Source organism: Amphibacillus cookii (genome assembly GCF_016908375.1).
GTDB classification, from domain to species: Bacteria; Bacillota; Bacilli; order Bacillales; family Amphibacillaceae; genus Amphibacillus_C; species Amphibacillus_C cookii.
In genome coordinates, this window is sequence record NZ_JAFBDS010000012.1 from 1 (window position 1) to 57,671 (window position 57,671).

Genomic DNA, 57,671 nt, shown 5'->3' on the forward strand with positions numbered 1-57,671 from the left:
CATCAAATCAGACATTGTTACGACATCACCAAGGACTTTCGCGATAAAAGAATCAATGATATCGACAGAGGTTAGATCAATGACGACACCTGTCGCTCCACTTTTATGAATTTTATTTAATAAATCCTCTTGAAATTGAATAGCGGTTTGATCATCTAAATCAATTTGTATGGAAATAAGTAAATAATTATGGAGCTTTAAAATTGGGATACGCATATCATCACTCCTTTTCTAATGATTCAATGATTTCTTGCACTTCCTTACTTTGATCTTTCTCTTTAATGATTGATCTTCCCGTTAATGCTAACGCTGTTTCAAAACCCTTTCTTAACGAAGACTTAGTAGGGAATTTACCAAGATCAATCCCTAAGTTGACAATCGTTTGAGCAATTTCAGGACGAATACCAACTAATATACAAGTCGAACCAATGAGTCGGACAGCTTCTGCAGCTTGAATAATATGGTGGGCAACCATTGTATCAACGACAGGTACGCCGGTAATATCAATTAATACGACTTCGGAATTATGTTTAATCACGCCCTCTAATAAATTCTCCATAATTAATTTAGCTCGCTCGGTGTCAATCGTTCCAATTAATGGCATAATTGTTATATTGCGCATCACCGGAATAAGCGGTGCAGATAATTCTTGTAGCGCCACACGCTGAAGGGAGACTGTATGTTCCCAGCTCCCTGAATATTCATTGACTAACTTATTTATAATGGGATCAACCCAACTATCAACTCTATCCAAGATGATCGAGAAAAAATCCGTATCAATCTTCTCGCTTTGCGCAAGTATAAAATCGATGACAACACGACGAAAAGTTTGTAAACCATCCGTCAAATAAGATAACGGCCAGCCTAAATTAACAAGCCTTTCAGAAAAATCTTCTAAATCTTTCGTTAACCCTTGCTCATCTAAACTATTAAAAATAACATTGACAAATTCCCTATTCGTACTTTGAAACAATTCCTCTGAGATCGTTGACGTATAATCATTCTTTCGTTTCTCAGAAACAATCTCTAACCAGTTCTTAATAATCACATCACTATTTTCCATAATTATTTTATTAACACGTTTCGGCAAAATAATGACCACCTTTTTCATTTTTTTTCGATATGAATGTCTTTAATTAAATACAAATTTCGTTATGTATACCTCTTAATTTATCATTTTAAACAACAAATTACTACTCTGATCCCCTCGAGATCATCTAAATCATCTAACCTATATGCAAATACAACAAAAGCACTTGTCTAAGCAATTGACAAGCGCTTCTTATAATTAATGTTACATTTTCAAATATTTGCTAAGCCTAGGCTAATCTCTAAGGCTTTGTCAATTTTGTCCATCATTTGAACATCTAGTTGGGTGATTTTATCTGTCAACCGTTGCTTATCAATCGTTCGAATCTGTTCCAGTAAAATAACTGAATCTCTCTCAAACCCATATTTTTCTGCCTTTATTTCAACATGCGTTGGTAATTTCGCCTTTTGAATTTGGGCAGTAATAGCAGCAACGATAACAGTTGGACTAAAGCGGTTGCCAATATTATTTTGAATAACCAATACCGGCCGAACCCCTCCTTGTTCTGAGCCAACAACTGGAGAAAGATCAGCGAAATAAACTTCGCCTCTTTTAACGATCAAAGCATCACACCCCGCTCACTAAGCGCTCTAGGGTAATTTCTGCCTCCTCTTCAGCTAAAAAAGATTCTGAAGCGATATTTAAATTAATCTTGGCCATTTCCATATAACCTCTTTGCATGGATTCACGGATATGTTGCTCTTTTCTCTCTTGCACGTAAGATTCTGTTGCTTGAATAATGATATCATTTAAGTTACTTTCTTCTTCTTTCATGAGACCATCCACCTCATTTAATAGGTTTTCTGGTAAACGCACAACAATTTCTTGCATGTTAGCTGACAAACCTTACACCTCCACCACAATTACAGCCCATTATTTTCGTCCCTTTTATCATATCATTGTCAAACCCACTTGCAAAGGCATATTTACTAGTTTTCTGAATTATTTTAAGAATAGTTAAATATTGTTAAATAAAGCAAACTTACTTTTTCCTACGCTAGAAATTTTATTTAATTTTTAGTTATAATATCGAGGTAATCTTGACGTGAACAAGCAACTCACCTCATAATTGATTGTTCCCAAGTGCTCGGCCACTTCTTCCAGACTTATTTGTTCGTTTCCTTGTTTACCAATAAACGTGACTTCCGTACCAATAGGATATGCACGATCTAGTTTAACCATACATTGGTCCATACAAACACGCCCGACCAAAGGCATTCTTTTACCATCCACCAACACGTCTAATCCTTGCCATTTACGTTGAATCCCATCAGCATAACCGATCGGTAAAGTTCCAATCCATTCTTTCCCCTTTGTGCGATAAGTAACACCATAACTGACACCCTCTCCAGGATCAAGTTGCTTAACATGTGTTAACTGCGTCTGTAATGTTAGAGCTGGATAGAGCACGAACGGAGGGGTTTTTTTCATGTACATCGAAGGGTAAAGACCGTACATACCAATACCAAAACGCACGGCATCAAACATGTCAGCACTATGACGCATCCCAGCTGCACTATTACCGGTATGTATAACGAGCTCCTCAGGATAATGTAGCTTTAGCAATGCTAACTGCTTTTCGAAACGCTGGTTTTGTAATTGATAGTAATCCAACTCTTGCTCATCAGCTGTAGCAAAATGCGTAAACACGCCTGTAACATGAATCGCTTGACGATCAATTTTTTCAATAAACGTGACGAGTTCCTTAGCGGTACGAATGCCCAATCGCCCCATACCAGTGTCTAATTTGATGTGGACCGATAAAGGTTTCTGTAAGTTTTGATCATAATAAGCTTCCAACCAACTCGTTTGAAAGATTGTTAATGTAATATCATAAGCGACAGCGACTGAAGCATGGGTAGGTGAGACCCATCCCATTACAAGAATAGGCACATTGATGCCTGCTTTTCTTAATTTTACCGCTTCTTCTAAAAGAGCAACGGCTAAACACGTTGCCCCTGCCTCTATAGCTGCTTGAGCAACTTGAACATCTCCATGTCCATAACCGTTAGCTTTGACTACAGCAATGATCTCTGTACGATTAGCTAATTGTTGTCTTAATTGCTTGATATTATTTTTTATAGCCGATAAATCAATCGAAAGCCATGATTGACGATAAACGGATGGCTCCATCATCTCTTCCCCCAACATCATCTTATTGTAAATCGTGTTATTCATTCATTATCGTCTGTTCAATCCAACGTGTCAACAGAAGGCAAACTACTTCGTTCACGACTTCTAACCTTCGTTTTTAAGTATGCCGCGATCAATGTTAGACAGCGTGCACCCATTGTTACATAATTTATCACAGATAACCGTCCGTAAATTGTCCATCTTAAGGAAAACCATTTATGTGGTTGCTAACGGCGGCTAATGTTCGTTTTATTTTAGCGATTGTTGATCGCAAATGGCAGTTTGTAATCCTAGACAAAAATAAAAGCAGATCCATAATGGTCTCTGCTTTCAGTTTAATCATCACTTTTCCATTTGCGTGTCCATTGATTGAGCGACTTCGATCATTTCACTTTGGGTTAATTGCTCACTCGCAAGATAAAAATCAACACCTTGTTCTGACCACATCAAAGATTGATCAGTCACTGCACCAATAGTATTTCCAATATGAACTGGCGCACCTGATGACACTTCTGGTTCACGAACTGCTACCATCGCCGTTGTGGTTACTTCTTGAACAATCGTAAAGTCTTTCTCGCCTTGATAAGATAAAACCACTCGACGACCTTCTTCTAAATCAAATTCTGCCGTATCGACAAGCTCACTTCCATGTAAAATGTTTGGATAACGAATAGAAAAGTCTGCTTTTTCAATTTGACCTTCCAGAGCACTTACAGGAAGACTGAATAAGCTACTCGTCAAATTTGCATCTACTTCAAAGAAGTCCGCTTCAAATTCCACCCCTAATTCAAACGGTTCAAATGTAACTTCTACAACAACATTGTGGTCACCATCATAAATTTTCACTAAATAAGGTGTTAATGTTTTTTGATCAAAATATATTTCTTGTGTAGGCAATGCTTGATTGTGTTGATAGTTCGTTTGTGTTTTAAATACATAATATTGATCTGTTACCGTGAATTCTGCTTGATTATCATTAAGGACATCTGATACAAGCGAATGATACAAATACGGTTGACTCGTATTCGATGGCCAATCACTTTGGAATCTGAAACTCTTATCTAAAGCTGGTGTTAAAACAAAAACACCATCATCATTTTTTAAGATAATTTGACTACCTTCTTCATCTTCTTGATTATGCATGAGGACGCGATAATAATCGCCCGCTTGATAAGCCAAATCAATTTCATAGTGTTGGGTTGTCTCGCCTGTTAACATCTCCATCGTTGCCTTTGTTTGATAGCTTGTTAACTCATTAATCGTTTTCTCCATATCTGCTGTTACTTTCTCTTGTGAAGCTTCACCACAACCCGATATAATGAAGATTGATAGAAGGATAAGTCCCATCCTGATCACTCTGTTCATCATTTCAGCTCCTTTAACTCTAGTCAGAGAAAAAGGGAATGAATGAACCGCTTTTTAAGCTAAACATGTACGAAATGCTTGAGGAAGATAATCAATAATATCCGTCGCCAACAAATCCATGGTAGAATGGCGCTCATTAATAGCTATGTCTGCGGCAAGCCCGTGTATATAACAAGCATTGGCTAAGCCATTTAAAAGAGATTGCTTTTGCATCAATTGTGCTAAAATAATACCGGCAAGACAATCTCCACTACCTCCTTTAGCTAAACCCGGATTACCTGAAGTATTAATGATTTGACACCCAAAAGGATCAGTTATAATGGTATATGGTCCTTTAAGTACTAAATACACTTGATATCTTTTTGAAAATTTTTCAGCGATTTGAAAGGGATCTGCTTTAACATCCTCTATGGTTTGATTAAGTAACATAGCCATCTCACCTGGATGAGGCGTCAAAATGGTTGGTGAAGATCGTTTTTTTAAATCATCTAGTAAATCTTTTACAAAGTATAACCCATCTGCATCAATAATTAGCGGTTTATTGGTTTTTACCATAGCTTGTATAAGCTGTGACGTCTGTTCAGAACGCCCCATTCCCATCCCAATAACCAATGCATCAAATCTATCTGCTAAACCTTGAACGTCAGTTTCAGATACGTCGTTTTCTACAGGACATTGTTCAAAGGTAGCCTCCGTTAAGTCATTGGCTATAATAGGCAAAGCTTCTTTAGAGGTCGCAACAGTAACTAATCCTGAACCCCCACGAAGGGCTGCCTTTGCGGTTAAGCGAACCGAACCAGGCATCTCTTTAGAACCCCCAATAACCAAGCCTTTCCCATAACTGCCTTTGTGTCCATGCTTTGCTCGTTTTGGTAACGTTTTGTTCACCTTATCCAACGTCCAAACTTGTTTGGAGCTAGCCGTGATTAGTGCTTTAGGTATGCCGATCTCCACCACTTTCCAGGCGCCATAATAGCCTGCATACTTCTCGATAAACGCGCTCGGTTTAGGTGCTTCAATGCAAATCGTCACATCTGCTTGTACAGCAAATGGATCAAAAGCATCGGATTGAGCAGGCACACCACTAGGTAAATCAATAGCAACAACCTTGGCTTCTCCTTGATTGATTTGATTAATTAGCTTTCGATATGGATCTGTTAGCGGGCCTTTGAAGCCAATGCCTAACATTGCATCAACTACAAGATCCGCCTCATCAATAATCGCTTGGTAAGCTTGTTGATCATCTACAATATGGATCGGACAATCAAAACAAAGCAATCGATCTTTATGCTTAGCAGCATCACCTTTTATTCGATCATTAGCTACAGTTTGGACAACATCAACATGATAACCACAATTAAGTAGTGTTCGCGCGACTACGAAGCCATCTCCACCATTATTTCCACTACCCACTAATACAACGATCTTCATCTCTAGAAATAGCTGGTCAAACAATTGATTAACAATAGCTCGTCCAGCATTTTCCATTAAAAGCTCTCCAGGTATTCGATAATCCTCCACAGCTTTTCGATCAATTTCGTACATTTCCTCTGCGGTTACACTATTCATTTTGGTCCCTCCTACCCGCACTACACTATATGAGTTTGTCCGTTTAATTATGCCGACCGACTTCGTTTATCACAGATAACCGTCCGTAAAACGCCCACGGATTGAAGGGGCGTTTTATGTTTCTAAAATAACCTGAGCAACTGCATAGGCTTGACTGTGTGAAATCGATATATGACTCTTGAAATGATGCGGTTGTTTAAAAAGAATTTTGGGTTGACCATTAACTTCAGGTAAAATACTAAGATCGTGAAAACGCACTTTACCAATCCCTGTGCCATATGCTTTTACAAAAGCTTCTTTACCTGCAAAACGTCCTGCCAAAAACTCACATTGCTGCGATCGTGTAAGCTTTTGCTTGTATATGAGTTGCTCATCTAATGTCAATATTTTCTCAACAATTCGCGGATTACGCTCTATCAATGCGCGCATCCGTTCAAGCTCAATTATATCAATACCTGTACCGACTATCATCATATCACCTTTTTTCATTCCATCCTTTTCTACAGTATAATATAGACGGATTGATAATGATATGATTTGTCAAAACAGACCGCTTTAAAGTATGATTCTAATTAAAGATATGAATAAGGAGATTAGATATGTTCTTTCGTAACGAGTCATTTAAAGATTTTATTCGCTTTTATCCAGTCGTCTCATTTATAGTTGGACTGCAAATGATGATTTGGCTATTGATGTTCTTTCATACGACACTTGGAAATACCATTTATGTATGGGGAGTTGGTTCGAATATTTTAGTTGGGTTAGGTCAATATTGGCGTCTCGTTACACCGATATTTTTACATGACCCTTTTGGTTTTACGCATGTACTGTTTAATTCTTTTTCTTTAGTCATTTTTGGTCCTGTACTTGAACAAATGCTTGGTAAATTTAAGTTTATTTCGGTTTATTTGTTTACTGGGATCATGGGAAATGTCTTCACTTACCTTGTCAATACAGACAGCCATATCCAGCACCTTGGTGCGTCTGGTGCCGTATATGGGTTACTCGGACTTTTCATTTATATGAGTTTTTTCCGTCAAGATTTAATTGACCCTGCCAGTAAGCAAATTATTATCATTTTTAGTTTGATTGGTTTAGTTATGACTTTTCTTAGGCCAGGGATTAATGAAGCCGCCCATTTGTTTGGCTTTATCGGTGGATTTGCACTTGGCCCGATCGTCTTAAATCGTGTGCGAACGTTCTCACCTTGGCACAATCGCAGACGTGTTATTAAAGATAGTAGTATGCAGTTTGACCCTAACCGCTGGAAAAAAAGACGGTTTCGAGTTAACCCTAATGTTAGTGCTTTGATTTGGTGGATTATCGTGATCTTAGCCGTGTTAGGTGTGTTAAGTGGATTAATATTATAGCCGCTATCGTGTCTAATTTTGAAAGTGATCACAAGTAAAAAACAAAAGAATCAATGTTTTTGTCAGTTTCGCATGCAAAAAGACCATTTCTTCAAAGTTAACGCTGTTAACTTCTGTTGAAATGGTCTTTTTATATTTTATCACTATTAATTATCGCTTATGAGTTTGAACCACGCTTATTTTGGAATTTACGATTACGTCCTTGTGGTTTACCTTTTCTTGAGAATTGACGCTTTTGATCGCCTTTTCCACGATAATTCTTACGGTTATCGTTTTTATTTTTTGAACGCTTGACACTAACGGGTTGAACCGAAGAGAGTGTTACCGGTGTATGACGACGTTCCTTAGTCATCAATTTAAGCGCCGCTGCTATGATCGTTACGGAATCATGTTCTTCTAATAATTCACTAGCGGTCTCACGGTACTCCTCCAACTGCGCTTTTTCAATCGTACGCGTTAGCTTTTCTACTGTTATTTGTTGTTGTCCACGACGTGCTTCATCATAACTTGGTGCTTGCATACGTTTCATTTTACTCTTTGTTACCTTCTCAATAAGGTGTAAATGTGACATTTCTCTAGGTGTAATAAATGAAATGGCAACACCTGTCCGGCCAGCACGACCCGTCCGACCAATTCGATGCACATAGCTTTCTGGATCTTGAGGAATATCAAAGTTATAAACATGTGACACACCTGAAATATCCAAACCACGTGCAGCAACATCTGTTGCTACTAAGATTTCGATTCTGCTACTTTTAAATTTATTTAATACACTCATCCGTTTACCTTGAGTTAAATCACCATGGATACCTTCTGCCCGAAAGCCACGTGCTTGCAAGCCTTCTGTTAGTTCATCAACACGCTTTTTCGTTCTACCAAAGATGATAGCTAACTCAGGGACATGAATATCTAATAAATTGGTTAGTGAATCAAACTTTTGCTTTTCATGTACCTCGATAAAGTTTTGATCAATGTTTGAAACCGTCATTTCTTTTGCTTTTACTTTAACTTCTTCTGGCGTACGCATTAAAGTTGCTGCAATATTACGGATTTCTTTTGGCATGGTTGCTGAGAACAACAATGTTTGGCGCTCTTCCGGAATAGCTTTTAAAATATCGCGAATATCATCAATAAAACCCATATTTAACATTTCATCTGCCTCATCCAAAACAGCCGTATGGACTTGACTGATGTTAATCGTTTTACGACGGATATGATCAAGTAAACGTCCTGGTGTCGCAACAACGATATGAGGACCTTCTTTCAATGCGCGAATTTGGCGATCCATATGTTGTCCACCGTAGACAGGTAACGTACGGACACCCTTAAATTTGGCAAGACGATGAAGCTCCTCTGATACTTGAATCGCCAATTCACGTGTCGGTGCAACAACTAAACCTTGTATTTTGCGTTGGTTTTTATCAATTTTCTCGATCATTGGAATTCCAAATGCAGCCGTCTTCCCTGTACCTGTTTGCGCTTGACCAATAACGTCTTTTCCGTTTAACCCCAACGGAATGGTTTGTTCTTGAATCGGGGTTGCTTCTTCAAATCCCATTTTCTGTAATGCTTTCATGATTGGTTCTGAAATACCTAGTGATTGAAATGTTGTCAATTTCTATTCAAACTCCTTTTTCTGTTAAATCTCATCGTGCACGCGCCGACACGTTAATTATTTGACCTATACTTTAGTAGATAAAGTTCAACATTTTGACTTGATGTAAAACTTCATTTTCTTAACTTATAATCAATAAAAGAATTGGCTATTTTGCAACATAGGCGTTTTTTTCCGTCCGTTTCATTATCAAACGTCCTAACTATTGATAGCTCAATTCAAACACCTATTGTTTAACGATATTGCCTATTGCATTCTTTATTCACCAAAGTTCATATGGAAAATTAGTCAACTCTAAAGCAATTAACTAATTAAAACCGCCCCGAACTCTAGCTACTATTAACGTGAAAAAAGCCTTCCTCCACACATATGGAAGAGGCTTACTTACGAGCATTCAATGGATTATTATATCTTAACACACTATTGCAATTTATTCTAGCGCTGTGTTTAATCCTCCTTAACGGGAGTTAAAATACCTTTACAAAATTAAAATGCATTCATCCATTAATCAGGATCATTACTATAAAAATCAGCTCTATGGGTTTTAAAATTAACTGTCGATAGCAACGTAACGCTGTTTAATTCATTGTCATCTCTTCCTATTTAATTTATTGGCGCATCTTTGTTATTATCTTGCCTTCTTACTTGCAAAAATATACTTAAATCATTACTATTAAAGACAGATATTTAATTCATAATGAATCGATACGATGTAAATCATTTTAGAAATTCTACATATTTAAAAAGAATAGGTGACAAAATGACTATACAAATCATAACAGACAGTGGCGCCGATCTATCAAAATCAATGCAGGAAAAATGGCAAATTAAAGTAACCCCTTTATTTGTTCATTTTGGTGATCAACAATACCGATCAGAGCAACTATCTACTGCTGCTTTTTTAGAAAAACTCGAAGAAAGCAAGCGCTTCCCAAGCTCATCAGCACCTGGACCTCATGAATATTACCAGGCCTTTAAAGAAATACCAGCAGATCAATCAATTATCCATTTTAGTATATCAGCCGGTGTAAGTAGTGCTTATCATCATGCCGAAATGGGTAAAAATATGCTGTTAGAAGAAGAGCCTGACCGAGAAATTGCTATTATTAATACCAAATCAGCATCCACGGGCATGATTCTATTAATAAATGAAGCGATAAAAAAGATAAACGAGGGCCTATCTTTTACTAATATTATTACCCATATCGAACAACGAATTAAACATTTGCATACTATATTTGTTTTGAAAACTTTAGATAACTTAATCCGTGGTGGACGTTTAGATAAAGTTAAAGGTGCTGTTGCTAAAACTTTGAATGTTAAGCTGATTTTACATGCAAGTTCTGAAGGAAAGATAGAAGTACTAGAAAAAGTGCGTGGCCATAAAAAAGCAACCAGACGATTTATTGAAACCATCGGCGCACATATTTCAGATACATCACGCAACAATTTGGTGTTAACACATTGCCATGCTCAAGAACGATTAGATGAATTTATAACAACAATAGAACAAGACTATTCATTTGAGAACATACTTACTGCAGAAACAGGTCCGGTTATATCTGCCCATGCGGGTCAAGGTGCTATCGTTATGTCTTTTTTTAGTGATCAACCACGCAAATGATAAAACAAACCTGCAATCAGTGAACGGTAGGCTACAGGACGTAGATCTTGCAGACGTGGGCCTACAGGATGTAGGTTATGCAGACGTTGCCACAGGACGTGGCGATCTTAGTCTGTAATCCTTCTTAAAGACGTGGCGGTTTTAGTCTACGATCTTACCCTCCCACTGGTTGCAGGTTCGTTGAGTGAATCAGGACATGAGCGTCCGTTATCACCCGCCTATATAGATTGATTTAAAAGGCGGATCTGTTATTTTCCACCTCACAAACTTCACGCATTAAATAGCTAAAGACAGCATTAATAACAATATCCTTATCATCACCTAAACAGATTAAATGTTTTGAATCCGCATAATAAATCACGTCAATGTCAACGGGAATTTCCTTATTTAAATAATGTGTTGTTTTATAAGGAACAACGCCGTCTTGTATCCCCTGTAAAACAAGAACAGGGCAGTTTATCTCTTGAAGTGAATCCCGCGTCGCACGCATACATTTTAAAAACTCAACATAAGCTCGAGGTGGAATCGCACCTCTTTTATGCTTAAATTGTTGATAAGTAAAATTATCTTCAATTTCTCCCGTAACACGATCTTTTATCACTTGACTCGCTTCCACTGTCATTTTAATTAAACTTAGATATTTCCTAGATGGCGATAACATGACCAAACGATCGACTTGATACTTTGCAGCTAGATAACCAGCAATCATCCCACCCATCGAAAAACCAATCACAAAGATTTTAGTTGCCTTTTTAGCCAGTTCTTGATAGGCTTGTTCAGCTGCATCTAACCAATCACTATAAGTAACAGTGTTTAATTGCAGATTCATACCATGACCTGGTAGCGTTGGCACACTTAACAACCAATCCGTTTGTTCACTTAAATAATTAGTTAATGGCTCGATCTCGTGAGGGCCACCAGTAAATCCATGTATACATAAACATCCAATAATAGCGCTCACCCTTTCTTAGCTCTTCGTATGATTTTCGTTTGCCCATCTTATATACAATGAACCTTCAATCAGTGGGCGAAGGGCTACAAGACGTAGGTCATGCAGACGTGGCTCTACGAGCTTACCCACCCACTGATTGCTAGTTAAGTGCATCAGGACATTAGCGTCCGTTATTAACCACCTCAATTGATTTGCTCTACTCTCTATTTTAAGAGGGGGGGTTTACGGACGGTTATCTGTGCTAAAACATGAATGTATAACAATAGTCTTGCCATTTGATGACAAGACTATGTCTTTATTTTACCCCTTTAAAAAATGAACCAATACCTTTAACAATCGGTGTGAATTGTTGATAAGTATTAGCTACTTGGCCAGCTGTGTTCAATACTTTATCAAAATCTAATTGTCCTTCATTATTTTGAAAATATCCCATAACCCCCTTATTCGGTTGTGGTTGTGGCTGTTCCATCGCCGCACCTTGATGTGGAATCGGCCAATTACCATGTGCATGATAAGGTGTATTTAAGAACGGTGGAAATGATTGCTGATTGCCTGATATTTGGGGCGGAAACCCCTTCGGTTGAACAGGTTGTGGATAGTTATAGTATGGCACACGATAACTTGGCGGATACTCTGAACGTCTTGATCGCATTAGAAAACACCCCTATTCAATAATCTGAGCTAAAATAGTATATGCGATTTGCGATTTAATCGTTCATGTTCTATTTGCATTGATAAATTAATTGTTCAATTTTTCTCTTTTGAAAACCTAGTACCTTTTTATCGTTAATGATGATAGCAGGTGTCGCATATATGTTTAGTCGTTGAAGTTCCTTTAAATAAGCTTTATTCTCACTTATATTTTTCTTTTCAAAATTAACCGCCATTTCTTCTAACAAACGAATAACTTTGTCTGATTCTTTACATTGGTTACTGACATAAACGACAATATGTTCTACTGACATAACAATTGCACCCCTCTCTACCTATGATGACTGACCATGCTGCAAAATCGCACTTTAAAAGCGACAACCATTCTCCTAGGTTGAAATACCCATTAAAACTATTACTCATATACCCCTCACATTGACGGCTAAACATGATTTCGGATTAATATTTCATACTACCAGCATTTATGGGGCAAGATGCTTTCATTTAATCGATTCTACTTTCATTGACTTATTATACAAGTGCCCCTTATTTATTAAGGAACGACATTAATCCTTAAAGTGCAGGTCAGTTAGACGATGTCACACGACGTGACGGGTTTAGTTTAATCTTCTACTAAGTAAAGCAAAGATCGCTTGTTTAGTTCGCGCTGGGACGGCGGTTGCTCGCCTCACTGAAAAGATTTGTTTCCACAGGAACCACGCATATTTCAGATGCTAAATGACGTGTCCTAGAAAGATAAACAACCGAACTATAATGATTAAGCACCCATTATAGTTCGGTTATTATATTGACTCAACTTTCGCACACTGAAAATAGTCATTCAACCTTCTCATACGTTTAGAACGTTATTTCGTTCCGAAAAGCAATGGATTCGCTTTTCGCGGGAATGGTTTCAGCTAACTTTAGCAGCTAAGAGCGCTTCTAAAGTGGATCTTCAGCTCATCCTATTCTCGCAGAAGTCTCACTCATTGCTTATCTCCACTAAGACTGGGGATACTTCATGCGATCGCGGATTCATGTGATTTCCTAAGTAAGCCCAACCGCACGAAATTACTGATTTCAACGTCTACCTGTTATTTTAGTGATTCAGCGTAAGTTCCTAGTTTTTTCAGCAAATGAATAGCTTCTTTTTTTTCATCTTCAGTTAAACCATCCGTGATCTGCTCAATTTGTTTCCAATGATCAGGAAAAATCTCATTCAATAATTGTTTACCTTGATCTGTTATCGATGCATAAGTAATTCTTCGATCATTAGAACATTGGACACGCTTAATGTATTGTTTCTTTTCTAATTTATCAACAACGTATGTAATACTACCACTTGCTAATAAAATCTTATCCCCAATCTTTTGCAAAGGCTGAGCTCCAGAATGGAACAATAACTCTAATACGCCAAAATCAGTCGTATTTAAGCCCTTTTTACGAATATCAGCGGCTACTTGGTCAGCAACTGACCGATACGCTTTTGACAATACAACAAATAATTTTAATGATGGGTCTTGCTTTCGTTCCTCATAATGTTCTCTTTCTTGATCCATATAAACTCCGCTCCTACTTCACGATATAATTATAGTAAGTATAACGTATTACTCCATAAATGATAATTAATATGCTAATGATGGGAAACTGTGTCGAATAAGCAATGCCAAAAAATAATAACACAAGTCGTAAAAATGAGGAAAGAGAGAATTGAACTAAAGGTTGAACATACCGCTTAACCCGATAGGTCAATAACTCCAAACAGAAATAATAACCCGATAGACTATAGGCAACTATTCTAGTCGTTAAGGTTAACCACGACATTTCCAAATAAACAGCCAAACCTGTGATTAACAGCATGAAAGGTATCAAACCTAGCATTAGCCAACGTAAATAAGCTTGTTTCCAGGCATCCATTTGCCAGGGTAGGCAATTTAACATATTTTCACTGAAAATAACTTGAAAAAAACTCGCACCTATTTGACTGTACAAATAAAGAAAAATAGCTACCATCCAGCCGTATAGGTTAAATGATTGTATTCCTAACATAATCACAATAAATAGAATAGAAAATAACGCTTGAAACACATGCTCCTTCTCTCTACTAAACATGAAAAAGATTAATCGATGGTAGATTTGTAATCGTTTTTTATGATTAAAAGGTTTTCGCCATTTGCTACTGCGAATAACCTGGTCATAAAGCCCCTTTCGCTTAGGGGATTCAATTTTAACTTTTGAGGCAAAATTCACCAGTGGATTACTCCATAACAAGCGATCATTTGTATCGATGATCGTTGACCAGTTCGTTTGTTTAAAAATATGATGATAACCTTTTATATTAATGAAAATTAATATAAACATCGTTATACACAGCATAATCAAGGACAGATCAATCCAGAAAAATAATAAATTCAATCCGAAAACAATAATAGTCATGGTTTGACTGATCAAAAATTTTAGCAACCAGTGCATTTGAAACATCAGCCATTGTGGAATAATCATCAAACATTCTATAGTAAATAGACCAATAGTTAAGGTAAGAATGATCCCGTTAGAAAGTGTTGATACGATATAGAGCACGAGCGTTATGATCAACCAAACGAGTACTAATTTCTTCACCTTATTAAACACTTGAAACCACCATAATTTTTTTCGATCATAGGGGAGTGTGGATAACAACCATTCAGCACTCGTAAACATAATACCCGGTCTTGTGAAACTTAGTGATAGTGGTCGTAAAATACCAAACAACAGGAAACCCGCGTATCCCGACTCTATTAGTGTTTCTATATATTCAAATACATAATCATATGGTGCTAACATATCTCTAACAGCAAGCATGAGTAAAAAACCAAAGATAATCACATAAATCATATACGTGCGATCAAACAGTGTTAAAAATACCATTTGATTTAAATAGCGCTTTTTCTTAGCTTGGTTCTTTTTAATGTAGCGATATATGGAATAAGTTGAAGGTTTGGTCATGATTCTTCAAACCTCCGCTTTAAATAAGAAAAGTCTTCCATCTTCCCTTGATCAATGATCTCACCTTGCTGAAGCATAATATAGTGATCTGTTAAATCGGTTAAACGATCTAATTGATGTGTCGTTAACAATACCATTGCGTCTTCTTCTTGTACTTTGCGTTTAAGTTCTTTCATTAAAAAATCTGATGCATATATATCCAATCCCATAAATGGTTCATCTACCAGAATCAGCTTCACTTTAGGTAATAGCGCACAAATGGTTTGCACCTTTTGTCTCATTCCTTTTGATAAGGATTCAGGGTAATCATCTCGTTTATCACTAATCTCTAATGCTTGGGTGTAATAGTCAATTAAACGCTCTGCATCCTCCGTATCAATCTGATAGCTCTCTGCATAAAGCTGAAAATGTTGTTGAACTGTCAATTCTGATAGCAAAAAAGGTTCTTCCGGTATATAAGAAAGGTTGGATTTAAATGCTAAGCCATCATCAACCTGATTGACACCTGCTAATTGAATAGACCCTTGATCGATTGGCACCAGTCCTAGGATCGCCTTCATAATCGTTGATTTCCCTGCACCATTGTGGCCAATTAGTGCCGTGATGCCTCCAGACTCCAAAGAAAAGCGAACCTGATTAAGAATCGTGTTTTTCCTAATTGAAACTGTGACATGATCAAATTCAAAAGTAGCCATCGTTTCACTCCTCACCTTTTAATAATTTCTCATAATAATGTAGCTCATTCAGGTCTCGCGGGTCTTGTCTAGCTTCAACAAATTGATAACCATGACGCTGAAATAAGCGTTGAGCAAAGTGATTATGTGCAAATGTATCTGTGTTTAAATGCCTTCCTAATGATTTTGCTAAATTTTCAGCGAATTGAAAAAATTGATCAGCTACACCTTTGCCCCGATAACTGGGCGAAACAGCTAATCGCTTTATAGTCAAAGCTGGTTGTTGGCTTGACCAATTAATTAACGGATATTCTTGATGACCCCTTTTGCTTATCGTACAAACACCATGTATAACACCTTCTTCTTCAAAAACATAAAGCTCATCACGACTTAGATCCCTTTGATAATCTTCAGCAGTAGGATACGCTTCATCCCACTGCTGACTACCTTGCGCATGCATGACTTCCACAACTAATTTAACGATTGACATGATATTTTCAATATCTTTTGGGTTCGCTTTTCTTATCAAACTATCACATCCATTCAAACCATTATTTTATTACTTCTTTATATTCCAGCCGCCCAAGTAAATAGGCGATCGCAAGCCCTAACGAGAAAGCACCTACACTCAAGATCAGCTCAAAACGCGTTATCGGCCAGCCAGGGAAAATTACCACAATAGAACCGATGACTAAACCAATAACCGTTGCATAGGTGGCGTGTGTATAATGCGTTAAGAAGTATTTGATAATCTTACTCATCGTTAAGATACCAAGTCCAATCCCTAATGCTACAGCGATTAAAATATCAATATGAAGTTCATTAACTGCATGGATCACGGTGCCATAGGTTCCAATGATTAACAAGATCAATGAACCACTAATACCAGGGAGAATCATGGCTGTACTCGCCAAGAATCCTGATGAAAACATATAAAAATAAGTGGTGATATCCACCTCAGTCATTACAAACGCTTCATCTCCGTGTAAAAAATTTAGAGAAGCGGCGAGGATAGTTGCCACAAGTAAAAGCAAATAATGAGCTAGCTTAAAATTAACTTTTGCTTCCGATTTTCTAAACAAATAAGGAAGAATCCCTAAAATCAAACCAAGAAAAACAAATTGGGTTGGTTTGGGATAATGGTCAAATAACCATTCAATTGCACGTGCCAATAATAAAATTGCACCAACAACACCGATCCCAAGTGGGATTAAAAATCCTAAATGCTTTCTCCAATCTTTAGTGAACAGTCCATTAATTGATACAATCAATTGATCATAAATGCCCAATACCAGTGCAATTGTTCCCCCACTAACACCAGGAACAACATCACTTGCCCCCATCATCATACCGCGATATATATTTCTCCACTCCATTTATTGTTCTCCTTTTGACTATAATTAAATTTAAACCTGCTATGTATTATATCAAAACATGATTCAAGCGCCTACACTTTATACTTTAAATCATGTGGGATTCATAACCCTACTTCCTTATTGCTAAAGAAATGCGTATAATATTAAAGTGAAACTTCTTCATAAAACGAACCTTCAAATAGTCGGCGTTCTCGTTCTTCGCCCACTAATGATTATTGAGAGAATCAGGACATTCGTCCGTTATCACCCACCTCAATTGATTTGCTCTACTCTCTATATTTGAGGTAGGTGGTTTACGGACGGTTTCTTACACTTAGAACACACGTATGTTTACTGTCTGTACACATAATCAAGCAATTACCCTTAAAGAGGAGGAGTATTAATGATTCACAATCAATTAATGCGTGCCATTTCATACGCAGCCGCCAAACATGATGGCCAACGGCGTAAAGTTGATCATACACCTTATATCGCCCATCCCTATCGTGTTGCCATGCTTTTAAAAGAGCATGAATGCGAGGTAAACATTGTTATCGCAGGACTTCTACACGATATTGTTGAAGACACAGGAGCCACATTTACAGAGATCGAAAATCTTTTTGGTGAAGAAATAACTGAACTTGTTCGCTATGTGACAGAAGAAGATAAACAATTAGAGTGGGAAGAACGAAAGCAAAACAGCATCAATAAAATTGAACAAGCACCCTTCCATGTAAAATTAATAATTTGTGCAGATAAAATTGATAATCTTCAATCCATGCTAGATAATGAAATGCTTTACGGTCAATCAATGTGGCAAGCTTTTGATCGTGGCAAAGCCTATCAACAATGGTATTATCAAAGTATGTACAACAGCGTTATATCAAACCTATCGTCAGAAACACACCACCCATTGATCATTATGTTTAAGCAATTATTGGATCAGTTTTTAGAAAGCCTTCAACAAAAGAGCTAAACCATCTTCACTAACAAATGCACATGATTAAAACCATAGTAACCAAAAAGCGACAATAGAGATATCCTTTGTTAATCGGATGTCTCGTTTACTGTAAATCAAAAGATACCTCCCCATGCCCTTATTAAAATAACCTTATCCGTGATTTCTGCAACAAAGGGGATTGAATGTTTTTATTTACCCCCTATCTCCACCCTTCCCTCATAACAAAAGATCATAAACGAACCTTCAATCAGTGGGAGGTGTCCTTCGTCCATTGATGGTTAGCTGAGTGAATCAGGACATGAGCGTCCGTTACGGCCGATTAATAAATTTTCCTTTACTTTCTATTTTGTCTGATCGGCGATTTACGAACGATTATTATGTGGTAAAAAACGAATGATAGCTAATTTAGACAGCTATCATTTTTTACATACGAAATTTATTTATTTTTTCATCTAATTTCCACACGACAAATGGACATGTTTACCAATTAAATACAGAGTATCTTTTAGAATTTGCGACCATAATCGATTATTCATTGGTATTTTTCAGCTGTGTATATTAGAGGCGAAAATTTGAAAACAAATCATTTATATTCGTTTTTTTTCTGATTTGTAAGCAACAAATTTTCCCCGTATCATTATATACGTACATCTCGTAACCTTAAAAATTTAAGGTTTTAAAAACGGAATTGGTGGTAAAGAAGAAAAAGAACTACCAAATAGAGAAGACAAAATATTTGTTTTCCAATTAAATTAGGAGGGTTTTTTCTTGAAAACTTTAGTAAAAACTTTACTATTTGCTGCATTTGTTCTGGTTTTAGCGGCATGTGGAAATGGTAATGGAGATAATGGTGAAACAACAGAAGGTGGCGAAGGCCGATTAGAAGAACTTCAAGAAGCAGGTACTGTCACAATCGGTTTCTCTAATGAAGCTCCTTACGCCTATGAAGAAGACGGCGAATTAAAAGGTGCAGCTGTTGACATTGCAACTGCTGTCTTTAACGAATTAGGTATTGACAATGTAGAAGGTCAATTAGCTGAATGGGGACAATTAATTCCTGGTGTGCAAGCTGGACAATTTGATGCCATTACAGCTGGTATGGCTATTACACCTGATCGTGCTGAAAATGCATTATTCGGTGAGCCTGAAATGGTGTATGGTGAAGGTCTTGTAGTTGAAGCTGGCAATCCTCAGAACATCTACAGTTTTGAAGATATCGCTAATAACCCAGACATTACCGTCATTGTCATGGAAGGTTCTACTGCTTATGATTTCCTGCTTGAATCAGGAGTAAGTGAAGATCAAATTGATACCGCGTCTGACATACCGGCAACATTTGCGGCTGTTCAAGCTGGTCGTGCCGATGCTACAACAGGTACTGAAATGACGATGCGGATGGCATTTGAGTCTGCTGATACGGAAGACTTAGAGATTGTCGAAGACTTTCAACAACCCGAAGATATTGAAGGTGTACCTAGCTATGGTGCGGCAGCATTCAGCTTAGAAAATGAAGAGCTTCGCGATGCTTATAATGAAGCATTAGCAGATTTAAAAGCAGATGGAACGGTTCAAGAATTACTAGAGGCTAATGGGTTCCATCCAGAAACAAACTTCCCACCTGAGGAAGTAACTGCAGAAAGTGTTATCAGTGGAGAAGATTACTAGAAAATTTAATTCGTGAACAATTTTATAAAAACTTAATGAAGACTCCATAGGGTCCGGTTCCCACAAACCTAGGGGACTGGACCATCTTTTTCTGTCTTCATAACACTAATAAAGATAAAAGGAGTGAACAAATTTGAATCCTATAACAGATATTGCACCGCAACTATTCCGCGGTTTTGGTACAACAGTGACAATTTTAATTGCCTCAGCTATTTTTTCTTATATAATGGCATTTATCGCTGGCCTCTGTCGTCTTTCAAAAAATACTTTTCTTCGTAAGTTTACTGGTTTATACATTGAAATATTTCGCGGAACTTCTCTAATCGTGCAACTGTTCTGGCTATATTATGCAATTCCAATTTTATTCGATATCGACCTTCCGTCTAACTGGATCATTGGCGTTATTGCAATCGGATTAAATTATGGTGCTTACTTATCTGAGGTTGTGAGAGGCTCAATTTTATCAATAGCTCCCGGGCAATCAGAGGCGGCAACAGCATTAAATATGTCAAGCTTCCAACGCATGCGTTTTGTTATTTTTCCACAAGCTATTCGGATGATGATGCCTGAATTTGGGAATTATACCATTCAAATGCTCAAAGGGACGGCACTCGTATCACTAATTGGATTGCGTGATGTTTTTTATTATGGAGATATTATGCGCAGTACAAACTTAGCTCATGCCCCCCTCATTTATGTAGTTGTGCTTATCTTTTATTTCATTCTTGCATTACCTTTAATTTTCCTTACTAGAAAAGCTGAAAGTATCGCTAAGAAAGGGGTGGCAAATTAATGAACGGAAATTATTGGAGTTGGGAGCGTTTTTCAGAAGCCTTTCCTTACGTATTAGAAGGTTTAACAACAACGGTAGGTGTTACAATTTCAACCTTTATTTTTGCGATGATATTTGGCTTTGTTTGGCTATTTTTACGACGCATACCTTTGCGTCCAGTAAATTGGACGGTCACTTGGATTATGGAATTTATTCGCTCTACACCACCTATCATTCAATTGTTTTTTTTGTATAATGCTTGGCCAGTTGTTCCATACGTTGGCGTTACACTTAGTCCATTTGCTTGTGCTGTTATCGGTCTTGGCGTCCATTTTAGTACTTACATTGGTGAGATTTATCGTTCCGGAATTGAGAGTGTCGGAAAAGGACAATGGGAGGCTTCAACCGCTTTAAACTTATCACTGTCAGATAAGTGGCGTCACATTATATTGCCTCAAGCAATTCCACCAACCATTCCAATGCTCGGTAATTATTTTATTATTTTGTTTAAAGAGGTTCCGATTACTGCGACAATCAGTGTTCAAGGTATTTTATATATGGCAAACACCTTTGGTTCACAAAACTGGGCTTACATCGAAGCCCTTACGATCGTTGGGTTAATCCTATTGGTATTAAGCTATCCCTCAGCTGTATTGATCCGAAAGCTAGAGGTGAAGATGAACACACGCTTTGATAAAAATGCAGAAATTAAAGAAATTAATAAAGGAGTGACGTCATAATGGCAGAACCGATTGTACGTTATCAGGATGTTCATAAATCATTTGGTGATGTTGAAGTTTTAAAAGGGATTGATTTAGATATATTTCCAGCAGAGAAAGTGGCCATTATTGGACCTAGTGGCTCAGGTAAAACAACGATCATCCGTATGTTAATGACGTTAGAAGAGCCAACGTCTGGTGACATTATCGTTGATGGTACAAACCTTTGGAAGATGGAGAAAAACGGTAGAATGACAGAAGCTAACGAAAAACATTTGCGTTCAGTACGAGGAGATATCGGGATGGTGTTTCAGCATTTCAATCTGTTTCCACATATGACCATTCTAGAAAACTGTATGACTGCTCCCATCCGTGTCAAGGGTGAGGATAAACAAGAGGTTGAACAACGCTCAATTGAAATGCTTGAACGCGTTGGGTTAGGTGACAAGATTCATAATTACCCGAGTCAGTTATCGGGTGGTCAAAAGCAACGTGTAGCTATGGCACGTGCACTTGTAATGCGCCCAAAAATCATGTTATTTGATGAAGTCACGTCAGCGCTCGATCCAGAACTTGTCGGCGAAGTGCTTGAAGTCATTCGTGACATTGCTAAAAATGATGATATGGCAATGGTCCTTGTTACACACGAAATGGATTTCGCATTAGATATCGCAGACAAAGTATTGTTTCTAGACGAAGGTGTCATCGCCGAACAAGGATCTGCATCAGACGTGATTGAACACTCTCAAAACGAACGCTTACAAGAATTTTTAAGTCGCTTTAGAGGCTAAGCAGACTAGGCTAAATTTAGCAATAGCAAGTACAGTACTTTCGTTTATCTGTTATGCACAGTTAAGTATATTTTTTGTACATCTAAAAAAAGACAGGCACTATTTTTGAATAGTGCCCCTCTCTCTCCATTTGATATATCCAGAAATGATCTGATAAAAACAGATAATATAAGTTGCTAGAAAAATTATTGATAAAGTAAATACCCACTCTCTTTCTTGAATGAGAAAGATTGAAAGAGGGATTAGAATTAATACTGTCATAAATGCATTAAACAAATCTATGTGTTCCCTTTTTTTGAAGATAACAGAAATTAAACTTCTAACCAATATTAAAGATATGAAAATAGTAAAAAAAATATTATCCAAAAAAACACTCCTTAACATTATTTTCTAGTTTATTATACTCCAATTGTAAAAGCAATTAAATCAGAACGTATGCTCTGATTCTAGAGGTGGTCACAATGGAATCTGATGTAATTAATGTATTGGGTAATTCGGCTACCTTTATGGAAGGTGGCTTATTTTTTTGTGTTGATTAAAGTAATTACTGCTACAATCAAACAAAGCTTCAATCATTGGTCTGTTTAGAACTTCGACCACTGATTGTTAATTGAATGATCAGGACATGAGTGACCATCTAAATTGATTGACCTCTTGCGGTGCGGTTGACGGACGGTTATCCGTGATAAAACAACCCGATTCACACAAACTCACTCAGGTTTCCCTCATGTTGTGAATTTAGATATCTTCAATTATTCCGTAATTTTACGCATCTTTTTTCTTTTAAACTCGTCTTGATAGATGAGACTAAAAATGGAGGATGTACAATATGATAACTATTAAACACTTATCCCATCATTTTGTAATGGGAAAGAAAGGGGAAACAAAACTCCCTGTATTACATGACCTTTCTTTTTCCGTCAACAAGGGGGAGGTCGTTTCAATTATTGGACGAAGCGGGTCCGGTAAATCGACGTTACTTAACTTAATTAGTGGCTTTATTCATCCAACTTCAGGAGAAATTACTATTAACGGCACTGATGTTACTGGTTTTTCAGAAGCGGAATTTGCCGATTTCCGTTTAAATCAAATTGGCTTTATCTTTCAAAATTTTCAATTGATTCCAAGTATGACCGCCTATCAAAATATTGAATTACCACTCATTTTGAAAGGGATCAATGAAAATGAACGAAAAAAAATAACTGAACAAACATTGGAGCGTGTCGGGTTAAGTCAATACCCAAACCACTACCCTGGTGAGTTGTCAGGCGGACAACAGCAGCGTGTAAGTATTGCCCGTGCACTTGTATTGAACCCTCCGATCATTCTAGCAGACGAACCAACTGGGAGCTTGGATAGCGAAACAGAAGCCAGTTTACTAGAATTTATTCGACAACTTAACCAAGATCTCAATATCACCTTTCTTATTATTACACATGATCAAGAAGTTGCTCGTATTGGTTCAAGGACGCTTGAGATTCAAGATGGTCATTTAATCAAAGGGGGCAATAGTCGATGAATTTCAAAGATAAATGGCGCTTCGTTCAACAAAATTTAAAGAAAAATAGAGTGCGGATTTTTATGACTGTATTAGCTACTGCTATGGGGACAACATTTCTGATTGTTCTTGCATCAGTAGGGTTTGGTCTTCACGACACTTTATTGAAAGATATTATGGAGCAAGATAATTTAAATGAAGTATCGATATATGGTTATGAAAATGAAAAGGGTGAGCATCAATATATTACCGATCAACACATTGAGCATTTTGAATCACTAAACAATGTTAAAACCGTCAGACGTATGAATTACCTTGGGCAGGCACCCAATTACCAGGTTGATAACTTTGAAGCAACAGCAGAAACAAGAAGTGTTTACTTTCCAGCAGAACAACAAGCTGGTATGGCTTTAGCGGAAGGGACCTTTCCCACTCAAGCTAACCAAGTTGTCGTTGGTTATCATTTTGCTGACGAGCTAATTCCTCAAGACGTTGATTATGATGATCTTTATACTGATGATGAAGTAAGAAAAGAAGAAACCCTCTTTTCAGAAAATATTATAGGTAAAACCCTAACATTTGATATAGAGAAGTTTGATGAAAATGACGATGTAGAAACAACAACATTTGAAGTTGAAGTGGTCGGCATTGTTGAAGAGCCTGTTCAACGGGGGTGGGACGATTCAAATGTATACATCACTGACATGCTTTTAAATGAGATTGCAGCTTTTACAGGAACTCATACCGGAAGTCCGTATCCTGTTGATGATATTGAGGATACACCGACAGAGAAAAGTTATGATAATGTTTACCTTCATACACATACATTAGAGCAAGTTCAAGATTTAACGACCCAATTAACTGATGAAGGCTATTATACCTATTCAGTCGCTACCGAAATGAAACAATTGAATATGCTATTCACCATCGCAAAAGCGGGGCTTATTTTCATTGGGACTATCGCTATTCTTATTGCATCAATTGGCATTTACAATACCATGACGATGGCGGTCACAGAACGTGCTCCAGATATCGGTATTATGAAAGCCATTGGAGCTAACCCAAGAACAATTAAGCAAATCTTTCTATTAGAAAGTAGTTATATCGGACTTTTAGGTGCTTTAATTGGCACTGCTGTTGCTTATTTAATCAGTTTTGCCGTTAACTTAGGATTACCTCTTATTCTAGAGGCTGTCTTTGAAGAGGAATTGCCCGAAGGCTTTCAGTTCTCAAGTATCCCTCTACGTTTATTGTTTGTTGCTGTAGCTATTTGTTTAATTGTTACCATCATTTCTGGTTCTCGACCAGCCAAAAAAGCAACACAAATCGATGTATTACAAGCAATGAAACGTGAAATTTAACTTATTTGTTTCGATAATTGTTGGTAGATTATTAAGACGATATTTGTAGAAAATAAAACGATGACTAAAACCGAAAATAATTCACCATTTATCGGAGCAGGATAGCTGCTCCGATCTTTCGGTTATATGATAAATAGATTTGGTGAATAGAAACGTAACGAAACTATCTTTAATGATACTTAAACTCATAGTCGATCTATTTTAAAGTAAATAAATGAACCTTCAGTCAGTAGATGTTTTCGTTTTCCTACCATTTGTTAGTTAATCAGGCCGTTAGCTTCTGTTTAGATAGGCGTTCTCCACTCTCTATGCTGAGATAAATCGTCTACGGACGGCTATCTGTGATAACTTTTCTGTCCCATCTCCATTAAATCTGTTTGCTATTCCAACCCGAAAAAACTTCTTTTGTTTATCCGAGCTATTATACCTACACCTAGTACTTGCCCTATGCTTTTATACCTATAAAGAGAGGCTTTTATTATTGGCTTTAAAACAAAAGCCACCCTTCTTATTTCCTGTTTTTTAGTTTCTTGCATTTTATTGTAAAGAAATGCTTAACAATGATTGGACTTACCGTTAAACTAATTAAAGAAACGAAAACGAATAGATATAGGCGAACGAGGGTGAAAATCATGATCAAAAAATATTTTTTAACCATAAGTTTATCTTTGATATTGGTATTAGGAGGGTGTATGGCGATGAATGAAAATAACAGTAGTAATGAAGAAACGGGCGATTACACCACAGGTGATGCCTTTGATGATCGATATGTCAGTGTCAATGACTACACCGGTGAAGGCTATGACCTTGTCAATGGCGAGAAGATGGATGTGATTGCTAATGAGAAATTTGCAGAAATCGAAGAAGCGATGAAGGCCTTTTTTCTTGAAGAATATAAAATAGATGTGATTGTCCATAACGTCGTTGGTAACGTGGACGGGGCAACCGTGTTTGTCGAATCGGTCGGAGAGCCTCACTTCCACACCTATGCGATGATCGGGATTGATAGGCAAGATGAGGAAATCATACCGGATAGTATTTGGACACAGTCGAGTCAAGTCGAGCAAAGTTTATTTGGCGGTTTACTAGCGATGATCATGGATGAGGAGTTCGCGGTACTGGATGATTTTGTTGAAGAGCTTGCCGATAAACATCCCATAGTAGGCTGGCGTCAAGAAGCGATCAACAATGTCGGGTCAACAGGCTATACGACGCCCTATTACTTTATCCAACCGATGACTTTACGAGATGAAATGGAAGAAATCAATGACCTATACTTTAAAAATCCTAACATTAGTGCTGACGAGCTTAAAAGTGTGTTTGATAAAGACGCATACAACGCCAACTATTTAAGGATTTCAATACAAGTTTATATGGACGAAGCAGACAGTCAACCAATTGAAGCCCTTTTTGATGAAATCGTCCAAGAATTTAAAGCATTAGAGGGTTTACCAAGGGGAAACTATTCGATTTCTTTACATGATAATTATGTGAATAAATTATCTGCTAGTGGAAATCAAGATAATTCATTGAACACAAGAGATCTTATCAAGGAATAGAGGAGTAAAACCAGCGGCGGTAAAAATGAATTCAGAAATAGATCAAACACAAACAACAGATGCCGAACTAATCGAATTAGCAGGCTTACACGTGTATTTAGAACCTAAATTTGAGTCGATTATAGAGATTGATGATAAGACTTTTGAAGTTGTGAACGACAATTTCAACAAAGTAAAAAGCGGCATGGATGCGATGACCGTCCAAAATGTCGCATCCGGTGAGTATCATGTGGTGTATATGGGAACCAATGCTCATGGTGAATATGGCATGGCTGATATTAAAACAGATATTCACTTACTAACTGAGGCCACCCCACAACAACTAAAAGATGCAACATTACGAAGATATGGAAAAAGATTTTGGTGAGATTACATCAGTCAGTGGTAATTCACTTGGCGGAGCGTTAGCCAATTACGTCGGCGTTGAATATAACCATGTCCGTTCAGTCACATTAAATCCAGCCATGCTACCAGCGAGCGCTCTGGATGTGGAAAAACAATATGACAACATTACAAATTATATTAGTGAATACGATCTGTTAAACCTTAGTCAAGACGCTATTGGCATGGGGAATCAAGTTCCTGGTCTCAAATATACCATTTATAACGGGGTTCCTTCCATAGCAGGTATTGGTTTTAATCATACCGGATATAGACGAGAGGATAGTATGCATACCCCTTATGTCACCATTGGCAGGAAGGGGGAACCCGGTTATGGCAAGATCTATGTTGATGCCCATCACCATATCGTATCAAGTATTTGGACTGGCCAGCCTTTATATGGCGGACGATCAGAGCGGATTGATTTAAATGTAGAAACGCTTCAAATGCTTAGTGAGTCGATTGAAACATCTGTATTAGAACGATTAGGTTTGGCACAAACGTATATCGGACACACTGTTGAGATCATTAATCACGAAAGTGAGGCTTACGAGAGCCGTCTGAATACAGTTCGCGAGGCATTTCAAGAAGCGTTCGAAGACATCATAGATGATGGACTATTAAGAGGCATTCGATTTGCAAATAGTGTATTTAAGCTGATGATTCAAAAACTACATGCTCTTTTAGATACAATCGAAAGAACCAGTCAGGTATTAAATGGTTTACTTAACTCCCCTCCCGCAGCACTTATCGAATTTATTATAAATAAACCGATTGATGCAGAAAGTTTGGTTTCAGAAATCAGAGGCAGCCTTGAAGAATTAGAAGAAACATTAGATGAATTTGCCCTTGCTGTGGAAGATACAGTCTATAATACAATTGAAGACATCTTTAAAGCTGGACAAGAAAAATTTCATGACGTCGTTGTTGGAGAATTGGAAGCTCATTTTGAACACGTGGAGAGCAACTATCAGCGTATGAATGCACAGGTAGAAGAATTTGGTACACAAGTAGGGCAAGTCGCCAACGCCTTTAAGACAATAGACCAGCGTGTGGCACATGCAATTACTGATCAATTAGCTATAGGTGACATTGATCCCATGACATCAACAACTGACTTTACAATGGAGGACTCCCCCTACTTACTCGAATTCATGAAGTTTAAAGAGCAATACTTAGATCTAACACTAGATGCTTTTAAAGGAACAAGCTCTGCCATTTTGTTCCCGATCGCCATGACTTTAATAAATAAAGTGACGCTTATAGAGATTGCAGGTAAAGCATTAGTTGGTTTAGTTAAGGGGGGCAATTACCTTTCTTTATATGGTAATCCCATCACCCTCGTACTTAGTCTGTTTACAGACTATGATGATCGAGTTAAGGAACAAGTAAATGCATTCCTTCATCCTGTTGAAGAAATGAACGAAACGGTCGAAGGCATTCGGACAGGCCTACAAAAATTTATGGAAAACTATCCTACTGTCATTGATAATTTACGACCCTACATAGATTCTGCACTATTTAACAACACCGGCTATTATAATATACATATTTATAACACGGCAGCAACGTCTATCTTAAAAGACATGCAGTTATTGTTTGACGATATTGTTTTCCAATTATCTGACCATGAAGCAGAAGCGATTACCTCCTTATATGACGTCTCGTCAAATGTTAAACAGAATATGAGTATTATTGAAGAGCAGACTGCGCGAGCCGCAACGTGGTAAAAATCTTCATGGCTAACCGCCCATAAAACGCTCACCTCAAAATAGAGCGTAAAACAAATTTATTTAGCCGTAAGCTAACGGGCGCTCATGTCTTGATTTACATAACGACCACACAAGGGACGGAGGCTAACGAACGCCCACCAACTAATTAAAGTTTTGTTTTATGAGTAAAGTAAAAGACTGATCCATTATAACCCCTTCCTGGCAAAGGGTTTTACTGAATCAGTCTTTTCTTTATTTACTTATTTCTTTTTGGCTGCTTTTTCTCGTTCATTCTTGTTTAAGATCTTTTTACGTAAACGAATCGATTCTGGTGTGACTTCACAATATTCATCGTCGTTTAAATACTCAATCGCTTCTTCTAATGACATTTGACGTGTTTTACGAATCGTTGACGTTTGATCTTTCGTTGCTGAACGTACATTCGTTAAATGTTTTTCTTTCGTAATATTAACGGTTAAATCATTATCACGATTATGTTCACCTACAATCATTCCTGCATAAACCTCTGTACCCGGCTCAACAAAAATGATTCCTCGATCCTCAAGATTCATAATACCATAGGTCGATGCTTTACCATTTTCCAAGGCAACAAGTACACCTTGACGGCGTCCGCCAACTTGACCTTCAACAACAGGTTCATAGCTATCAAAGGTGTGGTTAATAATCCCATAACCACGCGTCTGTGTCATAAATTCGGTAGAATAGCCAATTAACCCACGAGAAGGGACCTTAAATTCCAAACGAACTTGCCCGTTACCTTGGTTAATCATATCCAGCATTTCGCCTTTACGTGAACCTAGTGACTCCATTACCGATCCCGTATGATCTTCTGGCACATCAACTTGAACACGTTCCATCGGCTCACATTTCACACCATCAATCTCTTTAATAATAACTTGGGGTTTAGACAATTGTAATTCGTAACCTTCACGGCGCATATTTTCAACTAAAATAGACAGGTGCAGTTCTCCACGCCCTGAAACAACCCAAGCATCTGGTGAATCGGTTGGATCAACACGTAAACTGACATCTGTTTCAAGCTGCATCATTAAACGCTCTTCGATTCTTCGCGACGTAATATATTTACCTTCTTTACCTGCAAACGGACTGTTATTGACAACAAACGTCATCTGTAAAGTAGGTTCATCAATATGCAAAATAGGAAGCGCTTCTAAATGGTCAACCGGACAGACTGTTTCACCAACATTGATATCTTCAAGACCCGCTAAAGCAATAATATCTCCAGCATTCGCCTCTTCAATTTCAATTCGTTTTAATCCTAAGAAACCAAACATTTTACTAACACGAAAGTTCTTCGTTTGACCGTCTTTCTTAATTAAAGTCACTTGCTGTCCAACTTTAATGCTACCTCGAGAGACACGACCAATCCCTATCCGACCTAAATAGTCGTTATAATCAAGTAAAGTAATTTGAAATTGCAAAGGGTCCGCTTGGTTATTAGCTGGAGCGGGAATATGACTCATTATGGTTTGGAATACAGCTTCCATTGACTCAACTTGTTGATCTGGTTCTTCACCTGATGTGCCATTCAACGCCGAAGCATAAACAACGGGAAACTCTAGCTGTGCGTCATCAGCACCCAACTCAATAAATAAATCTAATACTTCATCCACAACATGTTCAGGTCGAGCATTTGGTCGATCAATCTTATTTAATACAACCACCGGTGTCAATTTTTGTTCAAGCGCTTTTTTTAACACAAAGCGCGTTTGTGGCATACATCCTTCGTATGCATCAACAACCAGCAATACACCATCAACCATTCGAAGAATACGCTCAACCTCTCCGCCGAAATCAGCATGGCCTGGTGTATCAAGAATATTAATACGTGTATCATTATAATTAATCGCAGTATTTTTTGCTAAAATCGTAATCCCACGTTCTCTTTCAATATCATTTGAGTCCATTGCGCGATCATCGACTTGTTCGTTATCACGAAATGTCCCTGAATAACGAAGCAACTGATCGACTAAGGTTGTTTTCCCATGATCAACGTGGGCAATAATAGCAATGTTACGAATATCTTCTCTTAATTGCATCCTTCTACATCTCCTCTTTTATAGCAAACGTCCAAATAACACTGTAACTGGGCAATTATATCATAGTTAATCAATCAAAGTATATATTTTTCGATAAAAAACTGCATGATTAATCCTCATTTGACTAAATCACACACATTTAGTATTTAAAATTAGCTTTGATGGCATTTTTAACATAGCCTGTCTTGCTTTACCTCTACTTAAGCCAGTACAGCAGTATTGAAAAAACGATATTTTTATTATTCACAAAATAAAGCATTACATTCTGTGCAAAAGCGAATAGAGCGCGTGGTGAACTCCCAATCGCCTCATCATATATAGACAAGCTAAGAAAGTTAAACCTCATCTAATCAAATGAAGTTTTTATTATAACACAAAAAACGAAGCACTAACTGATCTAGGTCAGTGCTCCTCCTGTTATTTTCTTTTATAGAGATAGAGCGTCAATGGGCCGAAAATAATAACCATTCTGCAAAAAATGAGCAACCTAACCCCTATAATAAGTATTATCAGTTGTGGCATTGGTCATGATCATTCATCACTCTACTTTAACCGGAAATCGCACTACATAATTATCTCTTTTTGTATTGACCTTCAATTACTCTTTTCCAGCAAACAGGCTTGATCGTAAATATTGTTTGGTTTTTGCTAGAAATTAATCAAGTAGAAGCCCATCATGGTTCACCCCATTTCCATTATCAACATGCTCTAAGGTTGATTTGTTGGTAACAACGACTTACAATATATTCAAAGAATAAATTAAGGAGAACACTATGATTATATCCTCAGATAAAGATATTCATGGACTAAAGGAAGCTGGAAAAATCATTTCTGATATTCGTGACCATATGATTTCTTATACTAAGCCCGGTATCACAACAAAAGAATTAGACCATCTCGCAGAGCGTTTATTTAAAAAATACGGTGCGGCATCCGCCCCAATCCTGACATATAACTTTCCCGGTTATACCTGTATTTCTGTCAATGAAGAAGTTGCCCATGGCATTCCTGGTGACCGCGTTATTCAAGAAGGCGACCTCGTTAACATTGATGTATCTGGAGCATACAAAGGCTACTTTGTTGATACTGGCCGTTCAATCGTGGTTGGTAAAGGTGAACAAAAATTGATTGATCTGCTAAAAGCGATGGATCAAGTCTTTGACGCTGGTCTCGCACAATTTAAAGCTGGAGCCAAAATGAATCGTGTTGGTCATGCAGTTCATGACACCGCTCGTAAATTAGGCTACAAAGTTATTAAAAACCTGACTGGCCACGGCGTAGGCTCGTCGTTACGTGACGCACCAGAACATATTTACAACTTCTACCTTCCATGGGACAATGCTTTAATGGAAAACGGTTTAGTCGTAGCCTTTGAACCCTTTGTCTCCATCATTGATGAAGAAATTATTGAGCTAGATGATGAATGGACGTTCGTTGGTAAACGAGGTGGTTATGTTGCACAAAAAGAAGAGACCATTATTATTACGAAAGAGGAACCGATTATTGTAACGTAAAATGACGTTGGTGAGAATTTTTGCCGGCAATTTTATAGATGAATTTCACAGATATTCAAGTCGGATTATGCTGCTTGAATGTTTGATTGGTTAGGTGCATTTTGGGCTGCTTTCGATTCAATAGATCTTAACTGAATTTGAATGTCTATCTACACGTAAATTCATACGGGTTCGGTCAGGAAGTGATGAGACTCCGGCAGGAATAGTACGAGCTGAAGATCCACTCATGTGCGCGTTTGGTGCGCACATGAGTTAGCTGAAGCCGTGCCTGCGGAAAGCGAATCACTGGATGACCGAACCCATTTCTATTTTTAGAGAAATAGAAAAGACGTTAGCGAAAGTCTATCCCCATTTCACAAACATATAAAATGGGGAATTCCCTTCACCAACGTCAAATAGTATACAACCTTTTTTTATTGTCCAACTAAGTGAACTATTCATTCTAGTCTTTACAACCCTAGTTATATCTTCTTCATGAGAAAAAAGATATTAACTTCCTAAGGGATATCCTTATATTGATATTCTCTTTCTCTTTTCTTTTGAATCCGATCCATCTTATTATAAGTTTTCAAAGGGGTTTTAATCATTTCCACTACCTAAAAAACAAAACATAAAGAATATTTATTATTCCAACAGTAATTGTAATTCCTCCAATAATCATGACGGTTAGAAACACTCTTCTCTGTTCCTTTTTCATATTGATTCTCTCCATTCTTCTATAATGTTATTACATTAATTAAAAGCATGCCTATAAAGTAGGCTACAGCCACAATCGTACTGCTTTTCTTATTAAATATTTCTTCAGTTTTATATAGCATAAAAAAATGAAAATAACTTTGATCAAAAGGGCTATTGGACAGAAGATGTTTAAACGCATTCATCTATATATGTTTAGGTTTTCTATATTAAAAATATATGTGCTCTACGAATGAATACGTTATATTTTAGAAGTTATATTACACTTTCTGTATTATATTTTAAGACTACCATCTATTTCAATAATTTTCAATGATAAAGATATTATAACCCATATATATTCCTTTTTTTACATTTTCATTTCTAACAGTTCTGTGAATAGCTGTCTGTTCGGTTATGCAATGTCTTGCACTTATCTACTAGCATCACCCCGCACCGGGTAAGGACGTCATCTTTTCCATCATTTATCTGCTTATAAAACCTTCGGCAAATTGGGCCTTGTTTTGTTTTGTTTTGTAAATCCATTCAGTTGCACCTAGCCCTGTATAAAACGAACCTTCAATCAATGGTCGCTTTCGTTCTTCTCCCACAGCTTTGTCGTTGAGTCAATCAGGCCATTAGCGTCCGTTAGCTCCCGCGAATAGATGCGCTCTGTTCTCTATTTTGAGGGGGAATGTTTAACAGACGGTTATCTGTGATAAACATTCTACCCTTGTTAGTAGATTTTTTGCGTCAACAGGTAGAACACATTTATAATAGCTAAAAAGGAGCCCTAAACATGCACTTAACTTTTCAGTTACGCACTTATACAGTTACATATAAAAACGACAGCTTTTCCTTGCTAAAAAAGGAATTTGAACTGCTACACTTTCTTTACCAGCACGATGGTCAAGTATTTACGCGGCAAGCTTTGCTTGATCAAGTTTGGACAGATGATTATCCAACTGATCGAACAGTTGACGATCATATTTATCGTATTCGCAAAAAAATTAAGAAGTGGCAGCATCACATAACCATAGATACTGTAAAAGGCTATGGTTATGTCCTTAACATTAAAGATACAGTGACCTTACCCAATACGCTACATAGCGATGAGGAGTTTAAGTACTTAACAACACAGCTTATGCGTAAGTTTCACCTTTACGGTCATGGCGAAGCACTAGAGACGCTTTTAGCAACAGACAGCTTTGGTATTGAAAAAAATGGTCAAATAATGATTCTCCCCTACATCTTGAAGGGTGATTTCCTTGGGTTGGTGCGCTCTAAAACCATCCCTTTTGATGTAAAACTCCTTTATTTACTGCATATGCATTTATGGTTAGCTAACAACCCTGTAAGCTCCTTCCGTTTTCTGAATAGAGCGCTCAATGATCGGCGATTTGCTAAAATTAATAAAGCAGAGGCAGAAACACTTGCCTATGTGACCTTTGCCATTATGGCAAAGAAATTCACCCAAGCAGAGCATCATATTAAAACACTAAAGATCGAACCTGATCATGGTTTTTACCCCTTTTCAAAGGTGAATGCACTCGTACTTATGATTTGCTTAAACCGTTCTGACTCCGCTCAGAAAATAATTGAAGACCTTGATTACTTTTTCAACAAGCGTGCGTATCAACGTGAGCTAGGTATCTTTTTTGTCGTGAAAGGGCTTTTTTTCATTCAAAGAAAACAAATGGGAGAGGGAAAAGACTATATTCGAGAAGGAATGCTAATACTGAAACAGTCACGCTTTGTCTCACATTTAATTATGACGGTGGATTTGGCGATTTTTTTACTAACACATTACATCGATGATCAAAGTCTACGTGATGAATTTAATAAACAGTGGGTAACATTATTAAGCACCTATCACCTTAACGAGGTTCATCAGTTAGTAACACATCAATTGGAAAAAAACTTATAATCGATCATTTGATCATGCTCTGACATAGGTTCGTTATCATAGCTTTAACTTCAAAAAGAAAGGAGTGAAAGCTATGAAAGATTCTATTTGGCAACATAGACTCTTTGTCCGGCTCTTTGCATCCTATGGCATATCCATGTTAGGAAGATGGTTTGACTACACAGCAATGATGGTCTTATTCGGTTACGTTTGGCAGGCTGAACCGCTTCTTATTGCAATGATTCCAGTTGCCTATGCCCTTCCCCATGCATTGTTAAGCCAATTTGCTGGTATACTTGCTGATCGATTTAATAAAATAAAGCTTATGTGCATCGCTGATCTACTTACTGCGGTCTTAACGCTCGTCTTAATACTAGCTCCAAATGTCTGGATAGCCTTAATCATTCTCGTGTCTAGGGCAACATTAACGGTCATTCACTTCCCTGCACAACAGGCTGCTGTTAAACATTTTGTTCCAAAGCAATGGGTTGGAAGAGCAGTCACCTTAAACGGAGCCGTTAACGAGCTCAGTAAAATAATTGGACCTATTCTTGGGGGCGTCTTTGCTGCCTCCTTTTCTCCACAATTTAGTATGTTCATTAATGCCATTGCCTATGGCGTATCTTCACTTATTGTTGTAACAATGATCAAGCATGAACCTAAAAGTGGATATAACAAAGCCCAATACTATTCATTTTGGTATGCTTGGAAAAGTAGCTGGGGAATACTACAACACAATCAGCGCTTAAAAATCAGTATGCTACTTGCATTATTGGGTATGAGCGCTATTCAAATGAGCGATGCCCAGATTACTGTCCTATTAAGAATGACCTTACCAGAAAGAGCAGATTTAATCGGTTGGATTATGGCCGCTTCTGGTGCTGGCGCATTGATCTCGATGCTAATTATTGATCGTTTAAATAAAATAGACCGGTATCGGGAATTTTTTTGGATATCGTTCTTTCTAATGGGAATGGGGTTTGGTGGACTTCGCTTTTCCACTGGCGTCATTTTCTTTCTTACTCTAGCATTTATAACGGGCTTAGGCGTAGGCATCTTTACCGTAACGATTGCCTATATGCTACAACGTGAAAGTACTGAACAGAACATTGGACGGCTCTCAGGCTTATTCAACTCACTATCTAATTTTGTCGTCCTGCTTGCCCCTATTGCTGGAGGCTTAATGGTGAGATGGACTAATATCTTTACTATTTTCATGATTGTAGCTGGCTTGTTGCTCTTGCTTAGCATCACAAGCGCATTAGTCTGTTATTTGGTACCAACTTTTCAAGAGGAAAAACAGGCAATTGAGTAAGAGGGAGTGATTAACTCCCTCTCACACTACCGTGCATAAAAGCGATCATTTCCTTATCATATAAAACGAACCTTCAATCAGTGGGGCTTTCATTCTTTTCCCACAGCTTGATCGTTGAGTGAATCAGGCCATTAGCGTCCGTTAGCTCCCGCGAATAGACGCGCTCTGTTCTCTATTTTGAGAGGGGTTTTACGGACGATTATCTGTAATGAACTTTAAATGGCGTCATATTAAATAAAATAGCTATCATAAGTACTATTCATGATTGGCCACAGATGACGACCATGCCGGGCACACAAAATAAGCAAGAAGATCTATAGATCTCCTTGCTTTATTGCTAACTATAGCATAATAATAAAACGTGCACCACCCATTGGTGAATGTTCAACGGTAATGATACCATTGGAGCGTTGAACAATTGCTCTTGAAATCGCAAGTCCTAAACCGGTTTCTCCGCCCTTCCCTTTAATAAAACGTTCAAATAGGTGCGGCATTAACGCGTCTTCAATCCCAGCCCCATCATCATCAATAGTAATTGAAATGCGTCCAGACTGTTGAGTTACTTCAATATAGACTTGTGACTTCGCGTGCCTGATCGCATTGGTTACAATATTCATCATCGCTTGTAGCATTTTTTCTTTGTCAACATGAATGGTCATATCATCGATCACTTTATGATACAGTGCAATTTGTTGATCTGTTGCTAAGGGTAAAGCCCTATCGACGGTGGCTTGAATCAATTCACTTATATAAAGCGGGCTCTCTTGATAAACATTCTCATCACTATCAAGCTTTGCTAATAAGATCATCTCATTAATTATTTTTTTCAAACGAGCGATTTCTGCAACCATCACTTCAAGGCCACGTTCAGATTCTTCACCTTGAAAAACCCCATCTTTAATGCCTTCAGCATATCCTTGTATGGTCATTAATGGTGTTTTCAATTCATGACTTGCATTTTGGAAAAATTGTTGTTGTGATTTCATATAGCGTTGTAGTTCCGTAGCCATATCAATCACACTTTCTTCTACTTCTTTAATTTCACCCGTTGCTTTAATTCTTTCAATATCATCAAAATGGCGCTTCTCTATTTTCTTCAATTGATATCTCAATTGCGTGAGTGGTGTAACCAGTCGATGTGTCAGATAATGCGTAAGCAAAATGATGATCAGAATACCAACAAGAAAAACAATCATTAGCCGATTAAAGAACGTTTGCTGAATTTCTTGTATGTCATCCAGGGGAGTAATTAAAACAAGATCCCGTTCTAACAAGTCCGGGTACATCGGTAAAATGGAAACAACATAGTTGGTATGACCATCGATCCATAAAGGTTGTTCCCTTCTTGTCAGATCATAATGTTCAACCCACTGTTCTATCACACCGATGTCAAGCGAAGTAGAGTAGAGCATCACTTGATCCATTGAACGATCATAGACAAATAAATGAAGTTCTTCATCACTCAGCCAATTGGAAAAATTACGTGGTGATACTTCACTAAAAAGAAATTGCGTTAATATCTCCCCTTTTTCCTGCAACTGATCTTGTTCATTTTGAATTAATACATTTAATAACAACGAATGAATCGTTACGGCAACAATAGACATGGTAATAACCAGTAATGTAGTAAAAGCTAGCGTTAGTTGTGTTTGCAGTCTCATTGCTCATCCTCGTTTTCACAACTCAATCGGTAACCATAACCCCAAACGGTTTCAATGGGTAAACCATCAATTTTTTTGCGCAAACGTTTGACAAGGTCATCAACCGCACGGTCACTGCCAAAATAGTCATCACCCCAAATGAGTGATAACAATTCTTCACGAGAAAAAGCACGATTTTGATTTTGAATAAGGTTGGATAAGAGTTCATATTCTTTAGCTGTCACTTCTATCTCCTTACCATACCAAAACACACGTCTATCTGTTGCTCGAACAACAAGCTCTCCAGTTCTATATTCTGTTGATTCTAGGTTATCTGATTTTTCTTGCACTGCTGATGTTCTCTTAAATAAACGTTTGACACGAGCAACGAGTTCTCGAGGACTAAACGGTTTGGTTAAATAGTCATCACTACCCAATTCGAGACCTAATATTTTATCAACTTCTTCATCTTTAGCTGAAATAATCACAATTGGCACTTCACTTTGTTGGCGAATTTTCTTACATAGTTCATAGCCGTCCATACCCGGTAGCATAATATCGAGAATCCACATGTCCGGTTGCTGCTCGCGAGTCATTTCCCAAGCATCCTCTGCATTATCTACCATTGATACCTTGTAGCCATCTTTTTTCAAGTAAGCCGAAACAATGTCTCTTATGTTCGGGTCATCTTCGACAATAAATATATGATAGGGCATCTTTCCAGCCTCCTTTATCTAGCTTTATTTTCCCACACTTATACCCAATCTGACCAGTTAAATATCTTCCATACTTTTTTCACAATTATACCGAATTATTGCCAAATGTGCTCGCTATACTATATAGTGTAGCAGAAATTTAGACAATATTTTATCAAAAGGAAGGAGTGGAAAGCATGAGTGAATTCCATGATCAACATCAACTAAATGATGAAAAGCAGTCAATATCTAACGATCAACCATCACAGGTGATCGATAATCAAATCCATTCAAATACAGAAGTTAATCAAGAGGATAAGAAAACAAAGCCGAACGCTTGGATGATTTGGCTTAGCGGGATTACAGGTGGGCTAACCGTTGCGATCATCGGTTTTCTCTTATTATTTACTGGGCTCATTCCCTTAAATATAACTGAGCAAAGCGAAGACCTTGTTAGTCAAGAAGCCACTTCGCAAAATGTCATTCAAACGTCGACAGGAGATGATGGGGTTTCATCAGAAGTATTAAGTAATGTAGCGGGGGCAGTCGTTGGCATTGCCAATGTTCAATCGCTTGATTTATGGTCAGATAATGCGGAGTCAGGTTCAGGCTCAGGTGTTGTCTATAAAATCGAAGATGATCGTGCCTATATCGTGACCAATCATCATGTTATCGATGGAGCCAATGAAATAGAAGTTATTCTATCAGACGATGAACGTGTGCCCGCAGAGTTACATGGTTCAGATGAGCTAACAGACTTAGCGGTTCTATCCATTGATGCCGAGCATGTAGACACTGTCGCGACTTTTGGCACCTCTTCAGATTTAGTCGTTGGTGAAACAGCCATTGCTATTGGAAATCCATTAGGGACTGATTTCGCCGGAACGGTGACAAAAGGAATTATCAGTGGCTTAGACCGTTCACTTGATGTTGACTTGAATAATGACGGTACCGCTGATTGGACCGTTGATGTTATTCAAACGGATGCAGCGATTAACCCCGGAAACAGTGGCGGCGCATTAGTCAATGGTGCTGGTGAAGTGATCGGCATTAACTCAATGAAAATCGCACTAAGTACTGTAGAAGGGATTGGATTCGCCATTCCAATAGATGAAGCTCAACCCGTCATTGAACAACTTGAAACAAATGGTTCGATAACGCGCCCATTTATGGGTATTAGTGCCATTGACTTTTCAAGTGTGCCACAACAGCATATTCAACAAACATTGAATTTAGATCCGAGTGAAATTGAAAGTGGGATTGTCATTGCCGAAGTTCATCCCGGATCTGCAGCTGACCAAGCCGGACTCGATGTTTATGATGTTGTCACTGCCATAGACGGTGAAGCTATTGACGATATGATGGACTTAAGACAGTATTTGTACTCGGAAACAGAAGTTGGCGATACGATAACGATTACTTACTATCGTAACGGCGTAGCGGAAGAAACAACGGTTACTTTACAAGGCGAATAAACAAAACCACCATCAGTGGGAGGGTTCATCTTTTCCCACCGATGGTTAGTTGAGTGTATCAGGACATTAGCATCCGTTATTACGCCTCTAAATAGTTTTACCTCTGGCCTCTATTTTGAGTTAGGTGTTTTACGAATGGTTATCTGTGATAAACGATTCATTCATAAAAGATCCCCCCATTGTCTTTTATGAATTTAATATAAATCCGCTCATCGTATCATGATGAGCGGACTTAACTTTTAATCAATAAATGATCTCTTCTTTACTTCACATGTCAATTAAGATTTTTCGACTTTTCAAATAACATATCAACATGCATAATACCATCTTCTAAATAATGATCAGAAATCTGTTTAAATCCAAACGATTGATAAAAGTTCAGCAAATAAACTTGTGCATGAATTTTAATTTGATGCTCTTTCCAATCTTCAGTAATGATCTTTATTGCTTGATCGACTAGCTTACGACCATACCCTTGTGCTCGATAAGCTGGATCAACCATAATTCGACCAATTGAAGCAGTGCTGTAAAGAACGCCTCTAGGAATTAAACGCGCATAAGCCACCACTTTGTCATCTTCTTTTACAAATAGATGAACACATGCTTGATCAATCCCATCTACTTCTGGATAAGCACAATTTTGCTCAACAACAAAAACAGCCACTCGCCTTTGCAAAATATGATAAAGTTCACCCAAATCTAATTGCTCAAATGTTTTAACCATCCAATGCATTTAAGCTCGCCTCCAATAACATATCAACATGCCAGATATCATAGTCAAGATAAGGTTTTGATATAACGCGAAAACCAAAGGAACGGTATAGCTTTTCCAAATAGGCTTCAGCTTGAATTTTAATCACCGGCTCTCCCATGTTAACTAATAAATGCCGCAAACCTTTTTCTAACATCGTTTTTCCATAACCGCTGCCTCTTTCTGTCGCTTTTACGATCACACGACCAAAAGAAGCCTCTGGATAAAAATGCCCACTCGGAATTAATCGCATATAAGCGACAATTTGACTATCCTTCTTTAAAAATAAATGATCGGACATTTGATCATAATTATCAAAATCTTGGTAGTGACAGTTTTGTTCAACGATAAAAGTATCTGAACGTAATTTCGCTATTTCATACCACTCATTATTGCTTAATTCATTAAAGCCTTTAAGCACCCAGTTTAACTTTAACAACGAATCACCCCTTGTTTTCTCTATATAGTAAACAAGCACAATAAAATGTATGCTTGTCCTCTTATTTGCGATTAAATGAACTAACAATCAGTGGGGTTTTCGTTCTTCTCCTACTGATTGTTAGTTGAATAAATCAGGACATTAGCTCCCTAAATAGATGACTCTATCTGCTCTATTTTAAGGCGGACCGTTTTACGGACGGTTAACTGTGATAAAATGATCATAACAAATTTGAAAGGATTGTGGTATGGAAATGACTAGAATTGGCTTGATTGGAACAGGTGTAATGGGAAAGGGTATCGGTTTAAATCTTATCCGCGCAGGTCATGAACTCCATCTTTATACACGTACAAAGGAGAAAGCTAAAACGTTAATAGAGCAAGGTGCCACTTGGCATGATCGGATCGCAACCGTTGCGGAAAATTGTCAAGTGATCCTAACCATTGTTGGCTATCCAAGTGATGTAGAAGACATTTATTTCGGTTCGACAGGCATTATTGCAAATGCAAAACCAGGCAGCCTTCTAATTGATATGACCACTTCAAAACCTGCACTTGCAGAAAAGATTGCTGAAGAAGCGCAACATAAGCAATTAACCACTTTGGATGCACCCGTATCAGGCGGGGACATCGGCGCACAAAACGGAACGCTTTCTATTATGGTCGGCGGAGATCAAACTGGTTTTGAACATGCGCGACCTCTATTTGAAATCATCGGGGAGAATATTATCCATCAAGGACCAGCTGGAGCTGGACAGCATACGAAGATGTGTAATCAAATAACCATCGCTTCTAATATGATTGGCGTTTCAGAAGCAATGGCTTATGCGAGAAAAGCGGGACTAAATCCAGATCAAGTATTAAAGAGCATTACCTCAGGTGCAGCGGGAAGTTGGTCGCTCTCTCATTTAGCACCAAGAATGATTAATGAAGATTTCAGCCCCGGATTTTATGTCAAACACTTTATTAAGGATATGTGTATCGCCCTTGAAACTGCTGAAGAAATGGGGCTTTCTACTCCTGGACTACAACTCGCCTATCAACTTTATCAACAATTGGCAGAAGCGGGCGAGCAAGACAGTGGAACACAAGCCTTAATCAAACTTTTCAACTAAGGTTCGTCCATGTTTGTCATTTGTTGATCAATCGCTATATAAAAAGCCTATCACGAATGCAGATGGTCCAAAGGCATTCAGTCCTGATAGGCTTTTTAAATTATGTCAAACATTATTGTTTTCGAAGATTGTTTTGATACTGAGCAACCACCCATGCCAGATCATCATTACCATATACCTGCAAAACCTCGATTAACAGGGACGTATCAATCTGATCTGATTGCTCCAAGGTTACCGTATGATCCATACTTTCAGCCAACTTGTCTAATCCCTTTTGATGCGGATATGCTTGTTGATAAACGACATACGGATCTAGTTGATGGTTAATGCACCATTGCGCAAATAGGAGAATCATCTGATCTTCTCCTGCTTGATATTGCTCGATAATATATTGCTCACGTTCTTTCTCATTCATAATAAATCACCTCATCTGTCAAAAATATAATGCCTACTACAAGAAATTGCAAATCTCATGAGCTAAAACCTTCAATTTAATCAACTAAAAGGTTGAAAAAGTAACTTGAATTACTTATAATTAGAGATTGCAAGAGACTCATGATTACCCCTACATCCGTATCTTGCAAATACGATAAATAGGTGGTTAGAAAAATGGAAAAATATCAAGTATTATTGTACTACAACTATGTCAACATTGATGACCCGGAGAGCTACGCTGAAGAGCATAAAACATTTTGTGACTCCTTAGGACTTAAAGGACGCATCCTTGTCGCTAAAGAAGGGATCAACGGAACGGTCTCAGGAACGATTAATGCCACACAGGCCTATATGGATGCGATGCATGCTGATTCTCGCTTTAGTGATATGCCCTTTAAAATTGACGAAGCAGATGGGCACGCTTTTAAAAAGATGAAAGTTAAGCCTCGATCGGAACTTGTCACACTTCGGTTAGGTGAAGAAGATATTAATCCTCGTGAAGTGACTGGAAATTATCTAGAACCTAAAGCCTTTTACCAAGCGATGAAAGATGATAATACGATTGTGATCGATGCACGTAATGACTACGAATATGACCTGGGACATTTTCGTGGTGCGATTCGCCCAGAAATTCGTACATTTCGTGAATTGCCACAGTGGATTAAAGAACACAAAGAAAAATTTAAAGACAAACAAATCTTAACTTATTGTACTGGCGGGATTCGCTGCGAGAAATTCTCTGGCTGGTTGCTTGAACAAGGCTTTGAAAATGTCAACCAACTTCATGGCGGCATTGCGACTTACGCGAAAGATCCAGAAACCAAAGGTCAGCTTTGGGATGGGAAAATGTATGTTTTCGATGAACGTATTAGTGTCCCGATTAATCAAGTTGAACACGTCATTGTTGGTAAAGACTATTTTGATGGTACACCATGTGAACGTTATATCAATTGTGGTAATCCTGAATGCAACAAGCAAATTATTTGTTCAGAAGAAAACGAGCATAAATATTTAGGGGGTTGTACTCATGAATGTCGTACACATCCACGTAATCGATATATTGATCAAAATCAATTATCGAACGATGAAATTGAAGCTCGTTTAAATGCAATCACTAAAGAAGAACAAGCCATCTAAAAGTTAAAATCAAATGAAAAGCAAATGCTCCATTTTATTTGAATGGAGCATTTGTTCTATTATACTAGTGTAACGAGTAGAGGAAGGATGCCCCCCATATAACAGTCGTTACATCGCATCCAACAGTAGCTCTGCATTTTCATAGGCACGGACTCAGCATTATAGAAAGTAGTCCGTTAGACATTGTCACACGAATTAACGAGTTTATTCTAACATTTCCCCTGTGTCCATCTTCACCTTGGAAATCTTTAATTCATATTAGACCTACAGGATCAGCAAGGTATTATCAAACATTCATCAATTGTCGCTCTTTATTTTAAAGAAGTCTGCGCGTTTTGCTTACGCTTTGTTCAAGTTGTTCGATTCTCACTACTCCTGTTTAATTATAACACGGTCTATGTCCAATTCCTTCTAACAATTCCCATTATAGATGTAGCATATTTGCAACGACCACGTACTATCTTTTGACATTGTTAATAAGGCTTGCTATCTTTGGATTAAGGAGGGGAGTTCCATGACCATTTATGATTTTACGATCTCAACCATGAACGGAGATGAACAATCACTATCTGACTATCGTGGAAACGTATTATTAATTGTCAATACGGCTACGAAGTGTGGTTTGAAAAATCAATTTAACGGTTTACAGCAACTTTATGATGATTTCAAAGATCAAGGATTTATGGTGTTAGGTTTTCCATGCAACCAATTTTTAAATCAAGAACCTGGAAATAATCAACAAATCGAACAAACTTGTCAACTCAACTTCGGTGTTAATTTCCCAATATTCAGTAAGATCAATGTAAATGGAAAGAACGCTCATCCTCTTTATCAATACTTAACCACACAAACATCGGGGGTGTTAGGTGGCGCAATCAAATGGAATTTCACTAAATTTCTCATTGATCGTAATGGTGACGTTGTTAAACGATTTGCTCCTACCACAGAACCGGCAGAGATGGTTGAAGATATACAAGCTTTGTTTTAAAGCTCTCATGACTAAAGACATAAGATTCTTGGGAAGAGAGTCTACTTGATTGATCATGGTATAAACTACAAACAGCGGTTTCTTTGTATCTTTTAAAATTTCAGGAGGAATTTTTATCAACAATTTATTAAAACAGTTGCATGTACCTTTAAGATTTGAACAAGCTGATAATGCTTTTTGGCAAGATCCTTATATTTCTAAACAATTATTAGAAGCTCATTTAAGTTCTAATACTGAAGGCGCTAGTAGGAATTTTGCGTTTATTGATAAATCCATTGATTTCATTCAACAAATTGCTCCCCCAAAAGCTTATCAAAAGGTATTAGATTTAGGTTGTGGTCCGGGCCTTTATAGTGAGCGATTAGCCCAAAATGGTTATAAGGTAACAGGAATTGATTTCTCTGAAAACTCGATTCGTTATGCTAAAGAACAAGCAAAAAAACTAGCTTTTGATATTGAATATCGCTATGAGAATTATTTGCAATTAAATATTTCAAACATCTATGACTTAGCCCTATTAATATATTGTGATTATGGTGCTCTTGCGCCTGAAGATCGAAGTAAATTACTTTTAAACATTTGGAACAGTTTAAAGAATGGTGGACAGTTGTTATTAGATGTTTTCTCTCAGAAAAAATTTGATCAGTTCAAGGAGGAACAATATTGGAGTTTTAATGAAAATGGTGGTTTTTGGTCAAAGCATCCTTATGTAGCGATCGGTAGAAATCTTAAATATTCTGATCGATTAACATTAGAGCAAACAACAGTGGTTACCGATGATAAAATAGAAACCTACAACATTTGGCATCAATTTTTCACAAAGGAATTATTGATCGAAGAGGTAACTGCTGTAGGGTTTACTATAAAAGAAATTTACGATGATGTTTCTGGAAAAAACTATACCGAAGGCAATCAAACGATTGCTTTATTGATAGAAAAAAACGAATAAATTGAACCATTAATTAGGAGGCTAGCCATTAATGGACTAGCCGTCCTTTCACATCATCACAGCATGCAGTTCAGTAAATATAGCTTTACTTTTCTACATGTCACCATCTAGGGAATTCTAGTTCAATTTAGTCATTCATTTACTGTTCATGTTTAGTCCTTCGCCCTTAATCCCTCTCGAAAGTGGTCTTTACTACGACGGTATGCGTACCAATATCAGCGTTTTGCTTCCATTTCTCTTTCATTTCTTCTAGCCATCAATAATCAACCCCATGCTTATTTTGCATAGAAGTATCGATCTTACCTCGTCTAAAGTAAAATCTAGTTAAATGTTCTCTTGTTTTAAACCATCTATGATATTTTCCTTCTTAATTTTACCACTAGAATATAACATGGCAGCACTGACAATAATAAAGATCATTACGATTACAAACAGAATGCCCATCCATGGTAGCATAAAGCTGTATTCAAAGGTTTCTTGCATGGACCAGTAAATCAAGAACATCACACCAACACTGATTGGTAATCCATAAAGAAGAGCCTTTATTCCATAAAAAATACTTTCATAATTAATCATTTTGTTAAAGCCTTTTGGTGTCATACCAACGGACCTTAGCATCGCAAATTCACGTTTACGCAATGAAATACTCGTCGAAATCGTATTAAAAATATTCGCAACCGATATTAACGAAATCAAGGTGATGAAACCATAGATGAAGACGGATAACAATAAAATCAACTGTTGGTCTGCTTGTCTTCTTTGGTAAACATTGTAAACATGCACAGATGAATCTTTCACATCATCTATTGCCTCTTGCGTTGCCATTGGATCTGAACTGTTCATGTATAGGTAGTGATTACCATCCGTTTTTACGTCTTCCGTGATTAAATCATCAATCATTTTATCAGAAATAATCGCAATTAAATTACCTTGATACGGCAAATTTACGCCCATTGGAACGTGATCCGTTAATGCACCAATTTCTATTTCACCTAAAAACTGCTCTTCCTCTCTTTCATGATTATCGGGATATAGACTAAGCCGTTCTCCTGGATCAGTATAAATAGATTTTTCTTCAATGATCTTGCCTGACTCATTATAATGTATGCTCTTATCAATCACAATTGCTGTAGCATTCCCCTGAGCATTGGGATCAAAGTTAATCTCTTTTGCATAGGCTTGAAAACTCTCATCATCCAACGCGACTAAATTTAAACTGTAATTATATTTCCCATCTTGCAACGCATCTTGATCGCTCTCAACAGATTCTTTCAAACTCTGCGCAATGTCTGACTGATCAATCGATGTTGAAAAGTAATATTCTTCAATCGTACTAGATTCCGTCACATGACTCAGATTAGCAAACACGTCTACTTCTGATTCCAATATTTCATCACTACTGAATATTTGAATATCATAATTAAAATTAGCTTGCGTTAACTCCAATCCTTTCTCTAAACTAGAGGTGAAAAAGGTAACGGTTAAAAACAAAACAATGCTGATTACTAAGGAGAAAACAGTGGCTTGATATCTCCGTTTATTTCTTTTTAAGTTTTTTAAACCTATTTCCGCTTCAAGTCCAAATATCTTTCGAACCAGTTTCGACGTTTTTACTGTTTTCTTAGACAGCTTGACATCTTGTGTTTGCCTGATGGCATCGATCGCAGAAATCTTAGCTGCTTTTCGCGCTGGGAGATAGGTGGAAATAAATATGGTAACGATTGAAACACTACAAGCGACTAAAATGGAAACTGGTGTTACCACCACTTCAAGCCTCTGGGTCGTATTTAATACGTCTCCAATAAAGGTGTTAATAAAATGGAAAGTAATCGCCATCCCAACAAGACCAGCCGCAACTCCAGCAGGAATACTCATTGCGCCAATAACTGCCCCTTCAAAAAAGACCGAGTTTCGCTTCTGTTTTTTCGTCGCCCCTACACTCGAAAGCATTCCTAAATGTCGCGAACGTTCCGAAACACTAATAGCAAACGCAGTATATATGAGCGAAACAGCACCAACAATAATCACAGCCATAATAATGCCCACTAACGAGTACATAGTTGCTTGTAAACCATCATTACCAGTCACACCATAATATCGGAGTAATTCACTGTTATATCTGATATTTTCGTGTTCAATATTATGTTGGTCAGCAAAATTTTTGGCATGTTGATAAAGCGAACGATTGATCTTATTAAGTACAACCGAAGCATTAACCGTATCTGTTGGCGTCAATAGTTCCTCATCAAGATAGCTAATGACTGTATAACCGGGTGACCAGTATGGTTCCCATTCTGGTCGAGCAATCGTACCCACAATCTCGTATGTTTCTGTCTTTGTATTATCCAACTGCTCACTTACCTCATTATCTTCATTCCGTTTAAGTGAATCATCCTGTAACAATTCACGATCCTCTAGATCATAAGATCGTTTACCCACATCGATGGTTAATTGATCACCAATTTGATAAGTTACGTTAGCATTATCTGCAATAGCATCCGAGATAACAACCTCTTTTTCAGTTCTAGGTAGACGACCACTCGTTAATGCAATTGGAAATCGCTCCATGCCTTCTGTACTATATTCCTTAATAAACAGATAAGGCTTTTCGGGATTTTCTGAGTTCTCTAGCACCGCATAGCCACGATCATTGGAAATGATTAGATCTTTTGTTACATCATCCTTTTCAATTAGACTTAATTGTGCGGGATTGATATTGTGGTATTCAACATGCCATTCTCCATCCTTTGCGATGGTTTCCCTTTTCATCAAATCCAAAAATGAAACACCAATGGTCGCCACTGCCGTCAGCATCGCCACAGAAATAATTACACCGATAATGGTAACGAGCGTTCTTCGTTTATTCTCCTTTAAATGCCTGATCGTCAGTTTATTAATGATATTCACGACCGAATCACCTCATCTTTAGCGATCCTTCCATCTTCTATTGAAATCACCCGATCAGCTTGAGCAGCTATGCGCTCATCATGACTAATCACAATCAGCGTTTGATTGTATGTTTTATTAAATAGCTTTAATAACTCCATAATTTCACTGCTGTTCTTACTATCTAAGTTACCTGTCGGCTCATCAGCTAGCATCAGTGCGGGATTACTAATTAATGCTCTTCCAATCGACACCCGCTGTTGTTGTCCGCCAGAGAGTTGATTCGGCAAATGGGCTAAGCGATTCTCTAACCCCAAACGCGTGACAATTGAATCCAATTGTTTTCTTTCAACTTTATGTTGATCTAATAACATGGGTAGCGTAATATTTTCTTCAACAGATAAAATAGGGATAAGATTGTAAAATTGATAAATTAGCCCAATCTGACGTCGTCTGAAAATCGCTAATTTCGTCTCATTCAACTGATAAATATCAGTATGATCAACAAGAACACTACCACTTGTTGGTCGATCAACACCACCTAACAAGTGTAATAAGGTTGATTTTCCAGATCCAGACGGACCAATGATTACGATAAATTCACCTTTCTCAACTGAAAATGAAACATCATCCAGTGCTTTAACTGCCATTTCCCCTTTACCATAAACTTTAGATAGATTTTTTATTTCTAAAATACTCATTAAGTTACCTCCATAAATTGTTATTACCGCTATTATATCTATCTAAAGTGACGATAAGGTGACTGAACAAGTGACATTTTAGTCACTTTATAAAAAAAAAGAGTTCTCAAATGCAGTAGCAGACAAAAACGCTTGGATCATGTCCAAGCGTTTTTGTCTGCTCTTTGTCTGAAATCCCTGCCTGCATGTCATCATTTCTCCCGATCATTCCATTTGGGTTATGTATTCCGAGCTTCTCATAATATAGATATCATCATGTTCTTTTAATATGCGCTATACTAATTCCTTACCAATGCCTCTATTTTTTACGCTGACAATACTTCAAGGAACGGCAGATAAAACGCCAACGCTGATTGCTATTATAAATCCAACGACTTGATTCGTTTGATTATCTCATGCAATGGCCACTTTGCTGCTGTTTTTCAACAGTTTTAAATGTGTTTGTGGATTTGGATGATTAGGAAAATGATCGATCAAAAGTAAAGTAACAAAGCATGACCTCCATATATTTCTTGGGATATCACAATAGATATTCGACTTAACATCCCAAAATCCTTTGTGTCGAATGCATATCCCTATATGACTTGCTTATAAAATTTAATTTGAAATTGCGCGCCTTGCCCTGGTTGACTGATCACTTCGATCGCCCCACCTTGACTTTTAATAATACTGTACGCCATGGCTAAACCAATACCCACACTGTCCTCATTTGCATTTTTTCCTTTATAAAACCGTTTGAAAATATAAGGGATATCTTCTTTTGGAATACCATGACCATCATCTTCAATCGTTATCTCCGTGGATAATGCGTTTTCCGAAAAGTTGATTTTGATCGTCCCCTTATTCTTACTGTGTTCAACACCATTTTTTAAGATGTTTAGGATTGCTTCCGCTGTCCAATTCAAGTCCCCGAAAAAAGATACCGTCTCATCATCGCCTACCACGAGCGTTAGTTGTTTTATATCAATTGGAATCAAAACTGGGCCGACAGCTTTTCGAATTAAATCAAGTACCTTTACCTGCTCTTTTTTAAAGAGCACCGTACCAGCATCTATTTTTGAAAGTTTTAATAATGAGGACACTAACCACTCCATTCTTTCTAATTGCACACTAATGTTACGGGTGAATTCAATCCGTTTTTCTTCATTCAACTTTGAATCTCTCAACAAATCAGCCATTACCATCATTGATGTCAGTGGTGTTTTCAGTTGGTGTGAAATATCGGAAATAGCATGGGTTAGCTTGATTTTATCCTCGCGCAAAAGTACTCCCTGCTCAGAAAGCATCGTCGTCACTTTATAAATTTCATTCTTTAAAATACTAAGTTCGCCCTCTACATTATCACGCATATCAAGACTATGATCGCCATTCGTTATTCGCCGCAAATAATCGGATAGTCTTTCAATTTCTCGATACCGCCAGCTGGTAAATAACAGACTGCAACTCATTAACAAAAGAGCAGTTATTAAAACAAAGACTGTTGCTTCAAAAGATAAAAAGACTCGAGCTAGTCCTGTGGCAACCAAACTAACTAGACTAAAAATGATTAGGTAGTGTCTGATTTCTCGATTGCGTAACATATTAATCACCAACCTTATAGCCCATGCCACGAACCGTTCTAATCAATGTTGGACTTTGTGGATTCTCTTCTAACTTCTCTCGTAATCTTTTAACGTGTACCGTCAACGTATTATCATTAACAAAGTCCCCTGTCACATCCCAAATCCGCTCCAGTAGTTGGCTTCTCGTTAACACTTGTCCAATATGATTAGCAAAAATCAGTAATAATCGATATTCTAGCGCGGTCACGAAGACTTCCTCATCATTTTTATAAACTTTGCCGGCCAACGTGTTAATCCGAATATGATCAATCACAATGACTGTATTCATTTCACTCTGCGTGTTCGTTTGTGCATGGTAACGACGCAACACCGACTTAATCCGCGAAAGCAACTCCCGAACCCGAAACGGCTTCGTAATATAATCATCCGCTCCCATATCCAGACCCATCACTACATTCACTTCATCATCAAATGCCGTCAAAAAGATCACCGGCTTCTCACTTCGCTTCTTCACCAACGCACACAAATCATAACCACTACCATCTGGCAACGACAAATCAAATAAACAGAGATCGATCTCGGCCAACTGTTGTTCAATTACTTTTTTTGCTGACGCCACATCATGACAAAGCACTGTCTGGTATTCCTCCTGTTGCAACGAATACTCCAAACCCGAAGCAATCGTTCTATCATCCTCCACTAATAAGATCTTCACCCTATCACCCCTGATTAATTCCTTAATTGTCATTTTCTTTAATCCTATCATATGGATAGTGAGAGGATTCGCCAAAGATGAATGGCATTTTCAGCATGGTTTTGAGTCTTACCAATCAACACCATAGAACATTATCTTTATTAATTTCATGGAAAGAAAGTTAACGAATTCACCCCACCTTAAAAAATGTCCGTCTTAAGCTATCATCTCGAATAACTTCGAGTTGGATTAGCTACGATACTTTATTGCCAATCCCTTCAAGAAGTTCCTTGCGTATCGATCACCACATTCTTTATAATTTCGATGCCCTTCTTTTCGTAGAACTGCACTCAATTCACTGTTGGATAGATCAACGCCTGCTTCTGCTAAAAGAGCGAGAATCTCTTCACTTGTTAGTGAAAGTGCGATTTTGACTTTCTTCAGCATGACATTATTGACATTTCTCTCATTCAAATCATGTTTTTGAGGTTCTTTCTGTCTTGAATCCTGTTTTCCTCTTTTAAATGCAATAAAACCATTTAAAAATGCATTCAACATATTGTTGTCGCAATGCTCGAGATATTCACTTTCCGAAAATTGATCCGAATCCTTATGGTCACTTTGTTGTTTCGTCAACATTTTTTGTATGTCTTCTTTTCTTATTTCATAATCACCCAATCCAAAAATCTCAACCATTTCCATATCCTTTAGATCTACCGCATACCTTAGTCTCATTAATATATCGTTATTATTCATTGTTGTCCTCCAATATTACTGCACTTAATTATTAGTATAATGCTTTCACCTTGGTCGTGCATTAATTTTCCAAAATAGCTTTTTCTGTTATCCCATCACTTCAAATAATCCAAGCTACGCTTTGCATTTAGATAGGGCATCAAGGTGTATTCGGTAACATCTCTTCTTATTACATTATTTAACGTCAAGTTCATCGCATAGAAGCCGATTCATCTACTGCGAATATGTTCAGCGATTTAATAAAGACGGGTCTGGGACAAAAGAGTAACTAGATAAGAAAAATCCGAACATTAATGTCTCAATGTATATAGCGCTTCGGCAAAACACTTCGCTTTTACTCTCCCAAGCACAAGGGAGACATCTTGGTAAACGCAGTGTCTCCCTAGCCGTGCTGTTCCCACAGGATAAGGAAAGCCTCGTCGGTCATACATCGCACGAAGAAAATCGTTCTTTATTTTCGAGGAGTCTACGTGTTTTACCTACGCTTAGTTGAGAATGGTCGGATATTCAATTTCATTATTTAGTTATGTCACAGACTCGTCTTTATTTTAATCTTTATTTATATGACAGCTTCAATTTAATGTTTTAATTAAATTGGCCATTTCAATGGCTGAAACTGCTGCTTCTGCCCCTTTATTGCCTGCTTTCGTTCCCGCTCGTTCAATCGCTTGTTCAATCGTTTCTGTTGTTAACACACCGAAAATAACGGGTAAGCCAGAAGACATAGCCACTTGTGAAACCCCTTTTGCAGCTTCATTACACACATAATCAAAATGCGGTGTAGACCCTCTAATCACTGTTCCTAATGTGATCACCGCATCATATTGACCTGATTCAGCCATTTTTTTAGCGATTAGCGGTATTTCAAAAGCTCCAGGTACCCAAGCTACGCTAATATTTTGTTCTTGAACCCCATGACGTCGAAGCGTATCTTCCGCCCCACTTAATAATTTACTTGTAATAAATTCATTAAAACGTCCAACTACAATACCAACCTTTAAATCTGTACCGACTAAATTTCCTTCAATAAATTGTTTCATTATAAATTTCCCCCTAATCTTTAAATAAATGACCTAGTTTTGATTTTTTTGTAAACAAATAGTGTTTATTATCTTGATTGGCTTCAATTTGTATCGCTCGACGTTCAACGACTTCAATACCATAATCAGTCATACTACTCATTTTGCGTGGATTATTCGTTAATAAAATAATCTTTTCCGCACCGAGATTTCTAATGATTTGGGCACTGACTGCATAATCTCGCAAATCATCGGCAAAACCCAGTTGGTGGTTGGCTTCAACGGTATCATAGCCTTCCTCTTGAAGTTTATAAGCCTTTAATTTATTTATTAAGCCAATCCCTCTGCCTTCTTGGCGCATATAAACAAGAATCCCTTTTTCTGCGTCTTCAATCTCTAGTAAAGCTTTCTCCAATTGAGGACCGCAGTCACAACGATGTGAACCGAATACATCACCGGTCAAACATTCAGAGTGAATCCTTACGAGCGGAACATCACCTTTAGTGATCTCACCCTTTATTAATGCTAAATGTTCTTTTCCAGTGGCTGTTTCCGTAAAAGCAGCCAATTTAAATTGACCATATTCAGTAGGCAGTTTTACTTCAACCTCTTTATCAACCAATTGATCGTAACGTTTACGATATTGTATTAAATCTTGAATCGTAATAATTGGCATCTTCTCTTGTTGCGCCAATCGCTGTAGCGACGGTAACCTTGCCATCGTCCCATCTTCCTCCATAATTTCGCAAATCACACCTGCTGGATAAGAACCGACTAATCTCGCTAAATCGACTGCTGCTTCAGTATGACCTTGACGTGCAAGTACACCGAGCTCTTCTGCAATTAACGGAAAAACATGACCTGGTCGTTTGAAATCTGTGCCGGTTGATTTCGTATTAATTAATGCTTGAATCGTCTCAGAACGCTCATAAGCACTTATTCCAGTATGTGTACTCATATGATCCACACTAACCGTAAACGCGGTGCCGTGTGCGTCAGTATTACTTGCAACCATCTGTGCTAAGCCCAACCGATCGGCTGTTTGTTTAGTGATTGGGGTGCAAATCAACCCTTTTCCTTTTGTTGCCATATAATTAATCGCTTCAGGGGTTGCATGCTCTGCCAACATGACAAAGTCACCTTCATTTTCACGATCTTCATCATCTACTACAATGACGATCTCACCATTTTTCAACGCGGTCAGCGCCTCTTCAATTGTATGCATTTATCATCCCTCCTTAACTAAAAAAACCATAGCGCTGTAATTTTTCTTCTGTTAAATGAACGGGGTTCTTCGGTTCCTCACGTTTGCTCAATAACCGATCAATATATTTTGCCAACATATCAAATTCTAAATTAACATCATCACCCTGTTGCTTTTCACCTAAAATGGTTGCAGCTTGCGTTTCTGGAATTAACGAAATAATAAAACCGTTCTCGGTTAAATCAAATACAGTTAACGACGTTCCATCAACTGTGATAGAACCTTTTTCAACTAAGTAACGCATATCAACCGGACCAACAGTAATTAACATATATTTTGCGTTTGCCTCATACCAGATCCGTTCAATGATACCCACACGGTCAACATGCCCTGAAACAAAATGGCCACCAAAACGGCCATTAGCTGCCATTGCACGTTCCAAGTTGACAATTGAGCGAATGGTTAATCGACTCAACGCAGTATCACGAAAGGTTTCAGGCATGACATCAACGGTGAAACCATTTTTATCAAATTTAATGACCGTTAAGCATACCCCATTAACTGAAATGCTATCGCCAACCCTTACATCTGTTAGCACTTTATTTGCATGAATCGTCAGCTCCATACTTGCTCCCTGTTTAGTGATTGCTTGAATCGTTCCTTTTTCTTCAACAATTCCTGTAAACATCGTCTATTATGCCTCCTTTTTTAATCGGGCAATCATTTTAATATCTTGCCCAATTTGCGTAACCGATTCAAATTCTAACGCAATGGCATCAGCCATTTGTTCAGGTGAGTAACCACCGACAACATTAACTGCGTCTTGACCACCAAGTAATTTAGGCGCGATATACCAATGACACACTTGAAATGCTTTCGCTTTAATAAAACTTGCATGAACGGCGCTTCCACCTTCGACGTATAATGATTGAATACCGAGTGAGCCTAACACCTGTAATAATCGGCCAATTTCAATTGTCGGTTGTGCGATGTCAATCACTTTAACGTGCGGATATTTAGCTTGGAATCCTTCTACATCTGCATCGTGACCACAGACTATCCAAGTTGGTGCTTGTTCATTAAGAATATGTCGGTCTGCTGGAATTGATAAATCTGTTGATAAAATAATTCGAATGGGGTTTTTTCCGTTCTGGGGCTGACGAACGGTCAAGTGTGGGTTGTCGGCTTTTATCGTTTGACTCCCGACAAGAATCGCATCATGTTTAGCACGTTCATTATGCACATCTTCCCGTGCTTGCTTTGATGTAATCCATTGGCTATCGCCTGTTTTTGTTGCAATCTTACCATCTAGTGTCATCGCCGCTTTTAAGGTGACAAATGGTCGTTTGTTTTTTATATAATAAAAAAATCGTTCATTAATTTGATGCGCGCGTTGTTCATCGATTCCAACTTCAACTTCAATACCTGCATCTTTAAGCATGGCAATACCTTGACCAGCTACTTTAGGATTAGGATCGACAGTGGCAATATACACGCGTTTGACCTTTTTCTCAATTAATAACTTCGCACATGGTGGTGTTTGACCATAATGCGCACATGGTTCAAGTGTAACATACACATCAGCGCCTTCTGCATGGTCACCGGCTTGATGTAGTGCCAACACTTCAGCATGGCCTTCACCCGCTTTCAAGTGACTGCCCATTCCAACGATACGACCGTCTTTAACCACAACAGCTCCAACCGAAGGATTAGGACTTGTCTGTCCAATCGTACTTTCTGCTAAACGAAGCGCTAACGTCATATAATCATGTTTGTTCAATCGATAATCTCCTTTCTAAAAAAATTAAAAAGCCCCAGATGTGGACACCTGGGGCATGGTTCATGTTCATATGTTTACTAAATAAACGTACACAAATAAGCATACATTTTTTAATTCTTTTTCCCATCCAGACTTTAACTGTCGGTTTTGGAATTTCACCAAATCCACCTTCACGATATTTGCTTCGATCCAGGTCACGGACTTAAGGTAAAGCGGCTACCTCTTACCGTCGGTCGGGAATTACACCCTGCCCCAAAAGAATTATCCTATTCAATTGAGAGTATTTTAACACATTATCAGCCAAAATGCACATAAAATAAAATGAAACTTCAATCAGGAGACGGTCACCGACCTGAAAGTGACCCGATTGAATATCTAATTCGAGCTTTTCCTTAATCCTAATATACTGCGGCTTCATTTCGATCATCCTTTTTAGCTTTAACTTTTAATAGCATACCATCAAACGACTATTGCAGATGTTTAATGTATCGATCAAACCAAACATTTTTAAAATCTAACCAGCCTAATGTATTTATTTTAACATTTTTGAAATAGTTTGGGTAAATAGCGTATTGCTTTAAACGATAGAGATACATACCATACGATTCACGGCTAACTTCTCCTTCAATCGCATCCAGAAAAGCCAAAGCTTGGTGCGGTTTTTGTATTTTTAATAGACAGGCCTCGACCTGATCCTTAACTGACACTGGCAGATGATGAGCGAGAAGGCTTTGATGACCTAAAAAAGCTTTAAAATACGTCATCAATGGATGTTCATGAGCGGTTTGTTCACCTAATAACAGATCAAATTGAGTCAGATCCTGTTGAAAAAACGCTTGATAGTCAAAGACCTTTAACTGAACATCAATCCCCTCCTTGCTAAGCTGCTGACAAATCCATTCACCGTCCTGTTCATTGCCTGCGCCTTGATAACATGCGAGTGTTAATGGGTTCGTCTGACCATAACTCACTTCAATTGGCTTAGTGAATGACTCTGCTGCTAATTTTCCGAGTTGATCAGCCTCTAATTCCTTTCGCATCCGCGTTGCCGTGGCATAGCGATTGCCCCCTAATTGCTCAATCAACTCAGCTGGCTGCAGCACGGATCTTATTTTATGCCGTAGCCGTTTATCCTGAGCTAATTGGCCACGAT

Annotated in this window: 53 protein-coding genes and 1 riboswitch (1 of these 54 running past the window's edge); of the genes, 20 read left to right on the forward strand and 33 right to left on the reverse strand. The window is 37.9% G+C overall.

From position 1 onward, the window contains the following. From JOE23_RS15590 to acpS, 8 genes are all read right to left on the reverse strand, one after another. A partial coding sequence (locus JOE23_RS15590) for an STAS domain-containing protein (RefSeq protein WP_204439863.1) occupies positions 1-216 on the reverse strand: 216 nt, incomplete at its 3' end. 4 nt (positions 217-220) lie between these two features. Beyond that, positions 221-1,090, reverse strand: coding sequence for an RsbT co-antagonist protein RsbRA (locus JOE23_RS15595; RefSeq protein ID WP_204439865.1), 870 nt, complete (start codon positions 1,088-1,090; stop codon positions 221-223). A gap of 212 nt (positions 1,091-1,302) precedes the next feature. Beyond that, the gene (locus tag JOE23_RS15600; protein WP_204439867.1) at positions 1,303-1,653 is read right to left on the reverse strand and encodes a type II toxin-antitoxin system PemK/MazF family toxin; all 351 of its coding nucleotides are present in this window, start codon (positions 1,651-1,653) and stop codon (positions 1,303-1,305) included. A 4-nt stretch (positions 1,654-1,657) separates the two neighbouring features. Beyond that, positions 1,658-1,921, reverse strand: a complete 264-nt coding sequence (locus JOE23_RS15605) for a CopG family ribbon-helix-helix protein (protein WP_033193738.1) — start codon at positions 1,919-1,921, stop codon at positions 1,658-1,660. 186 nt (positions 1,922-2,107) lie between these two features. After that, the gene (gene alr / locus JOE23_RS15610; protein ID WP_204439869.1) at positions 2,108-3,223 is read right to left on the reverse strand and encodes an alanine racemase; all 1,116 of its coding nucleotides are present in this window, start codon (positions 3,221-3,223) and stop codon (positions 2,108-2,110) included. 342 nt (positions 3,224-3,565) lie between these two features. Beyond that, positions 3,566-4,588, reverse strand: a complete 1,023-nt coding sequence (locus JOE23_RS15615; RefSeq protein ID WP_204439871.1) for a LolA family protein — start codon at positions 4,586-4,588, stop codon at positions 3,566-3,568. A gap of 54 nt (positions 4,589-4,642) precedes the next feature. Next, complete coding sequence (locus tag JOE23_RS15620) at positions 4,643-6,157, reverse strand: NAD(P)H-hydrate dehydratase (RefSeq protein WP_204439873.1); 1,515 nt, start codon at positions 6,155-6,157, stop codon at positions 4,643-4,645. Between the two features lie 114 nt (positions 6,158-6,271). Next, a complete protein-coding gene (gene acpS / locus JOE23_RS15625; RefSeq protein WP_338021930.1) occupies positions 6,272-6,646 on the reverse strand; it encodes a holo-ACP synthase in 375 nt (124 codons plus the stop codon). A gap of 110 nt (positions 6,647-6,756) precedes the next feature. Between acpS and JOE23_RS15630 the strand changes: the two genes are divergently transcribed. Beyond that, on the forward strand, positions 6,757-7,527 hold the full coding sequence (locus JOE23_RS15630; RefSeq protein WP_204439876.1) for a rhomboid family intramembrane serine protease: 771 nt from the start codon (positions 6,757-6,759) through the stop codon (positions 7,525-7,527). Positions 7,528-7,684: 157 nt separating this feature from the next. Here JOE23_RS15630 and cshA read toward each other — a convergent pair whose 3' ends face one another. Further along, positions 7,685-9,142, reverse strand: coding sequence for a degradosome RNA helicase CshA (gene cshA / locus JOE23_RS15635; protein ID WP_204439878.1), 1,458 nt, complete (start codon positions 9,140-9,142; stop codon positions 7,685-7,687). A gap of 760 nt (positions 9,143-9,902) precedes the next feature. On the opposite strand from cshA, the gene JOE23_RS15640 reads away from it, so the two are divergent. After that, positions 9,903-10,766 carry a DegV family protein gene (locus JOE23_RS15640; protein ID WP_204439880.1) on the forward strand — a complete coding sequence of 288 codons (864 nt, stop codon included), beginning with the start codon at positions 9,903-9,905 and terminating at the stop codon, positions 10,764-10,766. Positions 10,767-10,998: 232 nt separating this feature from the next. On the opposite strand, the gene JOE23_RS15645 is transcribed toward JOE23_RS15640, so the two are convergent. The 8 genes from JOE23_RS15645 to JOE23_RS15680 form a co-directional block, all read right to left on the reverse strand. Then, positions 10,999-11,727, reverse strand: coding sequence for an alpha/beta hydrolase (locus JOE23_RS15645; protein ID WP_338021931.1), 729 nt, complete (start codon positions 11,725-11,727; stop codon positions 10,999-11,001). A 286-nt stretch (positions 11,728-12,013) separates the two neighbouring features. Then, positions 12,014-12,370: a YppG family protein gene (locus JOE23_RS15650; protein ID WP_204439882.1), complete on the reverse strand. Its 357-nt coding sequence runs from the start codon at positions 12,368-12,370 to the stop codon at positions 12,014-12,016. A 70-nt stretch (positions 12,371-12,440) separates the two neighbouring features. Further along, entirely contained in the window at positions 12,441-12,683 is a 243-nt protein-coding gene (locus tag JOE23_RS15655; RefSeq protein ID WP_204439885.1) for a glutaredoxin family protein, read from the reverse strand. A 780-nt stretch (positions 12,684-13,463) separates the two neighbouring features. Beyond that, positions 13,464-13,928: a MarR family winged helix-turn-helix transcriptional regulator gene (locus JOE23_RS15660; RefSeq protein WP_204439887.1), complete on the reverse strand. Its 465-nt coding sequence runs from the start codon at positions 13,926-13,928 to the stop codon at positions 13,464-13,466. A 13-nt stretch (positions 13,929-13,941) separates the two neighbouring features. Next, complete coding sequence (locus tag JOE23_RS15665; protein ID WP_204439889.1) at positions 13,942-15,354, reverse strand: hypothetical protein; 1,413 nt, start codon at positions 15,352-15,354, stop codon at positions 13,942-13,944. Next, complete coding sequence (locus JOE23_RS15670; protein ID WP_204439891.1) at positions 15,351-16,049, reverse strand: ABC transporter ATP-binding protein; 699 nt, start codon at positions 16,047-16,049, stop codon at positions 15,351-15,353. Before JOE23_RS15670 ends, JOE23_RS15665 begins: the two co-directional genes overlap by 4 nt. Before the next feature lie 4 nt (positions 16,050-16,053). Further along, positions 16,054-16,557 carry a GNAT family N-acetyltransferase gene (locus JOE23_RS15675; protein ID WP_204439893.1) on the reverse strand — a complete coding sequence of 168 codons (504 nt, stop codon included), beginning with the start codon at positions 16,555-16,557 and terminating at the stop codon, positions 16,054-16,056. 22 nt (positions 16,558-16,579) lie between these two features. Then, on the reverse strand, positions 16,580-17,404 hold the full coding sequence (locus JOE23_RS15680; protein WP_204439895.1) for a DUF368 domain-containing protein: 825 nt from the start codon (positions 17,402-17,404) through the stop codon (positions 16,580-16,582). 382 nt (positions 17,405-17,786) lie between these two features. Between JOE23_RS15680 and JOE23_RS15685 the strand changes: the two genes are divergently transcribed. The 10 genes from JOE23_RS15685 to JOE23_RS15730 all read left to right on the forward strand — a co-directional run bounded on the left by JOE23_RS15685 (position 17,787) and on the right by JOE23_RS15730 (position 28,820). Further along, positions 17,787-18,359 (forward strand): HD domain-containing protein, encoded by a 573-nt coding sequence (locus tag JOE23_RS15685; protein WP_204439897.1) that lies wholly within the window; start codon positions 17,787-17,789, stop codon positions 18,357-18,359. Positions 18,360-19,112: 753 nt separating this feature from the next. Further along, positions 19,113-20,009 (forward strand): ectoine/hydroxyectoine ABC transporter substrate-binding protein EhuB, encoded by an 897-nt coding sequence (ehuB, locus tag JOE23_RS15690; RefSeq protein WP_204439899.1) that lies wholly within the window; start codon positions 19,113-19,115, stop codon positions 20,007-20,009. Positions 20,010-20,142: 133 nt separating this feature from the next. Beyond that, entirely contained in the window at positions 20,143-20,802 is a 660-nt protein-coding gene (locus JOE23_RS15695) for an amino acid ABC transporter permease (RefSeq protein WP_204439901.1), read from the forward strand. Then, positions 20,802-21,521 (forward strand): ectoine/hydroxyectoine ABC transporter permease subunit EhuD, encoded by a 720-nt coding sequence (gene ehuD / locus JOE23_RS15700; protein ID WP_204439903.1) that lies wholly within the window; start codon positions 20,802-20,804, stop codon positions 21,519-21,521. The genes JOE23_RS15695 and ehuD overlap by 1 nt, the downstream gene beginning before the upstream one ends. Continuing rightward, complete coding sequence (ehuA, locus tag JOE23_RS15705) at positions 21,521-22,291, forward strand: ectoine/hydroxyectoine ABC transporter ATP-binding protein EhuA (protein ID WP_239585465.1); 771 nt, start codon at positions 21,521-21,523, stop codon at positions 22,289-22,291. The genes ehuD and ehuA overlap by 1 nt, the downstream gene beginning before the upstream one ends. Before the next feature lie 829 nt (positions 22,292-23,120). Further along, positions 23,121-23,810 carry an ABC transporter ATP-binding protein gene (locus JOE23_RS15710; protein WP_204439904.1) on the forward strand — a complete coding sequence of 230 codons (690 nt, stop codon included), beginning with the start codon at positions 23,121-23,123 and terminating at the stop codon, positions 23,808-23,810. Continuing rightward, entirely contained in the window at positions 23,807-25,150 is a 1,344-nt protein-coding gene (locus JOE23_RS15715; protein ID WP_204439906.1) for an ABC transporter permease, read from the forward strand. Before JOE23_RS15710 ends, JOE23_RS15715 begins: the two co-directional genes overlap by 4 nt. A 698-nt stretch (positions 25,151-25,848) precedes the next feature. Next, positions 25,849-26,709: a DUF1672 family protein gene (locus tag JOE23_RS15720; RefSeq protein ID WP_204439907.1), complete on the forward strand. Its 861-nt coding sequence runs from the start codon at positions 25,849-25,851 to the stop codon at positions 26,707-26,709. 25 nt (positions 26,710-26,734) lie between these two features. Next, complete coding sequence (locus JOE23_RS15725) at positions 26,735-27,076, forward strand: hypothetical protein (protein WP_204439909.1); 342 nt, start codon at positions 26,735-26,737, stop codon at positions 27,074-27,076. Further along, positions 27,057-28,820 (forward strand): SA1320 family protein, encoded by a 1,764-nt coding sequence (locus tag JOE23_RS15730; protein ID WP_204439910.1) that lies wholly within the window; start codon positions 27,057-27,059, stop codon positions 28,818-28,820. Before JOE23_RS15725 ends, JOE23_RS15730 begins: the two co-directional genes overlap by 20 nt. A 242-nt stretch (positions 28,821-29,062) precedes the next feature. Here JOE23_RS15730 and typA read toward each other — a convergent pair whose 3' ends face one another. Continuing rightward, complete coding sequence (typA, locus tag JOE23_RS15735) at positions 29,063-30,883, reverse strand: translational GTPase TypA (RefSeq protein ID WP_204439912.1); 1,821 nt, start codon at positions 30,881-30,883, stop codon at positions 29,063-29,065. 773 nt (positions 30,884-31,656) lie between these two features. Between typA and map the strand changes: the two genes are divergently transcribed. The 3 genes from map (at position 31,657) to JOE23_RS15750 (ending at position 36,293) form a co-directional block, all read left to right on the forward strand. Beyond that, the gene (gene map / locus JOE23_RS15740) at positions 31,657-32,397 is read left to right on the forward strand and encodes a type I methionyl aminopeptidase (protein WP_204439913.1); all 741 of its coding nucleotides are present in this window, start codon (positions 31,657-31,659) and stop codon (positions 32,395-32,397) included. Between the two features lie 1,474 nt (positions 32,398-33,871). Further along, positions 33,872-34,999 carry a winged helix-turn-helix domain-containing protein gene (locus tag JOE23_RS15745; protein ID WP_204439915.1) on the forward strand — a complete coding sequence of 376 codons (1,128 nt, stop codon included), beginning with the start codon at positions 33,872-33,874 and terminating at the stop codon, positions 34,997-34,999. Between the two features lie 73 nt (positions 35,000-35,072). Further along, positions 35,073-36,293, forward strand: coding sequence for an MFS transporter (locus tag JOE23_RS15750; protein WP_204439916.1), 1,221 nt, complete (start codon positions 35,073-35,075; stop codon positions 36,291-36,293). Positions 36,294-36,634: 341 nt separating this feature from the next. On the opposite strand, the gene JOE23_RS15755 is transcribed toward JOE23_RS15750, so the two are convergent. Together JOE23_RS15755 and JOE23_RS15760 are read right to left on the reverse strand one after the other, a co-directional pair. After that, positions 36,635-37,954 (reverse strand): sensor histidine kinase, encoded by a 1,320-nt coding sequence (locus JOE23_RS15755; protein ID WP_204439918.1) that lies wholly within the window; start codon positions 37,952-37,954, stop codon positions 36,635-36,637. Then, positions 37,951-38,649 carry a response regulator transcription factor gene (locus JOE23_RS15760; RefSeq protein WP_204439919.1) on the reverse strand — a complete coding sequence of 233 codons (699 nt, stop codon included), beginning with the start codon at positions 38,647-38,649 and terminating at the stop codon, positions 37,951-37,953. The genes JOE23_RS15755 and JOE23_RS15760 overlap by 4 nt, the downstream gene beginning before the upstream one ends. A gap of 176 nt (positions 38,650-38,825) precedes the next feature. Between JOE23_RS15760 and JOE23_RS15765 the strand changes: the two genes are divergently transcribed. Next, on the forward strand, positions 38,826-40,103 hold the full coding sequence (locus JOE23_RS15765; RefSeq protein ID WP_204439920.1) for a S1C family serine protease: 1,278 nt from the start codon (positions 38,826-38,828) through the stop codon (positions 40,101-40,103). A 274-nt stretch (positions 40,104-40,377) separates the two neighbouring features. On the opposite strand, the gene JOE23_RS15770 is transcribed toward JOE23_RS15765, so the two are convergent. Beyond that, the gene (locus JOE23_RS15770; protein ID WP_204439922.1) at positions 40,378-40,836 is read right to left on the reverse strand and encodes a GNAT family N-acetyltransferase; all 459 of its coding nucleotides are present in this window, start codon (positions 40,834-40,836) and stop codon (positions 40,378-40,380) included. Next, positions 40,820-41,293 (reverse strand): GNAT family N-acetyltransferase, encoded by a 474-nt coding sequence (locus JOE23_RS15775; RefSeq protein WP_204439923.1) that lies wholly within the window; start codon positions 41,291-41,293, stop codon positions 40,820-40,822. The genes JOE23_RS15770 and JOE23_RS15775 overlap by 17 nt, the downstream gene beginning before the upstream one ends. Positions 41,294-41,540: 247 nt before the next feature. Between JOE23_RS15775 and JOE23_RS15780 the strand changes: the two genes are divergently transcribed. Next, the gene (locus JOE23_RS15780; RefSeq protein ID WP_204439924.1) at positions 41,541-42,407 is read left to right on the forward strand and encodes an NAD(P)-dependent oxidoreductase; all 867 of its coding nucleotides are present in this window, start codon (positions 41,541-41,543) and stop codon (positions 42,405-42,407) included. A gap of 112 nt (positions 42,408-42,519) precedes the next feature. Here the strand turns inward: JOE23_RS15780 and JOE23_RS15785 are convergent, their stop codons facing one another. Beyond that, positions 42,520-42,822 (reverse strand): hypothetical protein, encoded by a 303-nt coding sequence (locus JOE23_RS15785; protein WP_204439925.1) that lies wholly within the window; start codon positions 42,820-42,822, stop codon positions 42,520-42,522. 194 nt (positions 42,823-43,016) lie between these two features. On the opposite strand from JOE23_RS15785, the gene trhO reads away from it, so the two are divergent. From trhO to JOE23_RS15800, 3 genes are all read left to right on the forward strand, one after another. Next, positions 43,017-43,979 (forward strand): oxygen-dependent tRNA uridine(34) hydroxylase TrhO, encoded by a 963-nt coding sequence (gene trhO, locus JOE23_RS15790; protein WP_204439927.1) that lies wholly within the window; start codon positions 43,017-43,019, stop codon positions 43,977-43,979. A gap of 514 nt (positions 43,980-44,493) precedes the next feature. Then, positions 44,494-44,967, forward strand: a complete 474-nt coding sequence (locus JOE23_RS15795; RefSeq protein ID WP_204439928.1) for a glutathione peroxidase — start codon at positions 44,494-44,496, stop codon at positions 44,965-44,967. A gap of 136 nt (positions 44,968-45,103) precedes the next feature. Continuing rightward, a complete protein-coding gene (locus JOE23_RS15800; protein WP_239585466.1) occupies positions 45,104-45,916 on the forward strand; it encodes a class I SAM-dependent methyltransferase in 813 nt (270 codons plus the stop codon). A 324-nt stretch (positions 45,917-46,240) separates the two neighbouring features. On the opposite strand, the gene JOE23_RS15805 is transcribed toward JOE23_RS15800, so the two are convergent. The 10 genes from JOE23_RS15805 to JOE23_RS15850 all read right to left on the reverse strand — a co-directional run. Then, a complete protein-coding gene (locus JOE23_RS15805; protein WP_204439929.1) occupies positions 46,241-48,823 on the reverse strand; it encodes an FtsX-like permease family protein in 2,583 nt (860 codons plus the stop codon). Beyond that, positions 48,820-49,503: an ABC transporter ATP-binding protein gene (locus tag JOE23_RS15810; RefSeq protein WP_204439931.1), complete on the reverse strand. Its 684-nt coding sequence runs from the start codon at positions 49,501-49,503 to the stop codon at positions 48,820-48,822. The genes JOE23_RS15805 and JOE23_RS15810 overlap by 4 nt, the downstream gene beginning before the upstream one ends. Before the next feature lie 575 nt (positions 49,504-50,078). Next, positions 50,079-51,083 carry a sensor histidine kinase gene (locus JOE23_RS15815; protein ID WP_204439934.1) on the reverse strand — a complete coding sequence of 335 codons (1,005 nt, stop codon included), beginning with the start codon at positions 51,081-51,083 and terminating at the stop codon, positions 50,079-50,081. A 1-nt stretch (position 51,084) separates the two neighbouring features. Then, a complete protein-coding gene (locus tag JOE23_RS15820) occupies positions 51,085-51,780 on the reverse strand; it encodes a winged helix-turn-helix domain-containing protein (RefSeq protein ID WP_204439936.1) in 696 nt (231 codons plus the stop codon). A gap of 228 nt (positions 51,781-52,008) precedes the next feature. Beyond that, positions 52,009-52,515 carry a YehS family protein gene (locus tag JOE23_RS15825; RefSeq protein WP_204439938.1) on the reverse strand — a complete coding sequence of 169 codons (507 nt, stop codon included), beginning with the start codon at positions 52,513-52,515 and terminating at the stop codon, positions 52,009-52,011. A 572-nt stretch (positions 52,516-53,087) separates the two neighbouring features. Then, positions 53,088-53,555, reverse strand: coding sequence for a 6,7-dimethyl-8-ribityllumazine synthase (ribH, locus tag JOE23_RS15830; protein WP_204439940.1), 468 nt, complete (start codon positions 53,553-53,555; stop codon positions 53,088-53,090). Positions 53,556-53,568: 13 nt separating this feature from the next. Continuing rightward, positions 53,569-54,759 carry a bifunctional 3,4-dihydroxy-2-butanone-4-phosphate synthase/GTP cyclohydrolase II gene (locus tag JOE23_RS15835; RefSeq protein WP_204439942.1) on the reverse strand — a complete coding sequence of 397 codons (1,191 nt, stop codon included), beginning with the start codon at positions 54,757-54,759 and terminating at the stop codon, positions 53,569-53,571. Between the two features lie 13 nt (positions 54,760-54,772). After that, the gene (ribE, locus tag JOE23_RS15840) at positions 54,773-55,426 is read right to left on the reverse strand and encodes a riboflavin synthase (RefSeq protein WP_204439944.1); all 654 of its coding nucleotides are present in this window, start codon (positions 55,424-55,426) and stop codon (positions 54,773-54,775) included. Positions 55,427-55,432: 6 nt separating this feature from the next. Then, positions 55,433-56,518 carry a bifunctional diaminohydroxyphosphoribosylaminopyrimidine deaminase/5-amino-6-(5-phosphoribosylamino)uracil reductase RibD gene (gene ribD, locus JOE23_RS15845; protein WP_204439946.1) on the reverse strand — a complete coding sequence of 362 codons (1,086 nt, stop codon included), beginning with the start codon at positions 56,516-56,518 and terminating at the stop codon, positions 55,433-55,435. 111 nt (positions 56,519-56,629) lie between these two features. Beyond that, a riboswitch (FMN riboswitch) is annotated at positions 56,630-56,782 on the reverse strand. A gap of 203 nt (positions 56,783-56,985) precedes the next feature. After that, positions 56,986-57,671, reverse strand: the end of a protein-coding gene (locus JOE23_RS15850) for an ABC transporter substrate-binding protein (protein WP_204439948.1). 1,078 nt of this gene lie beyond the right edge of the window; only the last 686 of its 1,764 coding nucleotides appear in the window; its start codon lies beyond the right edge, outside the window; its stop codon occupies positions 56,986-56,988.

Bases quoted from the DNA above. Each gene is read 5' to 3' on its own strand.
- JOE23_RS15780 (WP_204439924.1), top strand. From the start codon at position 41,541: ATGGAAATGACTAGAATTGGCTTGATTGGAACAGGTGTAATGGGAAAG.
- acpS (WP_338021930.1), bottom strand. From the start codon at position 6,646: ATGAAAAAAGGTGATATGATGATAGTCGGTACAGGTATTGATATAATT.
- JOE23_RS15710 (WP_204439904.1), top strand. From the start codon at position 23,121: ATGATAACTATTAAACACTTATCCCATCATTTTGTAATGGGAAAGAAA.
- ehuA (WP_239585465.1), top strand. From the start codon at position 21,521: ATGGCAGAACCGATTGTACGTTATCAGGATGTTCATAAATCATTTGGT.
- map (WP_204439913.1), top strand. From the start codon at position 31,657: ATGATTATATCCTCAGATAAAGATATTCATGGACTAAAGGAAGCTGGA.
- JOE23_RS15795 (WP_204439928.1), top strand. From the start codon at position 44,494: ATGACCATTTATGATTTTACGATCTCAACCATGAACGGAGATGAACAA.
- ehuD (WP_204439903.1), top strand. From the start codon at position 20,802: ATGAACGGAAATTATTGGAGTTGGGAGCGTTTTTCAGAAGCCTTTCCT.
- JOE23_RS15785 (WP_204439925.1), bottom strand. From the start codon at position 42,822: ATGAATGAGAAAGAACGTGAGCAATATATTATCGAGCAATATCAAGCA.
- JOE23_RS15715 (WP_204439906.1), top strand. From the start codon at position 23,807: ATGAATTTCAAAGATAAATGGCGCTTCGTTCAACAAAATTTAAAGAAA.
- JOE23_RS15730 (WP_204439910.1), top strand. From the start codon at position 27,057: ATGGAAAAAGATTTTGGTGAGATTACATCAGTCAGTGGTAATTCACTT.
- JOE23_RS15720 (WP_204439907.1), top strand. From the start codon at position 25,849: ATGAATGAAAATAACAGTAGTAATGAAGAAACGGGCGATTACACCACA.
- JOE23_RS15630 (WP_204439876.1), top strand. From the start codon at position 6,757: ATGTTCTTTCGTAACGAGTCATTTAAAGATTTTATTCGCTTTTATCCA.
- JOE23_RS15835 (WP_204439942.1), bottom strand. From the start codon at position 54,759: ATGCATACAATTGAAGAGGCGCTGACCGCGTTGAAAAATGGTGAGATC.
- JOE23_RS15760 (WP_204439919.1), bottom strand. From the start codon at position 38,649: ATGCCCTATCATATATTTATTGTCGAAGATGACCCGAACATAAGAGAC.
- JOE23_RS15670 (WP_204439891.1), bottom strand. From the start codon at position 16,049: ATGGCTACTTTTGAATTTGATCATGTCACAGTTTCAATTAGGAAAAAC.
- JOE23_RS15605 (WP_033193738.1), bottom strand. From the start codon at position 1,921: ATGCAAGAAATTGTTGTGCGTTTACCAGAAAACCTATTAAATGAGGTG.
- alr (WP_204439869.1), bottom strand. From the start codon at position 3,223: ATGGAGCCATCCGTTTATCGTCAATCATGGCTTTCGATTGATTTATCG.
- JOE23_RS15770 (WP_204439922.1), bottom strand. From the start codon at position 40,836: ATGCATTGGATGGTTAAAACATTTGAGCAATTAGATTTGGGTGAACTT.
- JOE23_RS15665 (WP_204439889.1), bottom strand. From the start codon at position 15,354: ATGACCAAACCTTCAACTTATTCCATATATCGCTACATTAAAAAGAAC.
- JOE23_RS15755 (WP_204439918.1), bottom strand. From the start codon at position 37,954: ATGAGACTGCAAACACAACTAACGCTAGCTTTTACTACATTACTGGTT.
- JOE23_RS15750 (WP_204439916.1), top strand. From the start codon at position 35,073: ATGAAAGATTCTATTTGGCAACATAGACTCTTTGTCCGGCTCTTTGCA.
- JOE23_RS15810 (WP_204439931.1), bottom strand. From the start codon at position 49,503: ATGAGTATTTTAGAAATAAAAAATCTATCTAAAGTTTATGGTAAAGGG.
- JOE23_RS15655 (WP_204439885.1), bottom strand. From the start codon at position 12,683: ATGTCAGTAGAACATATTGTCGTTTATGTCAGTAACCAATGTAAAGAA.
- JOE23_RS15765 (WP_204439920.1), top strand. From the start codon at position 38,826: ATGAGTGAATTCCATGATCAACATCAACTAAATGATGAAAAGCAGTCA.
- trhO (WP_204439927.1), top strand. From the start codon at position 43,017: ATGGAAAAATATCAAGTATTATTGTACTACAACTATGTCAACATTGAT.
- JOE23_RS15650 (WP_204439882.1), bottom strand. From the start codon at position 12,370: ATGCGATCAAGACGTTCAGAGTATCCGCCAAGTTATCGTGTGCCATAC.
- JOE23_RS15680 (WP_204439895.1), bottom strand. From the start codon at position 17,404: ATGGAGTGGAGAAATATATATCGCGGTATGATGATGGGGGCAAGTGAT.
- JOE23_RS15815 (WP_204439934.1), bottom strand. From the start codon at position 51,083: ATGTTACGCAATCGAGAAATCAGACACTACCTAATCATTTTTAGTCTA.
- ribH (WP_204439940.1), bottom strand. From the start codon at position 53,555: ATGAAACAATTTATTGAAGGAAATTTAGTCGGTACAGATTTAAAGGTT.
- JOE23_RS15725 (WP_204439909.1), top strand. From the start codon at position 26,735: ATGAATTCAGAAATAGATCAAACACAAACAACAGATGCCGAACTAATC.
- JOE23_RS15620 (WP_204439873.1), bottom strand. From the start codon at position 6,157: ATGAATAGTGTAACCGCAGAGGAAATGTACGAAATTGATCGAAAAGCT.
- JOE23_RS15640 (WP_204439880.1), top strand. From the start codon at position 9,903: ATGACTATACAAATCATAACAGACAGTGGCGCCGATCTATCAAAATCA.
- JOE23_RS15685 (WP_204439897.1), top strand. From the start codon at position 17,787: ATGATTCACAATCAATTAATGCGTGCCATTTCATACGCAGCCGCCAAA.
- typA (WP_204439912.1), bottom strand. From the start codon at position 30,883: ATGCAATTAAGAGAAGATATTCGTAACATTGCTATTATTGCCCACGTT.
- JOE23_RS15660 (WP_204439887.1), bottom strand. From the start codon at position 13,928: ATGGATCAAGAAAGAGAACATTATGAGGAACGAAAGCAAGACCCATCA.
- ribE (WP_204439944.1), bottom strand. From the start codon at position 55,426: ATGTTTACAGGAATTGTTGAAGAAAAAGGAACGATTCAAGCAATCACT.
- JOE23_RS15615 (WP_204439871.1), bottom strand. From the start codon at position 4,588: ATGAACAGAGTGATCAGGATGGGACTTATCCTTCTATCAATCTTCATT.
- JOE23_RS15825 (WP_204439938.1), bottom strand. From the start codon at position 52,515: ATGAATAATAACGATATATTAATGAGACTAAGGTATGCGGTAGATCTA.
- JOE23_RS15745 (WP_204439915.1), top strand. From the start codon at position 33,872: ATGCACTTAACTTTTCAGTTACGCACTTATACAGTTACATATAAAAAC.